General features: G+C 68.5%; 57 protein-coding genes (2 of these 57 cut by a window edge). 27 read left to right on the top strand and 30 right to left on the bottom strand.

Annotation, left to right across the window (positions count from 1 at the left end; translation table 11 throughout):
• The 4 genes from lanKC to AB0M24_RS31530 form a co-directional block, all read left to right on the top strand.
• On the top strand, positions 1-619 hold the end of the coding sequence (gene lanKC, locus AB0M24_RS31545) for a class III lanthionine synthetase LanKC (RefSeq protein WP_363776055.1). 1,943 nt of this gene lie to the left of the window's left edge; 619 of the gene's 2,562 nt are visible here — the last part of the coding sequence; the start codon falls outside the window, past its left edge; the stop codon is at positions 617-619.
• A gap of 34 nt (positions 620-653) precedes the next feature.
• Complete coding sequence (locus AB0M24_RS31540; protein WP_090058697.1) at positions 654-818, top strand: SapB/AmfS family lanthipeptide; 165 nt, start codon at positions 654-656, stop codon at positions 816-818.
• Between the two features lie 142 nt (positions 819-960).
• The gene (locus AB0M24_RS31535; RefSeq protein WP_363776051.1) at positions 961-2,574 is read left to right on the top strand and encodes an ABC transporter ATP-binding protein; all 1,614 of its coding nucleotides are present in this window, start codon (positions 961-963) and stop codon (positions 2,572-2,574) included.
• Positions 2,574-4,292, top strand: a complete 1,719-nt coding sequence (locus AB0M24_RS31530; RefSeq protein WP_363776048.1) for an ABC transporter ATP-binding protein — start codon at positions 2,574-2,576, stop codon at positions 4,290-4,292. The genes AB0M24_RS31535 and AB0M24_RS31530 overlap by 1 nt, the downstream gene beginning before the upstream one ends.
• A gap of 17 nt (positions 4,293-4,309) precedes the next feature.
• Here the strand turns inward: AB0M24_RS31530 and AB0M24_RS31525 are convergent, their stop codons facing one another.
• On the bottom strand, positions 4,310-4,813 hold the full coding sequence (locus tag AB0M24_RS31525) for a DUF3145 domain-containing protein (protein ID WP_089922398.1): 504 nt from the start codon (positions 4,811-4,813) through the stop codon (positions 4,310-4,312).
• Between the two features lie 200 nt (positions 4,814-5,013).
• On the bottom strand, positions 5,014-6,360 hold the full coding sequence (locus AB0M24_RS31520; protein ID WP_363776044.1) for a S8 family serine peptidase: 1,347 nt from the start codon (positions 6,358-6,360) through the stop codon (positions 5,014-5,016).
• 143 nt (positions 6,361-6,503) lie between these two features.
• On the opposite strand from AB0M24_RS31520, the gene AB0M24_RS31515 reads away from it, so the two are divergent.
• The 3 genes from AB0M24_RS31515 to AB0M24_RS31505 are packed head-to-tail and all read left to right on the top strand — an operon-like array spanning position 6,504 to position 9,473.
• The gene (locus AB0M24_RS31515) at positions 6,504-7,733 is read left to right on the top strand and encodes a hypothetical protein (RefSeq protein WP_363776041.1); all 1,230 of its coding nucleotides are present in this window, start codon (positions 6,504-6,506) and stop codon (positions 7,731-7,733) included.
• A 12-nt stretch (positions 7,734-7,745) separates the two neighbouring features.
• Positions 7,746-8,111, top strand: coding sequence for a VOC family protein (locus AB0M24_RS31510; RefSeq protein WP_363776038.1), 366 nt, complete (start codon positions 7,746-7,748; stop codon positions 8,109-8,111).
• Between the two features lie 21 nt (positions 8,112-8,132).
• On the top strand, positions 8,133-9,473 hold the full coding sequence (locus AB0M24_RS31505) for an NAD(P)/FAD-dependent oxidoreductase (protein WP_363776035.1): 1,341 nt from the start codon (positions 8,133-8,135) through the stop codon (positions 9,471-9,473).
• Here AB0M24_RS31505 and AB0M24_RS31500 read toward each other — a convergent pair.
• The 3 genes from AB0M24_RS31500 to AB0M24_RS31490 form a co-directional block, all read right to left on the bottom strand.
• Positions 9,444-10,076, bottom strand: coding sequence for a TetR/AcrR family transcriptional regulator (locus AB0M24_RS31500; protein ID WP_363776080.1), 633 nt, complete (start codon positions 10,074-10,076; stop codon positions 9,444-9,446). The two genes, AB0M24_RS31505 and AB0M24_RS31500, sit on opposite strands and share 30 nt — an antisense overlap.
• A gap of 95 nt (positions 10,077-10,171) precedes the next feature.
• The gene (locus tag AB0M24_RS31495) at positions 10,172-10,390 is read right to left on the bottom strand and encodes a DUF6343 family protein (RefSeq protein WP_363776032.1); all 219 of its coding nucleotides are present in this window, start codon (positions 10,388-10,390) and stop codon (positions 10,172-10,174) included.
• A 1-nt stretch (position 10,391) separates the two neighbouring features.
• Entirely contained in the window at positions 10,392-10,994 is a 603-nt protein-coding gene (locus AB0M24_RS31490) for a hypothetical protein (protein WP_363776029.1), read from the bottom strand.
• 135 nt (positions 10,995-11,129) lie between these two features.
• On the opposite strand from AB0M24_RS31490, the gene AB0M24_RS31485 reads away from it, so the two are divergent.
• The 3 genes from AB0M24_RS31485 (at position 11,130) to AB0M24_RS31475 (ending at position 16,478) form a co-directional block, all read left to right on the top strand.
• Positions 11,130-11,558: a MarR family winged helix-turn-helix transcriptional regulator gene (locus AB0M24_RS31485; protein WP_363776026.1), complete on the top strand. Its 429-nt coding sequence runs from the start codon at positions 11,130-11,132 to the stop codon at positions 11,556-11,558.
• A 92-nt stretch (positions 11,559-11,650) separates the two neighbouring features.
• Positions 11,651-13,918 (top strand): AAA family ATPase, encoded by a 2,268-nt coding sequence (locus tag AB0M24_RS31480; RefSeq protein ID WP_363776023.1) that lies wholly within the window; start codon positions 11,651-11,653, stop codon positions 13,916-13,918.
• Between the two features lie 16 nt (positions 13,919-13,934).
• Positions 13,935-16,478, top strand: coding sequence for an NACHT domain-containing protein (locus AB0M24_RS31475; protein ID WP_363776020.1), 2,544 nt, complete (start codon positions 13,935-13,937; stop codon positions 16,476-16,478).
• On the opposite strand, the gene crcB is transcribed toward AB0M24_RS31475, so the two are convergent.
• From crcB to AB0M24_RS31460, 3 genes are read right to left on the bottom strand one after another with little or no spacing between them, the layout of a single operon-like run.
• Complete coding sequence (gene crcB, locus AB0M24_RS31470) at positions 16,441-16,779, bottom strand: fluoride efflux transporter CrcB (protein WP_363776017.1); 339 nt, start codon at positions 16,777-16,779, stop codon at positions 16,441-16,443. The genes AB0M24_RS31475 and crcB overlap by 38 nt on opposite strands.
• On the bottom strand, positions 16,776-17,147 hold the full coding sequence (locus tag AB0M24_RS31465; RefSeq protein WP_363776014.1) for a CrcB family protein: 372 nt from the start codon (positions 17,145-17,147) through the stop codon (positions 16,776-16,778). The genes crcB and AB0M24_RS31465 overlap by 4 nt, the downstream gene beginning before the upstream one ends.
• Positions 17,131-17,571 (bottom strand): MarR family transcriptional regulator, encoded by a 441-nt coding sequence (locus tag AB0M24_RS31460; RefSeq protein ID WP_363776011.1) that lies wholly within the window; start codon positions 17,569-17,571, stop codon positions 17,131-17,133. The genes AB0M24_RS31465 and AB0M24_RS31460 overlap by 17 nt, the downstream gene beginning before the upstream one ends.
• Positions 17,572-17,628: 57 nt before the next feature.
• Here AB0M24_RS31460 and AB0M24_RS31455 point away from each other — a divergent pair, with 57 nt between their 5' ends.
• The 3 genes from AB0M24_RS31455 to AB0M24_RS31445 all read left to right on the top strand — a co-directional run bounded on the left by AB0M24_RS31455 (position 17,629) and on the right by AB0M24_RS31445 (position 21,566).
• Positions 17,629-18,663, top strand: coding sequence for an MFS transporter (locus AB0M24_RS31455; RefSeq protein WP_363776008.1), 1,035 nt, complete (start codon positions 17,629-17,631; stop codon positions 18,661-18,663).
• A gap of 74 nt (positions 18,664-18,737) precedes the next feature.
• Positions 18,738-19,541 (top strand): SAM-dependent methyltransferase, encoded by an 804-nt coding sequence (locus AB0M24_RS31450; protein ID WP_363776005.1) that lies wholly within the window; start codon positions 18,738-18,740, stop codon positions 19,539-19,541.
• Between the two features lie 54 nt (positions 19,542-19,595).
• Positions 19,596-21,566, top strand: coding sequence for a diguanylate cyclase (locus tag AB0M24_RS31445; protein WP_363776002.1), 1,971 nt, complete (start codon positions 19,596-19,598; stop codon positions 21,564-21,566).
• Here the strand turns inward: AB0M24_RS31445 and AB0M24_RS31440 are convergent.
• From AB0M24_RS31440 to AB0M24_RS31430, 3 genes are read right to left on the bottom strand one after another with little or no spacing between them, the layout of a single operon-like run.
• The gene (locus tag AB0M24_RS31440; RefSeq protein ID WP_363776078.1) at positions 21,532-22,875 is read right to left on the bottom strand and encodes an NAD(P)(+) transhydrogenase (Re/Si-specific) subunit beta; all 1,344 of its coding nucleotides are present in this window, start codon (positions 22,873-22,875) and stop codon (positions 21,532-21,534) included. The two genes, AB0M24_RS31445 and AB0M24_RS31440, sit on opposite strands and share 35 nt — an antisense overlap.
• Positions 22,876-22,886: 11 nt before the next feature.
• Positions 22,887-23,153, bottom strand: a complete 267-nt coding sequence (locus AB0M24_RS31435; RefSeq protein WP_198680616.1) for an NAD(P) transhydrogenase subunit alpha — start codon at positions 23,151-23,153, stop codon at positions 22,887-22,889.
• Positions 23,150-24,247 carry an NAD(P) transhydrogenase subunit alpha gene (locus AB0M24_RS31430; RefSeq protein ID WP_363775998.1) on the bottom strand — a complete coding sequence of 366 codons (1,098 nt, stop codon included), beginning with the start codon at positions 24,245-24,247 and terminating at the stop codon, positions 23,150-23,152. Before AB0M24_RS31430 ends, AB0M24_RS31435 begins: the two co-directional genes overlap by 4 nt.
• Before the next feature lie 130 nt (positions 24,248-24,377).
• On the opposite strand from AB0M24_RS31430, the gene AB0M24_RS31425 reads away from it, so the two are divergent.
• Complete coding sequence (locus AB0M24_RS31425; protein WP_363775995.1) at positions 24,378-25,586, top strand: transposase; 1,209 nt, start codon at positions 24,378-24,380, stop codon at positions 25,584-25,586.
• Between the two features lie 37 nt (positions 25,587-25,623).
• Here AB0M24_RS31425 and AB0M24_RS31420 read toward each other — a convergent pair whose 3' ends face one another.
• From AB0M24_RS31420 to AB0M24_RS31395, 6 genes are all read right to left on the bottom strand, one after another.
• Positions 25,624-26,694 carry an APC family permease gene (locus AB0M24_RS31420; protein WP_363775992.1) on the bottom strand — a complete coding sequence of 357 codons (1,071 nt, stop codon included), beginning with the start codon at positions 26,692-26,694 and terminating at the stop codon, positions 25,624-25,626.
• A gap of 14 nt (positions 26,695-26,708) precedes the next feature.
• Complete coding sequence (locus AB0M24_RS31415) at positions 26,709-27,851, bottom strand: epoxide hydrolase family protein (RefSeq protein ID WP_363775989.1); 1,143 nt, start codon at positions 27,849-27,851, stop codon at positions 26,709-26,711.
• 50 nt (positions 27,852-27,901) lie between these two features.
• Positions 27,902-29,179, bottom strand: coding sequence for an AlkA N-terminal domain-containing protein (locus AB0M24_RS31410; RefSeq protein WP_363775986.1), 1,278 nt, complete (start codon positions 29,177-29,179; stop codon positions 27,902-27,904).
• A 16-nt stretch (positions 29,180-29,195) separates the two neighbouring features.
• The gene (locus tag AB0M24_RS31405; protein WP_363775983.1) at positions 29,196-30,347 is read right to left on the bottom strand and encodes a nitric oxide synthase oxygenase; all 1,152 of its coding nucleotides are present in this window, start codon (positions 30,345-30,347) and stop codon (positions 29,196-29,198) included.
• Between the two features lie 207 nt (positions 30,348-30,554).
• Positions 30,555-31,211 (bottom strand): hypothetical protein, encoded by a 657-nt coding sequence (locus AB0M24_RS31400; protein WP_363775980.1) that lies wholly within the window; start codon positions 31,209-31,211, stop codon positions 30,555-30,557.
• Positions 31,208-32,254 (bottom strand): FAD-dependent monooxygenase, encoded by a 1,047-nt coding sequence (locus AB0M24_RS31395; protein ID WP_363775977.1) that lies wholly within the window; start codon positions 32,252-32,254, stop codon positions 31,208-31,210. Before AB0M24_RS31395 ends, AB0M24_RS31400 begins: the two co-directional genes overlap by 4 nt.
• Positions 32,255-32,326: 72 nt before the next feature.
• Between AB0M24_RS31395 and AB0M24_RS31390 the strand changes: the two genes are divergently transcribed.
• The 5 genes from AB0M24_RS31390 to AB0M24_RS31370 all read left to right on the top strand — a co-directional run bounded on the left by AB0M24_RS31390 (position 32,327) and on the right by AB0M24_RS31370 (position 36,879).
• Positions 32,327-32,863, top strand: coding sequence for a TetR family transcriptional regulator (locus AB0M24_RS31390; protein ID WP_363775974.1), 537 nt, complete (start codon positions 32,327-32,329; stop codon positions 32,861-32,863).
• A 106-nt stretch (positions 32,864-32,969) separates the two neighbouring features.
• Positions 32,970-34,508: an ABC-F family ATP-binding cassette domain-containing protein gene (locus AB0M24_RS31385; protein WP_363775971.1), complete on the top strand. Its 1,539-nt coding sequence runs from the start codon at positions 32,970-32,972 to the stop codon at positions 34,506-34,508.
• A 43-nt stretch (positions 34,509-34,551) separates the two neighbouring features.
• Positions 34,552-35,763, top strand: a complete 1,212-nt coding sequence (locus AB0M24_RS31380) for a cytochrome P450 (RefSeq protein ID WP_363775968.1) — start codon at positions 34,552-34,554, stop codon at positions 35,761-35,763.
• Complete coding sequence (locus tag AB0M24_RS31375; protein WP_359856819.1) at positions 35,760-35,951, top strand: ferredoxin; 192 nt, start codon at positions 35,760-35,762, stop codon at positions 35,949-35,951. Before AB0M24_RS31380 ends, AB0M24_RS31375 begins: the two co-directional genes overlap by 4 nt.
• Positions 35,952-36,081: 130 nt before the next feature.
• Positions 36,082-36,879: a phospholipid scramblase-related protein gene (locus AB0M24_RS31370; RefSeq protein ID WP_363775963.1), complete on the top strand. Its 798-nt coding sequence runs from the start codon at positions 36,082-36,084 to the stop codon at positions 36,877-36,879.
• Between the two features lie 239 nt (positions 36,880-37,118).
• On the opposite strand, the gene AB0M24_RS31365 is transcribed toward AB0M24_RS31370, so the two are convergent.
• Entirely contained in the window at positions 37,119-40,043 is a 2,925-nt protein-coding gene (locus AB0M24_RS31365) for a BTAD domain-containing putative transcriptional regulator (RefSeq protein WP_363775960.1), read from the bottom strand.
• Between the two features lie 72 nt (positions 40,044-40,115).
• On the opposite strand from AB0M24_RS31365, the gene AB0M24_RS31360 reads away from it, so the two are divergent.
• Positions 40,116-40,553 (top strand): hypothetical protein, encoded by a 438-nt coding sequence (locus tag AB0M24_RS31360; RefSeq protein WP_363775957.1) that lies wholly within the window; start codon positions 40,116-40,118, stop codon positions 40,551-40,553.
• 121 nt (positions 40,554-40,674) lie between these two features.
• On the opposite strand, the gene AB0M24_RS31355 is transcribed toward AB0M24_RS31360, so the two are convergent.
• From AB0M24_RS31355 to AB0M24_RS31325, 7 genes are all read right to left on the bottom strand, one after another.
• A complete protein-coding gene (locus AB0M24_RS31355; protein WP_363775954.1) occupies positions 40,675-41,604 on the bottom strand; it encodes a hypothetical protein in 930 nt (309 codons plus the stop codon).
• A gap of 310 nt (positions 41,605-41,914) precedes the next feature.
• Complete coding sequence (locus AB0M24_RS31350; protein ID WP_363775951.1) at positions 41,915-42,109, bottom strand: ferredoxin; 195 nt, start codon at positions 42,107-42,109, stop codon at positions 41,915-41,917.
• Positions 42,110-42,113: 4 nt separating this feature from the next.
• On the bottom strand, positions 42,114-43,307 hold the full coding sequence (locus AB0M24_RS31345) for a cytochrome P450 (protein ID WP_363775948.1): 1,194 nt from the start codon (positions 43,305-43,307) through the stop codon (positions 42,114-42,116).
• A 78-nt stretch (positions 43,308-43,385) separates the two neighbouring features.
• Positions 43,386-43,949: a TetR/AcrR family transcriptional regulator gene (locus tag AB0M24_RS31340; protein WP_363775945.1), complete on the bottom strand. Its 564-nt coding sequence runs from the start codon at positions 43,947-43,949 to the stop codon at positions 43,386-43,388.
• Positions 43,950-43,972: 23 nt separating this feature from the next.
• On the bottom strand, positions 43,973-45,865 hold the full coding sequence (locus AB0M24_RS31335) for a bifunctional polysaccharide deacetylase/glycosyltransferase family 2 protein (RefSeq protein WP_363775942.1): 1,893 nt from the start codon (positions 45,863-45,865) through the stop codon (positions 43,973-43,975).
• Positions 45,862-45,987, bottom strand: a complete 126-nt coding sequence (locus AB0M24_RS31330; RefSeq protein WP_363775939.1) for a hypothetical protein — start codon at positions 45,985-45,987, stop codon at positions 45,862-45,864. Before AB0M24_RS31330 ends, AB0M24_RS31335 begins: the two co-directional genes overlap by 4 nt.
• Complete coding sequence (locus tag AB0M24_RS31325) at positions 45,956-46,366, bottom strand: DUF6542 domain-containing protein (RefSeq protein ID WP_363775936.1); 411 nt, start codon at positions 46,364-46,366, stop codon at positions 45,956-45,958. The genes AB0M24_RS31330 and AB0M24_RS31325 overlap by 32 nt, the downstream gene beginning before the upstream one ends.
• Positions 46,367-46,400: 34 nt before the next feature.
• Here AB0M24_RS31325 and AB0M24_RS31320 point away from each other — a divergent pair, with 34 nt between their 5' ends.
• On the top strand, positions 46,401-47,468 hold the full coding sequence (locus AB0M24_RS31320) for an LCP family protein (RefSeq protein WP_363775933.1): 1,068 nt from the start codon (positions 46,401-46,403) through the stop codon (positions 47,466-47,468).
• Here AB0M24_RS31320 and AB0M24_RS31315 read toward each other — a convergent pair.
• Positions 47,465-49,642: a LuxR C-terminal-related transcriptional regulator gene (locus tag AB0M24_RS31315; protein WP_363775930.1), complete on the bottom strand. Its 2,178-nt coding sequence runs from the start codon at positions 49,640-49,642 to the stop codon at positions 47,465-47,467. The genes AB0M24_RS31320 and AB0M24_RS31315 overlap by 4 nt on opposite strands.
• A gap of 235 nt (positions 49,643-49,877) precedes the next feature.
• Here AB0M24_RS31315 and AB0M24_RS31310 point away from each other — a divergent pair, with 235 nt between their 5' ends.
• Positions 49,878-50,657, top strand: a complete 780-nt coding sequence (locus AB0M24_RS31310) for a hypothetical protein (RefSeq protein ID WP_363775926.1) — start codon at positions 49,878-49,880, stop codon at positions 50,655-50,657.
• 15 nt (positions 50,658-50,672) lie between these two features.
• On the opposite strand, the gene AB0M24_RS31305 is transcribed toward AB0M24_RS31310, so the two are convergent.
• Positions 50,673-51,032 carry a hypothetical protein gene (locus AB0M24_RS31305; RefSeq protein WP_363775923.1) on the bottom strand — a complete coding sequence of 120 codons (360 nt, stop codon included), beginning with the start codon at positions 51,030-51,032 and terminating at the stop codon, positions 50,673-50,675.
• A 159-nt stretch (positions 51,033-51,191) separates the two neighbouring features.
• Here AB0M24_RS31305 and AB0M24_RS31300 point away from each other — a divergent pair, with 159 nt between their 5' ends.
• From AB0M24_RS31300 to AB0M24_RS31280, 5 genes are all read left to right on the top strand, one after another.
• Complete coding sequence (locus AB0M24_RS31300) at positions 51,192-52,064, top strand: hypothetical protein (protein ID WP_363775920.1); 873 nt, start codon at positions 51,192-51,194, stop codon at positions 52,062-52,064.
• Between the two features lie 77 nt (positions 52,065-52,141).
• Positions 52,142-52,504 (top strand): hypothetical protein, encoded by a 363-nt coding sequence (locus tag AB0M24_RS31295; RefSeq protein WP_363775917.1) that lies wholly within the window; start codon positions 52,142-52,144, stop codon positions 52,502-52,504.
• Complete coding sequence (locus AB0M24_RS31290) at positions 52,501-52,632, top strand: hypothetical protein (RefSeq protein WP_363775914.1); 132 nt, start codon at positions 52,501-52,503, stop codon at positions 52,630-52,632. Before AB0M24_RS31295 ends, AB0M24_RS31290 begins: the two co-directional genes overlap by 4 nt.
• Before the next feature lie 4 nt (positions 52,633-52,636).
• A complete protein-coding gene (locus tag AB0M24_RS31285; RefSeq protein WP_363775911.1) occupies positions 52,637-53,308 on the top strand; it encodes a response regulator transcription factor in 672 nt (223 codons plus the stop codon).
• A complete protein-coding gene (locus tag AB0M24_RS31280; RefSeq protein ID WP_363775908.1) occupies positions 53,305-54,645 on the top strand; it encodes a HAMP domain-containing sensor histidine kinase in 1,341 nt (446 codons plus the stop codon). The genes AB0M24_RS31285 and AB0M24_RS31280 overlap by 4 nt, the downstream gene beginning before the upstream one ends.
• On the opposite strand, the gene AB0M24_RS31275 is transcribed toward AB0M24_RS31280, so the two are convergent.
• From AB0M24_RS31275 to AB0M24_RS31265, 3 genes are all read right to left on the bottom strand, one after another.
• A complete protein-coding gene (locus AB0M24_RS31275) occupies positions 54,598-55,221 on the bottom strand; it encodes a hypothetical protein (RefSeq protein ID WP_363775906.1) in 624 nt (207 codons plus the stop codon). The genes AB0M24_RS31280 and AB0M24_RS31275 overlap by 48 nt on opposite strands.
• Before the next feature lie 20 nt (positions 55,222-55,241).
• Positions 55,242-56,102, bottom strand: coding sequence for an exodeoxyribonuclease III (locus AB0M24_RS31270; protein ID WP_363775903.1), 861 nt, complete (start codon positions 56,100-56,102; stop codon positions 55,242-55,244).
• Between the two features lie 90 nt (positions 56,103-56,192).
• Positions 56,193-56,285: the 3' end of an RICIN domain-containing protein gene (locus tag AB0M24_RS31265; RefSeq protein WP_363775900.1), read on the bottom strand. It continues 1,929 nt past the right edge of the window; the window shows 93 of its 2,022 coding nt (coding positions 1,930-2,022); its start codon lies beyond the right edge, outside the window; it ends in the stop codon at positions 56,193-56,195.

The raw sequence follows: 56,285 nt of genomic DNA, 5'->3' as shown, positions 1-56,285 counted from the left end.
ACCCGGTGGCAAGGCGAGGGCCGGCCTGCTGCACGGCTGGTCGGGGCCGGCGCTGTTCTTCCTGCGCCTGTTCGAGCACACCGCGGAACGACGCTGGCTCAGGCGGTCCGAGCAGGCGCTGGAACGCGACCTGGCCGAGACGATGATCGCGCTGGACGGGTCGCTGCAGGTGCGCGACGGCACGTTCCGGTCGCTGCCGTACGTCGGCATCGGCGGCGCGGGCATCGCGTTGGTGCTCACGGAATTCGCGAAACTGGCGCCCGAACGACCCTGTGCGGCAAGGCTTCCCGAGCTGCTGAGCGGCTGCACCGGCGAGTTCGTCATCCAGCCCGCCTTCACGCTGGGCAGGGCCGGACTGATGGCCACGCTGGCCCACGCGACCCGGCACCAGCCCGACGACCACCTCGAACGCGCCGTCGCGAGGCACCTCAAGGCACTCGGCTGGCACGCCGTGCGCTACGGCGGCGGGCTCGCGTTCCCCGGCGTGCAGCTGCGCCGGCTCTCGATGGACCTCAACACCGGCGGTGCGGGCGTCCTGCTCGCGATCGCGTCCACAGTGGACGGAGCACCGCCATTGCCCTTCCTGGGCTCACGAACGCCGGTCACCGTTGACCGGTAGCAGTAACCGATCCCTCGATATAAGGAGAACTGTCATGGGTTTCATCCTTGACATGCAGGACCTGGAGACCCCCGAGGCCCCGAGCAACGCGATGGCGTCGGGCCACGGCGGCGGTGGCGGCGGCGGTTCCACGACCGCGTCGAACGCCTCGCTCCTGCTGCCCTGCTCGCACAGCACCGTCAGCCTGCTGGCCTGCTGAGCTTCTCCACAACGGTTCCACCGCGGCCGGTGAGCGGCATAGGCGAAGTATGCCGCTCACCCGCCAACTGCAGGGCCCGGCAGCCGGCCAGCTGTCGGGCCCTGGCTCATGATGCGCCCTCACGACGCCCGGAGGAACAGCGATGGCCAAACCCGGTGACGCCCTGCTGTTCTCCACCGTGAAACGCGACTTCCGCCCGTGGCTGTTGCTCCTCAACGCCGCCGTGGCGACCACCGGCGGTCTGCTGCTGCCCACCGCACTCGCGGGCGCCGTCGACATGGCGTTGAGCGGCAAGTTCGTGCTGGTCACGGTGCTGTGGCTGCTTCTGCTCGCGGCGACGGAGATCATCGGCGACGCGATCGGCGTCGTGCTCGCCGCGAGCATCACCGCCCGTGCCACCGCATGGCTGCGCAAACGGCTCTCCCGCCACCTGCTCGCGCTCGGTCACCCGTCCCGGTTCGCCGCGGGTGACGCGGTGAGCCGGTTGACCGGTGACTGCGGCAACGCCGGCGGGGTCGTGGTCACGCTGCTGGCCCTGACGGTGACCGCCGTGTCCTCGGTCGGTGCGGTCGTGGCGCTGGCGTTGCTGGACTGGCGGCTCGCGGCGGTGTTCGCGGTGAGCGTGCCGCTGGCGATGTTCCTGGTGCGCTCGCACATGCAGCTCACCGCCGATGACGTGCTCGCCTACCAGCAGGTTTCCGGTGAGATCTCGGCTCGCCTGCTCGACGCGGTGGGCGGCAGGCGCACCATCGCCGCCGCGGGCATCACCGACCGCGAGTCGGACCGCGTGCTGCGGCCACTCCCCCGGCTCGCCGCGGCCGGCGCGGGCATGTGGCGCACTCAAGCGACGATGATGTGGCGTGCCGGGCTGCTGCTGCCGGCCGTGGAGCTCGCCGTGCTCGTCGCCGCCGGTTTCGGCATTCTCGAAGGCAGGCTGAGCGCCGGTGACGTGCTCGCCGCCCTCGGCTACACCGCACTCGGCATGGGCATCGTCGGCCAGATGCCGCAGCTCACGGTGCTGGAACGCACTCGCGCGTCGGCCACTCGCATCGCCGAGGTCCTCGACACCCCGCCACCGAAGCGCCCCGCACTCCTGACCAGCGACGGAATCGAGCTGAGGAACGTCTCCGTCGACGGCGCCCTGCACGACGTGAGCCTCACGATTCCCACCGGCGCGTTCGCCGCGATCGTGGGCAGCTCCGGTGCGGGCAAGTCGACGCTCGCCGCGGTGCTCGGTGGACTGTCCGCAGTGGACAACGGCACCGTCGCGAGAGAAGGCGCTGTCGGCTATGCGTTCGAACGTCCGGCGTTGCTCGGCACGACGATCGGCCGTTCGATCGGCTATGGAACCGACGCCGACGAGGTCCAGGTTCGTGACGCAGCAGTCGCCGCCCAAGTGCACGACGTGCTGATTCGCTTGCCGCAGGGTTACGAAACCCCTGTCGCCGACGCACCTCTGTCCGGCGGCGAGGCCCAGCGGATCGGCCTCGCGCGCGCGATCGTCCGCGATCCCGAGGTGTTGGTGCTCGACGACGCCACCGCCAGCCTCGACACCGTCACCGAGGCCAAAGTGGACGCAGCACTGACAACGGCTCTACCAGGCCGGACTCGCGTCGTCGTGACACATCGACCGGCAACGGCAGCGCGTGCGGACGTCGTGGTGTGGCTGGAGAAGGGCCGGGTCAGAGGGACCGGCACCCACCAGGAGCTGTGGGACGACGAGGACTACCGCGCTGTGTTCACCGGGGGCGAGTGATGCGTTTCTACCTCTCCACGCTGGCAGGACACCGCCGAGGTGTCCTGATCCTGCTCGGCTGGTCCACTCTCGAAGGTGTGCCGGCGTTCTTCGGCGGCAAGCTCGTCGGCACCGCGGTCGACCAGGGTTTCGCCCGAGGAGAACCGCTGTCCGGCGTGCTGTGGCTGCTCGCCTTCGCGGCACTCGCGGTGGCGGGAGCACTGGGCCAGCGCCAGGTCTTCGCCCGGCTCGGCGCCGTCGTCGAACCCATGCGCGACGCCCTGGTCACGCAGGTCGTGAAGGGTGTGCTGAACGACCCGACGCACCGCCGAACGCCGGATGCCAGTGCCGTAGCCATGATCACGCGCCACGTCGAGGTCGTGCGCGACGCGACCGCGGGTGTTCTGGTGCAGGCGCGCGCACTTCTCGTCACGACGATCGCCGCGCTGATCGGTCTCGCCACGACCGCGGCCGCGTTGATCTGGCTGGTGGTCCTGCCGATCGTCAGCGCGCTCGTGCTGTTCGGACTCATGCTCCCGTCGCTGGCCAAACGCCAGCGCGACGCCGTGATGGCCGACGAACGCACGGCGGAAGCGTCCGGCGCGGTGCTCACCGGGCTGCGCGACGTCGCCGCCTGCCACGCGTCGAACGAGGCGTACAAAGACATCGCCACGCAGATCAACCAGCAGGCCAGGGCCACGATCAACGTGGCCTGGGCGAACTCGTTGCGCGCCACGGTGATCGCGATCGGCGGCTTCACCCCGGTCGTGCTGCTGGTCGCGTTCGCTCCCCCGCTGGTCGCGTCCGGCGAGCTCACGACGGGCGCCGTGCTCGCCGCGGTCGTCTACCTCACCAACAGCGTGAACCCCGCGCTGCACGGCCTCGCCCGCACGACCAGCACTGTCGTGATGCGGTTGATGGTTGCGCTCAAACGACTTCAGGAAGCAGCACCGCGACAGGCCGGGGAGCCAGGCCGGGAAACCCCGTCGAACGGCGAATTCGTCCTGAAGGACGTCACGTTCGGCTGGAGCTCGGACGCGGAACCCGTGGTGCGCGGCCTGTCGCTCGCTCTCAAGCCCGGCGACCACCTGGCCGTGGTCGGACCGTCCGGCATCGGCAAGTCCACAATGGCCAGTCTGCTGACCGGCCTGATGCCACCGGACTTCGGCACCGTCCTGTTCGGCGGCGCCCCCGTCGACCTGGTGGTTCCCGCGGTACGGCACCACGCCATCGCGCTGATTCCGCAGGAGACGTACCTGTTCACGGGCACTGTGCGGGAGAATCTCGCGCTGCTCGCGCCGTGGTCGACGGACTCCGATCTCGTCGACGCGGTGAAAAAGGTTGGCGCCAAACCACTTCTGGACTCACTCGGCGGGCTGGACGCGCCGCTCGGCCACGCGGGCGAAGGGCTTTCCGCCGGTGAGGCGCAACTTCTGGCACTCGCGCGGGTCTACGTCACGTCCGCGAGCGTCGTGATCCTCGACGAGGCGACCTCACACCTCGACCCGGCGGCGGAAGCCAGGGTCGAACGTGCTTTCGCCCAGAGGGACGGCATTCTCGTGGTGATCGCGCACCGGCTGAGCTCGGCACTGCGGGCGAACCGCGTGCTGGTCATGGACGGCGGCACGCCGCTGCTCGGCACCCACCAGCACCTGCTGAAGACGTCAGCCCTCTACGGCCGGCTCATGCTGGCCTGGGATCCCCTGCACCACGAGGAAACCCCGCTACCCAAACGGTGAGCGGGGTCCACTCAGGACTAACCGACACGGTGCAGCCAGGTCACCGGCGCGCCGTCTCCCGCGCGGCGGAACGGTTCCAGCGCGTCGTCCCACGCCGCGCCGAGAAGTTCGTCGACGCCGTGTGCGAAGGACTCACCGCCACGAGCCCGCACGGCCAGCGCGCGCAGCTGGTCCTCGTTCACGACGATGTCGCCGTTTGCCGAGGTCCTGGCGTGCCACAGCCCCAAAACGGGCGCGAAGCAGAAGCGCTCGCCGTCCTGACCGGAGGAGGGTTCCTCGGTCACCTCGAAGCGAAGCATTGGCCACGCGCGCAGCGCAGCCACGAGTTTCGCGCCGGTACCGGCGTCTCCGGTCCATGCGCATTCAGCGCGCAACTGGCCTGGTGCCGCGGGTTGCGCTGCCCACCTGAGGTCCACTCGGACGCCTAGGGTGCCCGAAATCGCCCACTCGACGTGCGGACAGACCGCAGACGGCGACGAGTGGACGTAGACCACGCCACTGGTGCTGCCACGGGTGCTCACTGCTGACCTCCGCTACTCGACGAGGGACGTCTTCCCCTACGCCTTTGTCGAGCCCGGTGATCACGGTGAAACCCCGTTCGCTGCATTCTGCCTTGACTTGAGCCGTGTCCGCCATAAGAACCAGCTCGATCATCACCCGACCGGGGCAGATACAGGCCTTAAGTCCCGATCTCCCCGGCCGAGTGATGCGCGATCGTGATCTAGAGAGCGTTTACCGCGGCGACCACGTCGACTAGGCCCGTGCCCTTGTCGAACGACGTCGTGTACGGCCCCACCTGCGTGTAACCGGTGCCGTACTTGTGGGCCGTGGACTTCAGCGCCCGCTCGATGTCGGCGGGAGTCGCGGAAGGCTTGGCCTGGAACAGCTGTGCGACGATGCCGGCGATCTGCGGCGCCGCCATCGACGTGCCGCTGATCGTGTTGTACGTGCCGAGGTCGAGCAGTCCCGGACCGTTCTGCGGGGCCAGGCCGGTCGAGCAGATCGGCAGGTACAGGCGGCAAGCCGACACGATGTTCTCACCGGGAGCCGAGATGTCCGGCCACGTCGAGGAATCCGTCTTCAGGCCGCGCGACGAGAAGTCGGACACCGTGCCGTCACGGGTGCCCGTGCCCTGGTCGTTGTAGGAGGCGGCCGAGATCACGCCGGGCGTCGGGTCGATGCCGGGCGGGTTCGACAGGTTCGCCGAGCCGTCGCCACCGTCGTTGCCGTTGGCCCACACGACCACGACTCCTTCGGCCACGAGCTGGCGCTGCAGCTTGACCGTCACCGAGTTCGGGTCGAACGCGCCGCCGCCGGAAGGACCGTACGAGTTGTTGATCACCTTGATCGGCGGGCACGTCGACGCCGGCACACCGGCACCGCACGGCGCCTTGTGGTTCTCCAGCACCCAGTTCAGGGCCGCGTCCGCACCGAGGATGAGGATCGCCGCACCGGTCGAGATCACGACGCCCTTGGCACCGGGCGCGGAACCGCCGACCACCGTGCCGTCCGCGAGCTGGTACGGCGTGCCGATCGCGATGCCGGTGACGTGCGTGCCGTGACCACCCAGCGACGTCGTGTCCGTGTCGATGATGTTCGGCACCGGCACGATGCAGCTGGTGTCGGTGGAGTTGTCGGCGACGCACAGGCTCTTCAGGCTGCGGACGATCTTGCCGCCCGCGAACGCCGGGTGCGTCGGGTCGACACCGGAGTCGATCACCGCGACCGAGACGCCGGCGCCGGTCAGCCCGGAGCTCTGCTGTGCCTCCCTGCTGCGGGTGGCGGCGGTGCCCGACGAGCCCAGGAACCTCGCCGGCTTCGCCACCTCGACGGTGCGGACGCCCTGCTGGGCGCGGGCGGAGGAGATCTGCGTCGTGGTGCCGCGAGCGGCGACCACGCCGATCTTGCGGAAGCTCGTTAGCTTCTGCAGACCGGCAGCTGCCACCGCTTGTTCGGCGGAGGCGAGATCAGTGCCGTGGACGTAGACCGTCGAAGTCGTCTGGGCGGCCCCGACAGGGGTAGAGGCAGCCACGAGCACTACGGCGAGCAGTGCGGCGCGTTTGAACATGGACCCTCCGTGAACATAGGCAGGCAATCCATCTAACGAGTGATCCACAAACCGGTGACGGGTATCACGCAACGTCTCGACTGGCTGCGTTTGAGCGACCCCGGACCGCTACCGTGTCCACCCGTGCGGAAAGGTGGGGACTCGTGCGGTTGATCCGTCTGGGCGCTGAACCCTCGGCCATTGGGGCGGACGTCCGTGCCGCCCTGACGGCGGTCGGCGCTGGTACCGAAGTCCTCGGAGGCGTCGCGCTGACCGGCGTCCAGCCACCCGACTGCCCCGTGCCGCTGGACGCGATCGTCGTGCTCCCCAAGGGAGTTCTGGTGATCGTCGGCGTCGACCTGCCCGACCCGGCGGTGAAGCTCGAGGCGCCGCTCGGTGGCCAGTGGAAGATCGACGGCTGGCCGCTCGTCAGCCAGGACGGCGCGGCGAACCCGGCGACCGAGGCCGTGGCGGCGGCGACCGCGGTGGCACAGCGGATCCAGGCGATGCGCGCGGAACCGTTGCCGGTCAGCACGGTCGTGGCGGTCGGCCCGTTCGTGAGCCAGGTCGTGCAGCCGACGTCGGACCTGAACCGCGGTGTGCGCGTGCTGCACCCCAAACCGTCCACTTTGCTCTCCGCCGCGCGTGAGCTCGCCACGTCTTCGGTGCTGTGCACGGCGGATCACGCGGTGAAGCTGCTCGCGATCCTGCAGACGACCGGAACTCCGCCGGACGCGCGGGCGTTGCTCGCCGAGGGGTTCAGCGACGCGGTCTCCCCCGATCTCGCGGCCGCGAGCACGATGCTGATCCCCAAGGTCCAGGCGCGGATCCCGCTGACGCGCAAACGCTTGCCCACCAAGCTGGTCTACCTGGGGCTGGGCGGACTCGTCGCTCTGGTGCTGCTCGTGTGGCTGCTGGTGGCGTTGCCCGGCGACGACAAGCCGTCCGACGCGACGCCCGCGCCGTCGGCCACGCAGCCGACGACGGTGGTCGTGGACGGCACGACGTTCGTGCCCAAGGACAACAAGAGGGACAAGGACTGCCAGGCGCAGGCGTTCGGTGACGCGAAGGCGTGGCTCATCGCGAACGAGTGCGGCGCGCTGCAACGTGCCACGTACGAGACGACGGTGAACGGCAAGCAGGTCACGGTGCTGGTGGCCGATCTCGACCTGCTGGACGCACCGAGCGCGAACGCGTTCTACAACATCGTGAACACGCCCGGTTCCGGCGGGGTGAACGGGCTGGACGGGAAACCGCTGCAGAACGCGGCGTTCGCGTGCGGGATCAAGGGCACGCGCGTGCAGCTCGCGTTCGTGGTGTGGTCCGGTGGCGGCGGCGACCAGACGCTGGACCCGGTCACCAGGCAGGCGTTGCGGCTGCCCACCACCCGGTAGAGGGTTGAGGGCATGGTCGGACAACTTCGTTCTGTCGTGCTCGACTGCCCGAACCCCTCCGAACTGGCGTCCTTCTACGAGAAGCTCCTGGGTGCCTCGCGGTTGGCCGGTGGTGACGACACGTGGGTGGTGATCGTCGCTTCCGGCACGCGGATCGCGTTCCAGCTCGCGCCCGAGTACCAGCCGCCCGTCTTCCCCGATCCGCACGGCTCGCAGCAGTTCCACCTCGACGTGCTGGTCGAGGACATCGAGGAGGCCGAACCTCGTGCGCTGGAGATCGGCGCGAGGTCGCTGCCTCAAGACACGGACAACGACGACACGTTCCGGGTCTACCTGGACCCCGTCGGGCACCCCTTCTGCCTCGTGTGGCTTTCATGATCGAGGCCTAGTGTTGGGCGCATGGACTTCGACGTCATCGTCATCGGTGGTGGGCCCGTAGGTGAGAACGTGGCGTGGCGGACGGCCGCGGGAGGCCTGTCCACCGCCATGATCGAGAAGGAGCTGGTCGGCGGCGAGTGCTCGTACTGGGCGTGCATGCCGTCGAAGGCATTGCTCCGGCCTGGTCACGCGCTCGCGGCCGCCCGGCGCGTGCAGGGTGTCGACGCCGGGTCGCTGAACCCGGAGGAGGTGCTCGCGCGGCGGACGAGCTTCACGTCCAACTGGGACGACTCGGGCCAGGTCAAGTGGGCCGAGTCGGAGAACATCACGGTCATCCGCGGCGACGGTGCGGTCACCGGCGAGCGCGAGGTCACGGTCGGTTCGGACGTGTATCGGGCGCGCCAGGCCGTGGTGGTCGCGACCGGCAGTGTGCCGAAGATGCCGCCGCTGGAAGGCATCGCCGACACTCCCGTGTGGACGTCGCGCGATGCCACGTCATCGCGTTCGGTGCCGGATTCGCTGGTGGTGCTGGGTGGTGGCGTCGTCGGCGTCGAGATGGCGCAGGCGTGGGCGCGGCTCGGGTCGAAGGTGACGCTGGTGGTGTCCGGTGACCGGCCGTTGCCGCGGCTGGAGGAGTTCGTCGGGCCGCTCGTCGTCGAAGGCCTGCAGGAAGATGGCGTCGAGGTGCTGCTGAACGCGCGTGCGTCGGCGATCGCGCCGGGTGCGCTGACGTTGCAGGACGGCCGGGTCGTGAAGGGCTCGGAGATCCTGGTGGCGACGGGGCGGGTGCCGGCGACCAAGGACGGCAAGCCGCTGACCATCGACGACTCCGGGCTGGTGTCCGGTGTGGACGGACGCTGGCTCTACGCGTGCGGTGACGTCACCGGGCGTGCGTTGCTGACGCACCAGGGCAAGTACCAGGGACGTGCGGTCGGCACGGCGATCTTGGAGCGGTCGCGCGGGTTCGAGCCGCAGCCGTTGTCGGCGGGGCAGGCCTGGGCGGACCACGTGGCGGTGCCGCAGGTCGTGTTCACCGACCCCGAGGTGGCGTTCGTCGGGCACACCGCCGCGGAAGCACGTGCTCAGGGCCGTGAGGTGAAGGTCGTCGACCTCGACATCGCGGTGGCCGGCTCGTCACTGCACGCCGACGGGTACAAGGGCAGGACGCGGATGGTCGTGGACGAGCGCACGCGGACGCTGGTCGGCGTCACGTTCGTCGGCCAGGACGTCGCCGAGCTGCTGCACTCGGCGACCGTCGCGATCGTCGGGGAAGTCACCGTGGACCGGTTGTGGCACGCGGTTCCCTCGTACCCGACGATCAGCGAGGTCTGGCTACGGCTGCTCGAGGCGTACGGCCTCTGACGGGGCTTCCAGCACCGACCCCAGCATGCCGGTGAGCAGCTCGTTCGCCGTGCCGACCACGTACGCGCGATCGTCGGCGTCGACGCGTTCGGCGAGCTTGAACAGCGCGTCCGCGGTCTGCACGGCGATGCGGAAGGTGAGCATCACCGGGGCGTCGCCGTGCGCGCCGAACCGGTTGACGAACATCTCCGCGAGCCGTTCGGCCATCAGCTCGTACTGGTCGACGCTGGAGTCGAGCCGGTGGCTGTCGAGCATGTCGCTGAACCGCACCCTGCCGAAGCCGGGCACCTCCGTCAGCATCCTCATGTAGACCGTGACGATCTGGGTCATGGCCTCGCGCCACGTGTCCGCGACCAGGTCCGCGGCGAACAGCTCCTCGACCTCGCGGAGATAGGTCTCCATCCCGCGAAGTGCCAGAGCGTGGACAACAGATCGTTTGTCCGGGAAGTACTGATAGAAGGAACCAATGGGCACACCGGCCACATCGACGATGCGCGCCGTGGTGATGTCGTCGTAGTCGTATTCGTTCAGCAGGCTCGCACAAGCGTCCAGGATCGCGGAGACAGTAGCCGCGCCACGCTGTTGCACCGGCTGTCGACGCATCACCCTGGCTAACCTGCCTTTGGCCGGGTCTTCATGCACGCGAACATCTTTATCCATACGACCCGCTAAGCCCAAGCACAGGTTCCCGACAGGTTTCAGCCGGGATCTCCACGCCGTTTGCGATGAACTACCCAACCGAAGTCGACAAGGCAGACAACGGCGAGTAGTAAAAGTGCGATCCCGAGCCAGACGAGGTCAGCTCTGAGCGCCAGCCACCCGGCCACCGAGTTGAAGACCAGGCCAAACCCGGCGAGCCACAACCGCAGCGTCAGAGCACTCCGCGGGGGTGCCGGGGGTGGCAGGTAGTCGCTCACATCACCCAGTTTCCCTCAGGAGTGGAGCTTCAACCCTCCTGAGCGGCCTCGGAGGTTTCGTCACATAGGGCCTAACGAGACGGGTCAGGGCCAGACCAGGAGCGATGAGGGGGACGACGGCGGTCAGCACGGCGGCTGTGATGCCGGCTCGCATCACGTCCCTGGGCATGACGGCGATCCTGTCGACGACGAACGCCCGCCGTCCGGTGAGGGACACGGCCGCCAGGATGATCAAGAACACGACCATGCTGAGCATCGCCCGCTGGACCGCGTGCTCGTACCCGGCTGCTTCTCCTGCCACGAGGACCGCGAACCAGCCGGCGAGGGCGGGCAGCTGACCCTGCTCGGTGGTCGCCGCCCAGCTCAGCCCGCCGAGGGTCGCGAGCCACGCGAGAACGCTCTCACGCTCCTGCACCCAGTCGGATGCCGCGTCGAGGGGAATACCGGTCCAGCCGAGTACGCCGAGCGGGGTCAGGGGTGTTTCGGCGAGTTGGCCGAGCACCCAGGCGAGCGTCCACGCGGAGAGCAGGACGGCGAGGGCGAGCTGCCACCGCGGCCTGCGCACCACGCACCGGGCGAGCCGGACGATCTCCGCACGCGTCATACCCCCACCATGCCGTTTCCAGGTGGTTTGCGGAGAAACGTCACCCCAACGCTCACCCTGCTGGCCCCGCCCTGGGTGGGTTGATCACGCTGCGCAATCCACGATCGGGGGACAGATCTTTTCTATGCTGAGTACATGAGCATTGATCAGCTTCTGCGTCTGCCCAGCTACCTGATGCTCCAGCTGGTCAGGGAAGCCCGCAGGCTGGCGCGGGGCGACCTGCGTCCGCCGCACGTCACCGTGCTGGCGTTCCTGACCTCGCAGGACGCCGTGGCGCAGAAGCGGATCAGCGACGGCGTGCGGATGGACGCCAGTGACCTGGTCTCCGTGCTCGATGATCTTGAGCGGCGCGGGTTCGCCCAGCGCAAACGGGATGAGAGGGACCGTCGCCGCTTCACCGTGTCGATCACGGACGCGGGCAGGCAGGCGTTGGGCGAGCGGCTGGAGACGGCTCGTGCGCACGAAGAGGAGCTGTTGGCGCCGTTGACCGCCTCTGAGCGCGTTGAACTCACCACACTGCTGCGGAAGGCGTACCTGCATCACGCTGATTTGCGTGTAGATTAGACAGTCTGCGCTCACACGAACGGGAGTGCGGGCAGGGAGATGTGGAACGGGATTAAAACCCGACGCCGCATTGTATCGAGAAATGAGGCAAGTTGTCAAGCCCCTCCGATGACCTCCGGCTCGCCGAAATGGAGCCGGAGCAGGAATACGTGGCCATGTTGTACGGCCGGCTCGACGACCTCCGTGAACAGACGTCGAAACGACTCGCACAATCGTTGCGACAAACTGGCGGCACACACCAGATGCGGTCAGAGCGCGACACCTCGGTCGCGATGTACACAGATCAATTGGCTCAGTACAGCGCGGTGGAGAACGGACTGGCGTTCGGCCGGCTCGATTTCCACAACGAAGACCGCTTCTACATCGGCCGAATCGGTCTGTTCGACGAGGACAAGGAATACGAGCCGCTGCTGATGGACTGGCGCGCTCCCGCCGCCAGGCCGTTCTACCTCGCGACCGCCGCCTCCCCCGACGGGGTGCGCCGCCGCCGGCACCTGCGCACCCGCTCGCGCAAGGTCATCGGCCTCGACGACGAGGTGCTCGACATCAACTCGGTCGAGCCGTCCCGCAACGAGGGCCTGACCGGCGAGGCGACCCTGCTCGCGGCGCTGAACGAGTCGCGCACCGGCCAGATGAGCGACATCGTCGCGACGATCCAGGCCGAGCAGGACATCATCATCCGCTCGGAGCTCAACGGCGTCGTCGTCGTGCAGGGCGGCCCGGGCACCGGCAAGACCGCCGTGGCCCTGCACCGCGCCGCATACCTCTTGTATACACACCGTCGACAGCTGGCAAAACGCGGCGTTCTCGTGGTCGGCCCGAACACGACGTTCCTGCGCTACATCAGCCAGGTCCTCCCGTCCCTGGGCGAGACCGGCGTCCTGCTGTCCACCGTCGGCGAGCTGTATCCCGGCCTCACGGCCGTCGGCCGCGAGTCGGCGGAGGCAGCGGCGGTGAAGGGCCGCATCCAGATGGCCGACGTGATCGCCGCCGCCGTGCGCGACCGCCAGGAGGCCCCGGCGTTCGTCGACATCCGCTTCGACAACGACACCCTGCGCCTCGACCGCCGCGCGATCTCCGACGCCCGAGGCCGAGCCCGCCGCACCCGCCGCGCGCACAACGAGGCCCGCCGCACGTTCGCCCGCGAGATCATCTCCACCCTGGCGTCGATGGTGTCGTCGCGTCTCGGTGGCCATCTCCTCGACAAGGCGGACATGGACGACATCCGCCGCGAGCTCCGCGAGTCCTCAGAGGTCCAAGCCGCCATTTCTTCGCTGTGGCCGGTCCTCACCCCGTTCTCGCTGCTCTCCGAGCTCTACGCGAACCCGAAGCGCCGCAACCGCGCGATGTCCAAGTTCACGCGCGAGGAACGCGACCTGCTGCAGCGCGTTGGTGACGACTGGACCCCGGCCGACGTCCCGCTGCTGGACGAGGCCGCCGAACTGCTCGGCGAGGACGACACCGAGGCCAAGGCCCGAGCCGAACGCCAGCGCCGCCAGGCGATCGAGTACGCCCAGGGCGTCCTCGACATCCTCGACCTGGAAGACGACGCCGACCCGGACATCCTGATGGCCACGGACCTGATGGACGCCTACCGCCTGGCCGAACGCCACGGCGTCGACCGCTACGAAACCGCGGCCGAACGCGCCGCCGCCGACCGCACCTGGACCTTCGGCCACATCATCGTGGACGAGGCCCAGGAACTCTCGGCCATGGCCTGGCGAACCCTGATGCGCCGCTGCCCGTCGAAGTCCATGACGGTGGTCGGCGACATCGCCCAGACCGGCGACATCGGCGGCGCCACCTCCTGGGACACCGTGCTGTCCCCGTACGTGCAGAACCGCTGGCGTCTCACGGAGTTGTCGGTGAACTACCGCACCCCGGCCGAGATCATGGAAGTCGCCGCCGACGTCCTCGCCTCGGTGGACTCAGCCCTGGTGCCACCGACCTCCGTCCGCGAAACCGGTGTGCCGCCCTGGGTTTCCGCCGTCCCGTCGATCGAGTCGTCGATCCCTTCGCTGATCTCGGACGAGATCGCCGCGGTGGGCGACGGCAAGGTGGCCGTGATCGTCCCCGGCGCTCTGTTGCAGTCCGTCGGCTCCGCACTCGTCGCGGCGGTGCCGGGCTCGTCCATGGGCAACGACCTGGAAGACGCCCAGGTCGTGGTGCTCGGGGTGACCGACGCGAAGGGCCTGGAGTTCGACTCGGTCGTCGTTGTCGATCCGGTTGGAATCCTTGAGGAATCCCCTCGTGGCGCGTCGGATCTGTACGTCGCGCTGACCCGTGCCACGCAACGGCTCGGCGTCGTCCACACCGGCGCGCTGCCCGATGTGCTATCCCGTCTGAAAGACGTTTCGTAGCGAACGGGAGACCCGGATGGCGAGCATCGAGTCAGCTGTCATCCGGGTCGTCGCCACCGTGAGCGAACAGCTCGCTCCCCGGATGACGAGTCAGGCGGAGATTCGGCAGGCGGGAACCGCGGCGACCGAGGCGCTCCTGCGGGAACTTCGCCGCCGTGACGCGGAAGCGCTGGAGCACTACCTCGACTCGCCGGACTTCGCCACCGTCGTCGCCCAGCACCGCGTCGGCAACACCGGAGGCAAGGCCGCGAAAGACCAGCTGTACCAAGGGCTTCGGCTGGCCGGGCTGTCCGACGGGCTGCTGACCCGGACAGCCGAGGTGGTGCACGACGTGATGGTCGCGGCCTGCCAGGAGGTGGCTCCGCAGTTCGGCCGGACCATCGCCAAGGTCAACGGGAGTGACCTCTACGCCGCTGCCGCGAGCAACAGCCGCCTGCTCAAAGGACTCAAGTCCGCCACCCGCATCCACACGTTCGCCACCCGCCTGCGCGACCAGGTCGTCGCACTGCACAGCAGGATCCGGCTTCCGCACGCCGGCGTCAGCAGGTCCGTGCGCTACGACCAGCTCTACGTGCGGCCCACCCTCAGCTCCCCCGACGTCACGCTCGGCGCTCCCGGTGTGCGCGTCCTGATATTGGGCGATCCCGGTGCCGGAAAGTCGACTCTGGCGGCGAAGTTCGCTCACGACATCGCGGTCGACGGAACGGGCCGCGTGCCGTTCCTGCTGGTGCTGCGGGAGTTCGCCACCTCGTTCGACGAGGGCGGCCACGATCTCCTGCACTACCTGGAAAAGCTGTGTCAGGCCCCGTACAACCTCAAGCCTCCGCGGGACGGCGTCGAGTACCTGCTGCGGACCGGGCGCGCGGTGGTCGTCCTCGACGGCCTGGACGAGCTGGTGCAGACCGAGTTACGTCGACGGGTCGTGTCGCTCGTGGAGGGGTTCGCGCACCTGTATCCCCTGGTGCCGCTCCTCGTCACGGCGAGGAAGATCGGTTACGAGGACGCGCCGCTCAGCGACGACCTGTTCGTCAAGCGGCTCATCGCGGAGTTCGACCAGCACCAGACCGATCAGTACGTCCGGCAGTGGTTCAGGTTGGACGAGGCCACCTCTCCCGCCGAGTACGAGCAGCTGACGCGGTCGTTCATGGAGGACAGCGAGCAGATCCCGGAGCTGCGCAGCAACCCGTTGCTGCTGACTCTGTTGTGCGCCATGTACTCCAGCGACCGGTACCTGCCCCGCAACCTCGCCCAGGCCTACGAGCGGTGTGCGCTGATGCTGTTCGAGCAGTGGGACTCCAGGCGCGGGATCCCGTTGCCGCTCAAGTTCCACGGCCGGTTGCGCGGCGCGGTGCAGCACCTCGCCTGGACCATGTTCACCGCCGCCGAGTCCGGCAAAGCCGAAGGGCGCGGCAGGATCGTGCGGATCCTCACCACGTACCTCGAAGGCAAGCTCGACGACCACGACGAGGCGTCCGCGACCGCACTGGAGTTCCTCGACTTCTGCACCGGCCGGGCGTGGATCCTCACCGATGTCGGCGCGACCGCGACCGAGCCCCGGTTCGGCTTCACCCACCGGACGTTCCTCGAGTACTTCGCGGCCGAGCACCTCGTGCGCACCCATCGGACAGCGGATCAGCTGTGGGCCGCGATGCACCGGGACATCTCCCAGTGGGACGTCGTCGCGCAGATCGTGTTGCAGCTCTACGACCGCAACGTCGAAGGAGGTGCGGACGAGCTGCTCAGCGAGGCGATCCGCGACGGAGGCCTGGGCTTCGCCGCGCGATCACTGCACCATGTCGACCCCGCCACGCGCACGGTCCGCGCGATCGCCCGCGCCGCCGTGGACTGGTCGGTCTTCCAGCCGATCACGACCCGCCTCGACACGACCCGGGGCATCAGCGACAGTCCCGTTCTCGACTGCCTCTTCGGTTCCTCGGCGGCGAACCGGCGTGCCGTCGAGCAGGAGGTCGAGGGCCGGCTGAGCGAGCTGGTCGACCGCGGCGAGGTCGGGGCGGCACTGGTGCTGGGCACCCTGCTGGTGCCGGCCGCCGACCGGGAGACCCGGTGGCCGGCGATCGCGAAGGACCTGACCGAGCGGCACCACGACCAGCTCACCGAGCTGTGGAAGGACTCGCCTTGGGCGGGCAGTCCGTTCGCGATGGAGACACCAGGGATCCTGGCCGAGGTGGTGCGCCGGTCCGGGGTGCGTCCCCTGTACGCGGACTGTCTCGTCTCCAACGCGAGGTACAACAGCGTTGTCGTAACGGTCGGTGCCGAGGTGCCGGACGCGGACCTCGTGGCGACCGCGATGATCGAGACACCCCAGCCCTGGTTCGAGCACGACGAGCTCACCCTGCGGTGGATCGACGAGTACGACGATCCACGTGGAGCTCTCGGCATGATGATGACACTGCCGGTGCTCGAACGGCTGGAGCGCAGGACTCTGCCACCCGCCTGGCTCGCGTGGAAAGGACTCACAGCCGAGGTGCGCGAGTTCCTGGAACTGTGGGAGCAGGGCGAGATCACCCTGATAGCGCCACGCCCGCAGCGGCCGCGCTGACGCCGAGGGCGACGCTGACCAGAACGTTGAGCAGAGCTGGGCGGTACTTGCCCGCCTCCAGCAGCTTCACCGTCTCGTAGCTGAACGTCGAGTACGTCGTCAGCCCGCCGCAGAAACCCGTTCCCAGCAACGGCATCCAGTCCGTGCCGACGACGAGCCCGATGAGGAAGCAGCCCACGACGTTGACCGTCAAAGTGCCCCAAGGGAAATCGGACTCGTGCTTCGACTGCACGAACCGGTCGATCAGGTACCGACAAGGCGCACCCAAAGCCGCACCGAGGAACACCGCGAGAACCGTCATCGCGTCACCCGCAGCCCGAGAAACGCTGCCAGCACAGCGAAAACCGGAGTGGCCAGCAGCGCCCACGACCAAGACGCGGCGTACGACGAGAAAGTCGTGAACCCGCCCAGAATCCCAACACCGAAGAAGGCGCGCACCAGCGGACGAGGCACCAACCCCATCAGAACGCCGATGAGGAACGACCCCAGCACGTTGATGACGAACAGCCCCCATGCGCCTGGCACCGCCAACGACAGCCCGTAGCGCGCGACGCCCCCAAGACCGCCACCTAGCGACACCAAGCCGACGAACGGCAGGTGAAGCTCAGTGCGTTGGGCCGGGACGTGCAGGTCGACGTCCGGGTCGACCGGCTCAGGTGGGTTCGGCAAGGTGCTCAACCAGGTGGTCGAGGGCCTTCAGGGCGCGCACGACGTCCTCGCGCTCGGAAGGCTCCAGCTTCGACAGGGCGGAGCCGATTCTCTTCTCGTGTTCGCGCTGCCAGACGAGCAGCTGTTCGTGTCCACGGGGTGAGACGGATAGTCGTGCTACCCGCCTGTCCTTGGGGTCTCCGCCGCGCACGACGAGGCCCGAGTCGATCAGCTGGGACACCAGGCCGGAGACGGTGTTGGGGGCTAGTCGCAACGCCGAGGCGAGATCGCCGACCTTCATCGGCGGGCGTTCTGCGAGGGTCTGCAGGAGCTCTACCTGCGCCATCGGCAGGGATTCCCAGGGCCAGTCCGCCCGGATGCTCGTCCGCAGCGCCCGGCGCAGGCGAGTGACGACGTCGGTGAGCGTGCGGGCTTCGTCTGACATGCGGAAATGATACTGAACGAACGCTAATAGCTCTGGGTCAGATATAATCTGGGTACGATGAACTGGTTCGTCACGGAGTCCCCCAGGCCGGCGTGGGTCACGCGCCGGTCGTATGCGCCGTGGCTGGTCATCGCGACGGTGTGCTTCGGGGCGTTCATGGGGCAGTTGGACGCCTCGATCGTCACGCTCGCGTTCCCCGCGATGAGCCGGCATTTCAACGCCGATCCCGAGTGGATCTCGCTCAGCTACCTGATCACGCTCGTGGCGCTGCTCGTCCCAATGGGCAGGATCGCGGACCGGCTGGGGCGCAAGATCGTCTACATCTACGGCTTCGCGGTGTTCACGGGCGCGTCCATCGCGTGTGTGTACGCGCCTGGTTTCGACTCGCTCATCGCTGCCCGCGTGGCGCAGGCGGTGGGGGCGGCGATGTTGCAGGCCAACAGCGTCGCGCTGGTCACCTGCGCGGTCGCGCCTGAGCAACGGCGCAAGGCGCTCGGCATTCAGGCCGCGGCGCAGGCGACGGGGCTCGCGGCGGGGCCGTTGCTCGGTGGGTATCTGACAGAGCAGTACGGGTGGCAGTCGGTGTTCGCGATCAACGTTCCCATCGGGATCGTCGCGATGGTCGCGGGCCACTACCTGCTGCCCCGCACGAAGACCAAGCCGGAGAAGGCAAAGCCGAACTGGAAGGTTCTCCCCGGGCTCGTAGGTGTGCTGCTCACGTACGCCGCGTTGTTCGCGCCGATGACGTTGCTGCCGTTCACCATGCAACAGCCGTTGGCACATATAGGACTCACGACGGCCGCATTGCCGCTCGGGTTCGCGATCGCCGCGACGACACTGCACAAACCGGGCATCAGGACAGGGGCGCTGATCACCGCGACCGCGCTGATCATGCCTGTGCCGCAAGTACTTCAGCTCGCGATCGCGGGGATCGGGCTCGGGATCATCGCACCGGCCTGCACGAAACGGGTCATGGGCGCGTTGCCCGAGGCTTCGGCGGGTGTCGGGAGCGGACTGGTCAACGTCGCACGAGGACTCGGGACGGCACTGGGCGTGGCTGCAGCGACCATGCTGATTCACACTTTTCAGTGACAGCAGCGGGTTCTGCTAGGCCAAAAGGGCTCCACCCCTGCCGCACGCGTGTCGCGTCTCAGTAGCCTGGGCGCATGTCTGAACGGGTGAGCTGGGTTCCTGAAGGCGTCGACACGGGGAAGCCGAGTGCTGCTCGCCTCTACGACTACCTGCTCGGCGGCGGGCACAACTTCGCCGCGGACCGGGCGTTGGCGGAGAAGTTCCTGCAGGCGCAGCCGAACGCGCGCACGATCGCGCGGCTGAACAGGGCGTTCCTGCGCCGGGCCGTGCTGTTCATGATGGACAACGGGATCCGGCAGTTCCTCGACCTCGGCAGCGGTATCCCGACGGTCGGCAACGTGCACGAGATCGCCCAAAAAGCCGACCCCGAGGCCCACGTCGTGTACGTGGACTTCGAGGAGGTCGCGGTCGCGCACAGCCAGCTCATCCTGGAGGAGGACCCGCGCGCGACGATCATCCAGGAGGACATGACCAAGCCCGTCGCGGTGCTCAAAGCCGCTGAGGAGAGCGGTCTCCTGGACTTCACGCAGCCCATCGGCGTGCTGACCGTGGGCGTCTTCCACTTCGTGCCGCCGGAGGCCGACCCGCGCGCGATCGTGGCCGCGTACCGCGACGCCGTGCCCGCGGGCAGCTACCTCGCCTTCTCGCAGTTCACCCAGGACCTGCAGCCCGAGGAGATGGCCGGGATCGTCGAGGTCATGAAGAAGAGCCAGAACCCGATGTTCCCTCGCACGAAAACCGAGATCGAAGGGTTCTTCGGCGGGTTCGAGCTCGTCGAGCCCGGCATCGTGCCGACGCCGCTGTGGCGACCCGAGGGCGCGAACACCGACGATCCGGACAAGGCAGGCATCTACTCCGCTGTAGGCCGTAAGGTCTAGCCGCGTTGCTGATGTTGGCCAGGGGGCACCAAGTCCGTACGCTCTGTACACAGAATGGAACTTCCGGAGCTCGCCGCCCGCTGGATGAACGCGTTGACCGCGACCGCGTACATCCCGCTGTCCCACGCCGAGATCGAGCAGGCTCTGCTCGACGCGCTGGAGGAGCTCCCGGAGTCACCTGAATCGGTAGCAAATCGATTGGTGTCACTCCACGCAACCGGCCCGGACTCGTTGCGTGCCACGATCGAAGTGCTCTGGCCCTCGTTCGCGTTGTCCTTGCTGGCCCGGTTGAGCTCCGCGTACGCACAGGCCATGCGGATGGACGCGTTCGACCAGCAGGAGCAGATCAAGGTCGCGATCGTCCGGGCCAAACAGCGGGTCGAACGCACGCTGATGGTCAGCCAGGCGCGGTTCCAGGAGGTCTTCGACTCCGCCGCGCTGGGCATCGTGATCACCGACCTCGACGGCCGGTGCGTCCAGGCGAACGACGCGCTCGCCGAGATCGTCGGGCTGCGGACCGGTGAGGACCTGAAGGACCGCGACCTCACCGACTTCTACCACCCCGACGACGTGGCGGCGCTGGGCGCTTCGTACCGGAAGGTGCGCGAGGGCCACCTCGACCGGTTCCGCGACCAGCGCAAACTGATCCGCGCGGACGGCGAGCCGGTGTGGGTGTACCTCGCGGTGTCGTTGCTGCGCGACGCGGACGGCAAGCCGACGCACCACGTCACCATGGTCGAGGACATCAGCGAGCTGCACCTGTTGCAGCGCAGCCTCGACCACCAGCTGCTGCACGACTCGCTCACCGGCCTGTCGAACCGCCAGCACTTCGTCACGCAGGTCGAACGACGCGTCACGGACGCCCCGATCACGTTGTACCACTTGGGTTTGGACGCGTTCTCGGTCGTCAACAACGGCCTGGGCCACGACACGGGCGACAAGCTGCTCAAGATCGTCGCGTCGCGGCTCGGCAAGCTGGCCGGTGAGAAGAAGTCCGTGCTGGCCCGGATCGGCGGCGACGAGTTCGCGCTGATGACGTTCTCCGACAACGTCACCGCGACCATCGAGGAGATCCAGGAGGCGCTCGCCGAACCGACCTTCGTGGACGATCACGGCATCGCGGTGTCGGCCAGCATCGGCGTGGTGGACCGGCCTCCGGCGTTCGCGACGGCCAACGAGCTGATGCGGTGTGCCAATGCCGCGCTGCGCCAGGCGAAAGCGCGCGGCAAGCGCCAGTGGGCGTTGCACGACCCGCACGACGACGCCCGCCGCCGCGGCAAGTACGCGCTGGCCGCGTCGATGCCGGGCGCGTGGGAGCACGGCGAGCTGGAGATCGTCTACTCGCCGGTGCACGACCTGGAGACGCGCGAGGTGCTCGGCGCCGTCGCCCGCCTGCACTGGGACGACCTGAGCCACAACGACACCATGGCGCTGGCGGACTCGACGGGCCTGTCGCTGCCGATCGGCAGGTGGTTGCTGCGCGAGGCGTGCGCTCAAGCCGCGAGATGGGTCGAGGAGTTCGGCGACAGGGCGCCCACGCTGCACATCGCGTTGGGCGCTTTGCAGTCGCGCGACGAGGATCTGGTCGCGGACGTGAAGCGGGCGTTGGACGAGACCGGCCTGCCACCCGAACGGCTGCGGATCGCCCTCGACATCTCCTCGGTGCTCGCCGGCGACGACAACGCCGTGGTGCTGCACGACAGCGGCATCGTGACGGCGCTGGACGGCTTCCACGGCGGGCACGACGAACTGGCCGTGCTGACCGAGATCGAGGTCCGCGCGGTGATCACCCGCGCACCCGCGCCGAGCCCGGATTCCCCGCTGCACCAGGCGATGCGCGACCTCATCGCCACCGTGCACAGCTTCGGCGTGCGGTTCGGCGTCGACGAGGTGCACACCCTCGAGGACGCCGGCCACTGGCGTTCGATCGGCGCGGACGCCGTGATCGGCCTCCTGCCGTCTCTGTCCGCGAACGAGGTCACGAACCTGCTCAGAGCTGCTTCACCGCCGCCAGAAGCTTCGTGAGCGAGTCCTTGGCATCCCCGAACAACAGCGTCGTCTTGGGGTTGTAGAGCAGCTCGTTGTCCACGCCCGCGAAGCCCGGCCGCATCGACCGCTTCATGAACACCACGGACTTCGCGCGGTCGACGTCGAAGATCGGCATGCCGTAGATCGGGCTGGACGGCTCGTCGCGCGCCCCCGGATTCACCACGTCGTTCGCCCCGACCACGACCGCGACGTCGACCGACGTGATGCCGGGGTTGACGTCGTCGAGCTCCTTGAGCTGCTCGTACGGCACGTCCGCCTCGGCCAGCAGCACGTTCATGTGCCCCGGCATCCGGCCCGCGACGGGATGAATCCCGTACGACACAGTCACTCCGCGCTTCTCCAACTGCGCCACGAGCTCCCGCACCGCGTGCTGCGCCTGCGCGACGGCCAGCCCGTAACCGGGCACGACGACGACGTTGTTCGCGTACCCCAACAGAATCGCGACGTCCTCGACTGTGCCCGACTTGACCGACCGCTGCTCCTCACCCTGCGCCGTGATGGCGGGGGCCTTGAACGCGCCGAACAGGATGTTCGCCAGCGAGCGTCCCATCGCCTGCGCCATCAAGCGGGTCAGGATGGTGCCGGACGCACCGACGAGCGTGCCCGCGACGATCAGCAGCGTGTTCGCCAGCACGTAGCCGGACGCCGCCACCGCGAGACCCGTGAACGCGTTCAGCAACGAGATCGCGATCGGCACGTCCGCGCCACCCACCGGCAGCACGAACAGCACACCGAGCGCGAGCCCGACCGCCGCCAGCAACCACAGCAGGAAGCCGTTCGGCGTCGCGATCGTCAAGGCGCACAAGGCAACCGACGACACACCGGCCGCGATCGCGAGCTGTTGCCCCGCCGGCAGCAGCACCGGCCGAGTGGTCATCAGCTCCTGCAGCTTCAGGAACGTGACCACCGAACCGGAGAAGCTGACCGAGCCGATCAGCACCGTGAGCACGCTGGCGAGCAGGAACAGGAAGCCCGGATCGCGGACCGCGAAGAACTCGGCGAGGGCGACGAGTGCTGCGGCGGCGCCACCGACTCCGTTGAACAGGGCCACCATCTGCGGGATGGCGGTCATCTTCACGTTCCGGGCGGCCGGAATGCCGACGATGATGCCGAGTGCGACCGCGATGAGGATCCACAGTCCGTTGTGGACGGCGCCGTGCAGGTACGCGGTGACGACGGCGATGAGCATGCCGAACGCGCCGATGAAGTTGCCGTAGCGCGCGTATTTGGGCGAGCTCAGGCCTTTCAGCGCCAGGATGAAGCACAGCGCCGCGACGAGGTACATCAGCTGGACTGTCACTTCTTGAACATCTCCAACATCCGGTCCGTCACCACGAAACCGCCGACCACGTTGACAGTGGCCAGGAAGACCGCCAGCAGCCCCAGCACGAGCTCCAGCGTGCTCTCGGCCGACCCCGTGATCAGGATCGCGCCGACCAGGATCACGCCGTGGATGGCGTTCGCACCGGACATCAACGGCGTGTGCAGGATCGTGGACACCTTCGAGACCACCTCGAAGCCCACGAACACGGCCAGCACGAAGATCGTCAGCAGGTCGATCACGGCAGCTCCTTGCGGATTCGGCCGTCGTGGGTGATGCAGCAGCCGTCGAGCACCTCGTCCGCGAGGTCCGGCCGCACGCCGCCGTCCACGATCATCAGCTTGAGCAGGTTCAGCACGTTGCGCGAGTAGAGGCGGCTCGCGTGCACGGGCATCGACGACGGCAGGTTCAGCGCGCCGTGCACGAGCACCTCGCCGACCCAGGTCTCCTGTCCTGCAACGGATCCCGCGTAGTTGCCGCCGGACTCCGCTGCCAGGTCGACGACGACGCTGCCCGGCGCCATCGCCTTGAGCATGTCGGTGGTGACCAGCACGGGCGCCTTGCGGCCGGGGATCGCGGCCGTCGTGATCACGACGTCGGACTGAGCGACGTGGTCACCGATGAGTTCTCGTTGGCGTTCCAGGAACTCCTCGGACTGCACCGACGCGTAGACGCCGGACTGCGTCTCCAGGTCGAGCTCCAGGAACTTGGCGCCGAGGCTGCGCACCTCCTCGCCCGCGGCCTTGCGCACGTCGTAGGCCTCGACGACCGCGCCGAGGCGTCGTGCGGTCGCGATGGCCTGCAGGCCCGCGACTCCCGCGCCCAGGACGAGGACCTTGGCCGGCGGCACGGTGCCGGCGGCCGTGGTGAACATGGGCAGGAAGCGCGGTAGTCGTTCGGCGGCGACCAGGACCGCCCGGTAGCCCGCGACGAGTGCCTGCGAGGACAGGGCGTCCGCGCTCTGGGCACGCGTCACCCGTGGCAGCAGGTCGAAGCTGAACGACGTGACGCGACGGTCTCGGTAGACCTCCAGCAGCTCACGTTCCAGAGCGGGCTGCAGGAAGCTGATCGTGATGGCGCCGGGTTTGAGCAACGCGGCCTGGTCGGTGGTCAGCGGCTGCACGGACACAACGACGTCGCACGACGCCGTCGGATCCTCGGGCGTCACCGTCGCCCCGGCCGCGCGGTAGGCGGCGTCGAGGGCGTGGGCGTGACGCCCGGCGCCTTCCTGTACGTGCACGGTCAATCCGGCGTCGACCAACGGCGACACCGTTTCCGGTACGCAGGCGACACGGCGCTCGGCGGGCCGCGACTCTGCGGGTGTTCCCACTTTCACCGTACGCACGTTACGCGATCAAAGGTGACCCGGGCCACATCACAGTTGCCACAATCAACGCGACCGGCTGGTGGCGCGATACGCGCCATCGCCCGATCGTGTCGAACATCTGTTCGGCAAGGTCGTTGGCATGGCGGATTCGGTGAACGTGGCCCGGTACACCTACCGGCTGCGCTTGTCGTCGTCCGCTCATCGCGCGTTGCTGGTGGAGTGGGATCGCTGCCGGTGGGTGTGGAACCAGTGTGTCGCGCAGTCGCGTGAGACCTCTCGGCACAACCGTGCGAATCCTGGCGACCCGCGCACGTGCGGTCCGGCGCAGTTGGACAAACTGCTGACGAGCTGGCGCGCCAGGTATGAGTGGTTGCGGGCCGGGTCATCGGTGGCGCAGCAGCAGGTTGTCCGGGACTTCGGTGTGGCGCGTACCAAGGCGCTCAAGGATGTGCGGGAGCGGGTACCGCAGCCACGGCGTGCCGGGATGCCGCGGTTCAGGAAGCGGTCGCTGGCCGAGCCGACACTCAACTACACCCGGTGCGGGTTCCGGTTGCGTGACGGCGTGCTGCGGCTGGCGGGCGGGATCGTGGTGCGGCCTGTGTGGTCGCGGGAGTTGCCCGCCGTGCCGTCGTCGGTGCGCGTCTACCTCGACAGCCTCGGCCACTGGTACTGCTCCTTCGTCGTCCAGACGCAAGTCCAGACCCTGCCCGTGACCGGCCGGGTGATCGGCATCGACTGGGGTGTCAAGGAACTCGCCACCACCACCAGCGACGCGCACGACCTGCCGCACCCTGAGCACGGCAAGACTGCCGCGAAGGGCCTGGCGCGATATCAGCGGATGATGGCCCGTCGCCGACCGGCCAAAGGCCGGCCCGGTTCGAAGGGCTACCGGAAAGCCAGGCGGCAGGCGGCGAGGATCCAGAAGAAGGTCGCCCGGCAGCGGCAGGACACCGCCCGCAAGTGGGCCAAGCGGGTTGTGCGCGACCATGACGTGCTCGCGGTGGAAGACTTCAGGCCGAAGTTCCTGGCCAAATCCACGATGGCCCGCAAAGCCGCGGACGCCGCGATTGGCGCCACCAAGCGTGAGCTGATCGCGATGGCCCGCAAACATGGCCGTGACCTGCGGCTGGTCGACCCGAGACACACGACGATGGACTGCGCTGCCTGCGGTGCGAGAACCAAGCACGCGTTGCCGCTGTCCGAACGCGTCTACACCTGCACGCCGTGCGGAGCGGTGTCCTCCAGGGACAAGAACTCCGCGGCGGTGATGCTGGTCCGGGCAGGTTTGAACCCGGCCGGTGACGACGGCACAAGACCTGCTCGTCCGCCGGACGAGCAGGCAGCCTGAGCCGAAGATCCCACCGCCCGTGCAGGGCAGGGAGCATTCAAAATTGCCAGAGCACCGCACCGGCGAGCGTCAGGCACCCTGCCAGCCCAATCGCGGGTACGAACCGCTTACCGAGCGTCCACGCGCTGGCGTTGGCGATCGCGTAGTAGAGCAGCACGCAGAACGAGCTGAACACGATCGCCCGGGTCACGTCGACGGCGAGCACCAGCGCGATCGCCGCCAGCCCCGTGACGATCTCGGCCCAGCGCAGGTCCGCCATGAACCCCGGCAGCCGGCGGTCGCGCGCCATGGCCAGCGCGGTCCGGCTCACCCCCAGCTGCAGCGAGAGCAACGACCCCAGAGCGGCCAGGCACGCGGCGATCCGGATGACGGGCGCCAGCGTCGGGGACACGTCGGCGAGCGTCTTCGTGGCCAGGTCGCTGCCCAGGGCGCTCAACGCGACCAGCGCGACCGTCGTGTAGACGACCAACGTGATGGCGAGCGCGATGATCACGGCACGAGGGATCGTTTTGCGCGGTTCTTTGACCTCTTCGCCGAGGGTGGCGATGCGCGCGTAGCCCGCGAACGCGAAGAAGAGCAGCGCGGCGGCGGGGAGGATGCCCGCCGCCTTGAACTCAGCCGTGGTCGGCACTTCCTGCGCGGTGACCGCCATGGCCGCCAGCGCGCACAGCACCGCGATCACGATGATCCTGGTGACCATCGCGGACTTCTGGACGCCCGTCAGGTTCAACACCGTCAGCACCACGATCGCGGCCACCGCCACCGGTTTCGGCACACCTACGTAGGTACCGACCGTCAACGCCATGGCCGCACACGACGACGTCTTGCCCAGCACGAACGCCCATCCGGCCAGGTCGCCCCAGACGCGTCCGAGACGTTCGCGCCCGTAGACGTACGTGCCGCCGGACTGCGGGTACTCCGCTGCGAGCCACGCGCTCGACAACGCGTTGCACAGAGCGATCACGCCCGCGATGACGAGGCTGACCAGCAAGGCCGATCCCGCCGCGGCCGAGGCGGGCGCGAACACCGCGAACACGCCCGCGCCGATCATCGAGCCGAGGCCGACGAACACGGCGTCGGTCAGGTTCAAGCTCCTGGTGAGCTGCACGTGCCCATCCAACCTCACCTCAGCGGGCGGAAGAACTCGCGGATCTCGTGAACCAGGTCCTCAGGCCGCTCCAACGCCGCGAAATGGCCACCGTGCTCGAACGACGTGAAGCGCCGCAGGTTGTACGCGCGCGCCACCCACGATTCGGGCGGCGTGAAGTTGTCGTGCGCGAACGACGCGAATCCGGTGGGCGTGGCGACGTAGCCGGGCGTGTTGCGGCCGAGCATGCCCTCGGTGTGCATGGTCTCGTAGTAGAGGCGCGCTGACGACGCGATGGTGTTCGTCAGCCAGTACAGCGTGATGTCGGTGAGCAACTCGTCCTTCGTGAACACCGACTCGACGTCACCGCCGCAGTCGCTCCACGCGCGGAACTTCTCCACGAACCAGGCGGCGAGCCCTGCCGGAGAATCGGACAGACCGGCGGCGAGCGTGGCGGGCTTGGTTCCCTGGAGCTGGGCATAGGCGCCCTCGGCCGTGAAGAAGTGGTCGGCCTGGGCCAGGAACGCCTGCTCGTCGGCGGTCAGCGAGTCCCGGTTGGACGGCGTCGCGCCCATCAGGTTCAGGTGGATGCCGACGACGTGATCACCGTGGTCGCGGCCCAGCCGGCTCGTGACCTGGGCGCCGAAGTCACCGCCCTGGGCGCCGTAGCGCTCGTAGCCCAGCACCGAGGACATGAGCTGGTCGAACAGGGCCGCGATCACCGTCGGGTTGACGCCGGACGTCCCGGGGTGCGGTGAGAAGCCGAAGCCGGGCAGGCTCGGCGCGACGACCGTGAACGCGTCCGCCGGGTCTCCCCCGTGCGCGGCCGGATCGGTCAGCGGGCCGAGGATCTTGTGCACCTCCCAGAACGAGCCGGGCCAGCCGTGCGAGAACAGCAACGGCAGTGGAGCGGGCCCAACCCCTTGCGCGTGCACGAAGTGCAGTGTGTGACCGTCCACTTCGGTCAGGAACTGCGGCATGGCGTTGAGACCGGCCTCGGCTCGCCGCCAGTCGAACTTCGTGCGCCAGTGGTCGACGAGCTCGGCGAGGTAGCCGGGCGGGGTGCCGTGCGTCCAGTCCTCTCCGGACAGTGCGGGCGCGAGCCTGGTGAGAGCCAGGCGGGAGTGGAGGTCGGTGAGCTGGTCGTCGCTCACCTCGAGGTGGAACTGTCGTGTCACCCTTCGAGAATCGCCCCGGCCGCACCGCGACTGCTGGCAGAAATGCGACGTCAGGTTTCGCGCAGGTAGGCCTCGGCGTAGGCACGCCACGGCCGCCACCGCGCCGGACCGTCCACCGAGGCGTCGGGATCGCCGAGCGCCCGGCCCGCGATCGTCTCCACGGTGGTGGTGTCGAGTCCCAGGGCACGAAGCTCCGAGCGGGCCCTGTCCCAGTCGCTGCCGATCCCGAGGTCGAGCGCGCGGTCGGCCAACGCACGCACCAGGTCGCCGCCGATGTCGTACTTCGCCAACGTGACCGCATCGGGAAAGAGGTGCGTGAGGCCGCCACCGGGATCCTCGATCGGTGTGCCGTGTGCGGCGACGAGACGGTTCGGGCCAGGGCACACGGTCCGCACCGCGAACTCCTCCGGGTCGACGGTGCGCGGCACCCGACGGCCAGGGTCCCGCTTCACCAGCGGTTCCAGCACCGGGTCGGCGCTCAGCAGCCCGTCCACCGCCACGGGATCGGCGTCCAGATCCAGCAGCCACCGGCACCGCGCGATCGCCACCGAGAGATCACGCAGGTCCGAGAGCGTCAACGAGCACGAGACGTGGTCCGCGAGAGGACGCAACGACACGATGCCGTGCCCACGAGGCAACCGCAGCGTCCGGCGGAAAGCGCCGTCACGCCACTCCTCCACACCTGGCAAAGCCTCAGACGCCAGCTGTGAGAACACCGACAACGAGAACGGACGACGAAAGGCCAGCCGCACCACCAACGAAGCGGAAGAGGAAGCGGAGCGCAGCGATGAAGGCGTCCGGCCGTAAACCGCGCGAACGGTGTCGTTGAACGACCGCACGCTCGAAAACCCCGCCGCGAAAGCAACATCCGTCAACGGCACCGACGAATTCTCGATCAGCAGTCGCGCGGTCTGGGCCCGCTGAGCCCGAGCCAGAGCGACCGGGCCCGCGCCGAGAGAAGCCAGCAGCTCGCGCTGCACCTGACGAACGCTGTACCCGAGCCGCGAAGCCAGGCCCGGCACACCGAAGCGGTCGACCACGCCGTCCGCGATCAACCTCAGCGCGCGGGCGGTGAGGTCGGCGCGGGCGTTCCACTCCGGTGAGCCGGGGCTCGCGTCCGGCCGACACCGCCGGCACGCCCGGAACCCCGCTGCCTGGGCAGCGGCCGCGGTGGGGAAGAACCGCATGTTCTCGGGCTTGGGCGGCATCGCCGGACAGCTCGGGCGGCAGTAGACGCCGGTGGTGGTCACCGCCGCGAAGAACCAGCCGTCGAACCGGGCGTCCTTGGCACGGACAGCCCGCGCGCAGCTCTCCGCGTCCAGATGCACCCGGCCAGCTAACGGGTCAGTGCGCCACCGGGCAACCCGAGGGCTTGCCTGCCGGGAAGAAGTTCGGCAGCAGGTCCCCTGTGTCGTAGTAGCGGTGGTAGACCGGCGTGAGCCCGCCCGACACGGGTGGCACGATCCACGACCAGTCCGCGGGGCAGGACCGGCCGGCGGCTTCCTCCTTCTCCAGGTGGGTCAGGAACCTCTGCGACTCCGTGTGGTGATCGGTGATCGTGACCCCGGCCTCGCCGAACGAGTGCAGGACGGCGCGGTTGAGCTCGATCAAAGCCCTGTCGCGCCACAACGTCGCCTCCGACGACATGTCCAGGCCCATCCGCTTGGCGATGTACGGCAGCAGGTCGTACCGATCGTGGTCGGCGAGGTTGCGGGCGCCGATCTCGGTGCCCATGTACCAGCCGTTGAACGGCGCCGACGGGTAGTCGATGCCGCCGATGCGCAGCCGCATGTTGCTGATCGCGGGAACGGCGTGCCACTTCACGCCGAGCGTCGCGAGCCACGGCAGGTCCGGGTGTGAGAGCGGCACCTCCAGCACGGCGTCGGAGGGAATCTCCACCAGCGCGGTCTCGTGGCCCTTGCAGGACACCATCAACGGCAGCACGTCGAACGGGCCGCGCGACGCCGGCGGCTGCCAGCCGCGCTTCAACGCGACCTCGGTCAGCGCGAGGTTGCGGGCGTCGCCCAGCACGCCGCCGTCCGTGCCGCGGTAGGCGGCGTAGCGGACGATCTGCTCGTTGAGGATCGACGGCGCGTCCATGCCGGGCTCGGCGGGGGCGAAGATCGTGATGACGGGCCGGATCTTGCCCTTGTTCGTCGCCACGCGGAGGTGTTCGACGCACTCCGCGGCCACGTCGGCGGGGGTGGAGGTCTCCCTCAGGTCGCGCACTTTCAAGCTGCGCCAGTACAGGCGGCCGATGCAGCGGGAGCTGTTGCGCCACGCCACGCGGGCGCCGAAGGTCAGCTCGGCGGTCGAATGACGGTAGGTGCCGGTCGCGGCGATCTCCGCGTGCACCTCGGCGAGCCTGGCCTCGACAGGACCGAGGTCGGGATGTTCGGCGTGGTGTTGCCGGACGAAGTCCTCTGCCTCAGCGATGTCGATCTCGCCGGTGTTCTCGACCTGCGCCGGGGGAAGCGCCGTGAGGGAACGGGGCATCACATCAGTCGGGACGGGGGTCATGGTTGAGGCACCGTAGTTGCGCTTTCGTGTGGCCGAAACCGCCTCTAGCGCTACGCCATCTGGATCACTTGAGCGCGTCCGACACGCTCAGCAAGTACTTGATACCGCAACCGGGTGACAAACGGTGCGACAAAGGGTGGTTTTCGACTGTTACCTGGCCGATACCAAACATTGACCGGTGATCTAGTTCACCGGCGGATTCGACCCGTTCGAGTGAACTTCAGCGGGGAACCGATTCCGAAGTTCGGCGGTTGCCGCACGGGCCACGCGATTCCACCGCACGCCGTACCCGACAGCGAGCACGGCGAGCACGATCCCGCCGCCGCGGAAGAACAGAACATCCATCAGGGACTTGGAAACCACGACCGAGTGGTCGGACGCGAGCACCTCGATCACTACCTTGCGATCGGACGGCACCGAACGCACCGGCATCTCGCTCGCGAACTCGACACCGTCCACTGTGTACTCGCCGGCGCACTTCACCGTGCGCCCGCTCGACCCGCACCCGATCACCTCGGCGGTCACGGACACCGTGGGCTGAAGAGCGAGAACGGTCTGCTGCAGCCCGATCCCGCCGATGAACCCGAAGAACAGGACGAACAGGAACACCGGCAACGGACCGCGCGTGTCGATGCCCTTGGCCGCCGCGAACCGCATCGTGCGCATCGTCGCGAACACCAGGCCCAGCAGGATCGCGACGCCGGCCAGCGACTGCGTCAGCCCGGTCGGGTGCGCGTTCCGCAGCGCGCCGGCCACGGCCGACACCAGGAACGCCGTCATCAGCAGCACCATCACCGCCGTGCTGACGCGGCGGAACATCACGAGGTCCACGAAGGTCATCGTGGCATCGCGGGCACCTGCCAGGAGGAGAAACGGGTCATTCCACGCACAGCGACCGAACCCGGCAGCGCGCGGTAGGCGAAGTTCCGCAACGCCAGCGCGACCGGCGACCGCACCTCGATCCCGAACTTCCCGGCCAGTTTGGAGGCCTTCCACAACGTCTGCGCGCGCGGCCTGCGCAACGCGTCGTACCGCACCAGATCGCCGTCGACCGACGCGAGAGTGACAGCGTCCTCCAGCGCCATGCACGCCCCCTGCCCCAGGTACGGCACCATCGCGTGCGCCGCGTCGCCGAGCAGCGCCACCCGCCCGGACACGAACGTCGGCAGCAACGGCAGCTCGTAGATGTCGTGCCGCAGGATCTCCGGCGACGTCGCCAGGAACTCCGGAATCGGGTCGTGCCAGTCCGCGAACAGCTCGTGCGGGTCCAGATCGGCGTTGGCGGGCGCCATCGTCGAGACGTACCAGCACACCCGCCCGTCGCCGAGCGGCAGGATGCCCGCCTCGCCGCCGGGACCGAGTGTCTGCGAGATCGGGAGATCGAAAGGACCCGGCGCCACCCCTCGCCACGCCGTGGCCCCCGCGTACACCGGTCCCGGCGCGTCGGGCAGCAGCTCCCCGCGCAGGCGGCTGTTGATCCCGTCCGCCGCCACCACGAGGTCTGCGTCCAGCTCTTCAACGCTCGTGACTTCGACGTTGTTGAAAAGGATCTCGGACGGAAGCGCGCGCAGCAGGACGCCGTGCAGGTCGGCCCGGTGCATCGCGACGATCTTCTCCTGGCCGACATCCGGTAAGTGCGCCAGCCAGCGCCCGTCGGACGCCCTGATACCGCCCGAAACACGTGGGGTGCCCAGTTTCCGCGCCTCGTCGGCGACGCCCATCCACTCCAGCGCCCGCAGCGCGTTCGGCATCACGCCGATCCCCGCCCCGACCTCGCCGAACTCCGCGGCCCGCTCCAGCACCTGGACCTCCCAGCCCACGCGCCGCAACGACACGGCCGCCGCCAGCCCGCCGATGCCGCCGCCCACCACGATCGCCTTCATCCCGCGCCTCCTCTACAGGTGTAGAAGACACTACACCTGTAGACTACATCTGTAGAGAGACGGGAACCACAGGTGCGCAAGAACGTCATCACCGACGCCGCGATCCAGCTCGTGGCCGAACAGGGCATGCGCGGGCTCACCCACCGCGCGGTCGACCGCAAGGCAGGGTTGCCAGAGGGGTCGACCAGCGCGTACTTCCGCACGCGCAAGGCGTTGGTCGAGGGGTTCGTGGCACGGCTCGCGGAGCTCGAGCGGCTGGACGTCCCGCCGGATCCGTCCGACGTCGCGGGCAGCCTCGCCCGCACGCTCGATAGCTGGCTCGTGGAACGCGACCGCACGCTCGCCCGGTACGCGGCGATGCTGGAGGCCACGCACCACCCCGAGCTGCAGACGATCATGGTCCACTCACCGCGCGACCAGGCCACAGCGCTCGCGACAGCGTTGGGCCACGAGGACCCGGAACGAGCCGGCGCGCACTTCACGGCGTTCCTGGAAGGCCTGCTGTTCTACCGGCTCGTCGGCGGCGGCAGCACGGTCGGACCGAAGCCCGGGACCGAGGAAAGCGTGCGGGACCTGAAGAACGCGATCGAAAAGGCGTTGCGACCGTAGGTACCGTGGGTTTCATGGGATTCGGGTACGGGGTCTTCTACCTCTGATTCAGGACGCGCGCCACCACGCCACGTCCTGATTTCGCGTACCCAGAAGAGGATCCCGCATGCGCACGCATGTCCATTTGACGACCCAAGATCTCACCAAGGGCTATGAGGCCGGGCCCGTCGTCGACGGCATCTCGCTCACCGTCTCCGCGGGCCACCGTCTCGGCGTCATCGGCGAGAACGGCCGCGGCAAGACCACGCTGCTCCGGTTGCTCGCCGGTGATCTCCCGCCAGACCAGGGAACTGTCACCCGGCACGGTTCGTTGAGCCTGGTGCGACAGGAAATGCCGTTCCACGACAGCGAAACGGTGGGGGACCTGCTGTCCGAAGCGCTGCGCGAAAGCCGTCAGGCACTGTCCGAACTGGACAGTGCAGCGGAGCCGTTCGACGAGCAGCGCTACGAACGGGCACTGACCCACGCCGAGGCGATCGAGGCGTGGGACGCCGAACGCCGCGCCGACATCGCGCTGAAGGCTCTCGACGCCGATCATCCGAAGTCCAAGCGGCTCAACGAACTCAGCGTGGGCCAGCGCTACCGCGTCCGGCTGGCGTGCCTGCTGGCCGAACGCGCCGACGTCCTGCTGCTCGACGAACCGACGAACCACCTGGACTCGTCCGCGCTCGACTTCCTGACCGAACGCCTGAAGCAGCATCACGGTGTGGTGGTGCTGGTGAGCCACGACCGCACGTTGCTGGACGAGGTCTGCACGCAGCTGCTCGACCTCGACCCGACGCCGGACGGCGAGGTGCACCTGCACGGCGGCGGCTACCGGGCGTTCAAGGAGGCCAAGCGGGCCGAACGTCAGCGGTGGGAACAGCGTTTCGCGCAGGAGGAAGCCGAGCACGACTCGTTGGCGGAGAAGGTCGAACGCGCCCAGTCGCGGTTGCACGACGCGTGGCGCCCACCCAAAGGCGCGTTCAAGCACAAACGCAGCACGCGCGCGGCGAACAAGATGCGCAACGTCGCCCGCCGGTTGGAAGAGCTGGACGACCAGCGGGTCGACGCTCCCCCGCCGCCGATGCGCTTCGCTCCGCCGAATCTCACGGCCGACGGCGACCTGCTGCACGCGACGCCGTTGGAAGTACCCGGAAGGCTGAATCTCACCGAGCCGATCTCGTTGTCGGCGGGCGAGAAGCTGCTGATCACCGGGCCGAACGGGGCCGGGAAGTCGACGCTGTTGAACGTCCTCGCGGGTCGCATCACGCCTGTTCACGGCACGGTGCATCACGTCGGCAAGGTCAAGTTGCTCGCCCAGGAGTCGTCGTTCGAGAACGAGGACGCCACCGCGGCGCAGCTCTGTTCACGCGTGGAGGAACTCGGTCTGCTGAGAGGAAAAGACCTCGCGCGGCCGGTGTCCCGCCTGTCCACTGGACAGAGGAGGCGACTGGAGCTGGCGATCCTGCTGAGCAGCGACCCGCATGTGCTGCTACTGGACGAACCGACGAACCACCTGTCGATCGCTTTGGTCGACGAACTGACGGAGGCGCTGCAGCACACCAAGGCCGCTGTGGCCGTCGCGACCCACGACCGGCAGATGCGGACAGATTTCGGTTCGTGGCGGTGCGTGACACTTCACAGATTGGTGAAAGTTCTGTAGCTTCGAAAACAGGTCCTCTACCGAGCACTGGGAGGTGTGCGAGATGACCGAACTGATCTCCGAAGAGCTGCCCACCACGCGGCCGAACCCGTTCGACCCGCCGACCGAGGTCACCGCGATCCGCGACAAGGCCCCGATCAGCAGGCTGGAGTTCGCCGACGGCCACCTCGGCTGGCTGGTCACCGGGCACCACCAGGTGCGGGAGATCCTGGGGAGTCCCAAGTTCAGCAACAACCCCGAGCTCCACCACCTGCCCGACAAGCGGCGGCAGGCGGAGGAGGGCGGCACGAAGCGCAAGGTCGAGCCGGGCATGTTCCTCAGCCAGGACCCGCCGGACCACACCCGGCTGCGCAAGATGCTGCAGGGCCAGTTCACGGTCCGGCGGATGAACCAGCTGTCGGAGTGGATCGGCACGATCGTCGACGACCAGCTCAAGCACCTGCGGACGTTCGACGGCCACGCGGACCTCGTCAAGGAGTTCGCGCTTCCGGTGCCGTCACTGGTGATCTGCGCGCTGCTCGGCGTCGACTACGACGAGAAGCACAGGTTCCAGGAGGACACGGCGAAGATGCTGAGCCTGGACACCCCGTTCAAGGAGGCCATGGCCGCCTTCGAACGCATCCAGGTGTTCATGCGCGAGCTGATCGTCCGCAAGAAGGCCAGCCCCGGTGGCGACGACATGATCAGCGACCTGCTGGCCACCGGTGAGCCGACGGACGAGGAAGCGTCGAACATGGCGATGCTGCTCCTGCTCGCCGGGCACGAGACCACGGCGAACATGCTGGGCATCGGCACGTTCACGCTCCTGCAGCACCCGGACCAGGCCAAGATCCTGCGCGACGAGCCCGAGGCGGTCGACAACGCCGTCGAGGAGCTCATGCGGTACCTGTCGATCATCCACTTCGGACCGTTGCGCACCGCGCTGGAGGACGTGGAGATCGAGGGGCACCTGATCAAGGCCGGCGACACCGTGATGATGCACATCCCGGTCGCGAACAGGGACCCGGAGAAGTTCCCCGGCAACCCCGACGAGCTCGACCTGCGCCGTCCCGCTCAGGGCCACGTCGCGTTCGGCCACGGCATCCACCAGTGCCTGGGCCAGCAGCTCGCCCGCATCGAGATGAGGATCGCGTTCGCCAAGCTGTTCCAGGAGTTCCCGGACCTGCGGCTGGACATCGCCCCCGAGGAGGTGCCGCTGCGCACGGACATGGGGATCTACGGAGTCCACTCGCTGCCAGTAGCGTGGTCGGCATGAAGATTTCCGTCGACCAGTCGAAGTGCTGCGGCTCCGGGATGTGCGTCCTGACGGACCCGGACCTCTTCGACCAGAGCGAAGAAGACGGCACGGTCGTGTTGTTGGTGGAACACCCGGACGCCGCGCACGAGGCCACCGCGAAGGAAGCGGCGAGCCTGTGCCCGGCGAGCGCGATCACGGTCAGCTGACCAGGTAGCCGTTGGAGAGCAGCCAGGCGACATCCGTGCCCCGTCGCCTGGCACCAACGCCTGTTCCGGGCAAACGGGACGAGTGCGCATCTCCCCGCGTGGAAGACGTTTCCGCACTACGCTCTTCCGCGTGAACCTCGCCCCGGGCTGGTACCCCGACAACGCCGACCCCCGCTTCGTGCGGTGGTGGGACGGCGCCCAGTGGACCCCGCACACCCAGCCGCGTCAGCAGCAGACCGACGCCCACCACATGGAAATGCAGATGGGCGGCACGGGCCAGGAGCGCGTGGCACAGCAGGTCGCCCGAGCGGGCGCTACCGGCGCGGGCCAGGGCGGCGGCACCCTGTTCACCGAGCCCGTCCTGGTGGTGAACCAGAAGGCGAAGCTCATCGAGATGTCGAACTCCTACGTCATCTACGACCAGCACGCCCGCCACATCGGCACGGTCGAACAGGTCGGCCAGTCCGGCGCGGCCAAAGCGTTGCGCGCCTTCACGAAGCTCGACTCGATGCTGGACGTCCGCCTGGAGATCCGGGACGTGCAGGGCCATCCGTTGCTGCGGCTCGTTCGGCCGGCGACGATGTGGAAGTCCAAGGTGCTCGTCGAGCGCGGTGACGGCATGCCGATCGGCGAGATCGTCCAGGAGAACGTGTTCGGCAAGGTCCGGTTCGCCTACGTGTGCAACGGGATGAAGGTCGGCGGCATCTACGCGGAGAACTTCCGCGCGTGGAACTTCTCGTTGCGCGACCACACCGACACCGAGGTCGCGCGCATCACCAAAACGTGGCAGGGCATGGCGAAGGCGATGTTCTCGACGGCTGACAACTACGTCGTGCAGTTCCACCGCCAGGTGCCGGACCCGTTGCTGAGCATGATCGTGGCGTCAGGTGTAACCGTCGACACGGTGCTGAGCCAGAACCAGGGCTAGGCGAAGGACCCCGCGAAGCCGAAGGCAAGCGGCGATGGCGAAGCCGAGCCGAACGAGAGCTCGCACAACGCGGGAAACCGGTGATGACCGCAGCCCAACAACCCAACGTGCCCACATCGTCGCGAAGCGGCGATGACGAAGCCCAAGCTCGTGAGGACCCGCGCGCCCACCTGCGCAAGGTGAGAGAACGCCCGCCCCGCTGGAACGCGACACGCCCACGCAAGCCGACCCGCAGGCCGCTACGACGTAGCCAGGCGGAGCTCGTCGACCTCCGCCTGGAACCCGGCCGCCGTCAGGGTTTCCTCGGCCTGCCGCCACTGCTCCCGAGCCTCGTCCACCCGCCCCGCGCGCTCCAGGGCGTTCCCGAGCACCCGCAAAGACCGCCCCAGCTCCGGCGGCGAGTCCATCTCCCGCGACTGCTCCAGAGCGAGCTCAGCCAGCCGCAACGCCTCTTCGGGCGTCGAAGCAAGCGCGGATCTCAAGCGCCACACCCAGATCCGCCCGTGCCGGTCGTCGTGCTCCTCGAAGAACTCCCAGGCCAGCCGCAGCTGCTCCTCGGCCAGAGCGACCTGCCCCGACCGGATCAGCGTGTCGGCGAGGAACAACCGCATGTGCGCCGCGAAGTCCGGGTCCCCGAGCTTCTGCGCTGCGGCCAGCGACGACCGCAGGAAAGTCGCGGACAGCTCCAGCTGCCCGGTGAACTGGTGCAGCCGCCCCAGTTCCAGCGTCGCGGCCAGTTCGCTCTGCTCGTCGCCCAACTGGCCCGCGACCCGCCGCGCTCGCTCCAGGTACTCCTGGGCCGCGGCCAGCCCACCCGCGCGCCGTTCGATGGCGCCGAGCGAACACAGCACCTCGACCTCGCCGTGTGGGTTCCCCGAGGTCACGAACCGCGCCATGGCCTCACGATGCGCCGAACGGGCTTCCGCCGACCGGCCGCTGAACTCGTGGATCCACCCCATGCCGTACCAGGCGTACGCCTCACCCCACACGTCTCCGGCAAGAGCGAAACCCTCCTGCGCGGCGGCGAAGTCGGCGGACGCCTCCGTGTACCTGTGCATGCGCGCGCGAAGGATTCCGCGCTGCTGCAACAGGATCGGCTTGCGCTCGGGCGGTGCGCAGGAGAGGCCGAGCTCGTTGATCTGCGCCCAGTCGTCGAAACGGGCTCGCAGGTCGCAGAACGCCGTCGACCGGATCACCAGCTCGGCGGCGACGGAGCACAGGCCCAGCGCGGCGGCCTGGGTGATGACGGCGTGGACGTTCTGCCACTCGGCGTCGAACCACGACGCCGCGTCGCCGAGGTCGAACGGTTCCAGCGCGACGGGTTCCAGCCGGATCGCCTGGTGCGGCAGCTCGACGTCCGCCCTCGTGGTCAGGTCCAGCCACTGCTCGAACAACGCCTTCAAGGCCACCGCGGGGTCTTCGGACGCAGCTTCACGACCGAAGGCGCGCAGCAGGTCGTGCAGGCGGTAGCGCACCTGGCCCAGCGCGTCCCGGCCCGCGTAGTCGACCAGGCGGGCGTCGACCAGCGCCTCGACGTGGTCCTCCGCGTCGTCGAGGGGAAGGCCCAGCAACGGGGACGCCATCCACGCCGGGAAGTCGGGCGTGTCGACCAGCGACAGCAACCGGAACGCCGTGCGGTGCGACTCGTCCAGACCGTCGTAGGACAGGGCCAGCGAGGCACGGACGTCGAGATCGCCCAACGACAGCTCGTCGAACCGGCGACGCTCGTCCGACAACCGCCCGGCGAGCTTCTCGAGCTGCCAGTGCGGGCGCGCCACCAACCGGGCCGCCGCCACTCGCAGGGCCAGCGGAAGCTGTCCGCAGTAGGTCACGATCGCCTGTGCCGCAACAGGTTCGGCCGCGACCCGCGCCTCGCCGACAGCGGCCCGCAGCAAGGTCAGCGCATCCGTGGCGGGCAGCACGTCCAGCGGCACGACGTGAGCGGCCTCAAGACCGGCCAGCGCCGCACGGGAAGTCACCAGAGCCGCGCCGGAGGTCGTCCCCGGCAGCAACGGCCGCACCTGGGCCTCGTTGATCGCGTTGTCCAGCACGACGAGAATCCGCCGGTCCGACAACAGATCGCGGTAGAGATCCACCCGGTCGTCCACAGAGGACGGAATCGCGCCACCGGAAACCCCTAGCCCGCGCAACAACCTGTCCAGAGCGGCGGCGGGCTCGACGGGTTTCTGCTCGCCACCCCGCAGGTTCAGGTAGAGCTGCCCGCCCGGAAACGCGTCCCGCACGACGTGCGCGCAGTGCACGGCGAGCGAAGTCTTGCCCACACCACCGGGTCCGGTGATCGTCCACGTCCCGCCGGCCCGCAAGCCGGCCGTGAGCCGCACGACCTCGTCGGCCCGTCCGGAGAAGTCGCCGACCGCGGGCGGCAGCCAGGAAGGCCCCGCCTGAACGGCGACGGGCGCGGAAGACCCGGCCAGAACTTCCATGTGCAGAGCACGCAGCTCGGCGTTGGGGTCGATGCCGAGCTCGTCGGCCAGCACCTCGCTGGCCCGCCGGTAGACGTCCAACGCCTGCGCCTGCTGCCCGGTCCGGTGCAGCGCCAGCATCAGCTGGTACCAGAACCGTTCGCGCAGAGGATGCTCGGCGACCAGCGACCGGAGCTCGTCGACGATCTGGTCGTGGCGACCGAGCTGCAGCTCGGCGTCGTTGCGCCGCTCCAGCACCTCCCAGCGCTGCTCGTTGAGGCGCTGCACGTCGGTTTGTTCCATCCGCAATGAAGACACTTGGTCCAAAGCGGGCCCGCGCCACAACGCCGCGGCCTCGCCCAGCAACCGCGCCTCGGTCTCCAGGTCGGGCGCGCGGCGGGCTTCGGCGCGCAACCGCTGGAACGTCAGCAGGTCGAGCTGGTCGTCGTCGACGTGGATCGAGTACCCGGTCGGCCAGGTGCGGACGAGCGCGCGGTCCGCGAGGTCGTCGAGGGACTGTCGCAACCGCATCACGTACGTCTGCAGAGTCGCGCGCGCCGCACCGGAGGGTTCCTCGCCCCAGAGGTGCTCCATCAGCTCGTACGACGAGACCGGCGCGTTGGCCTTCATCAGCAACGCGGCGAGCAGGACACGCTGTTTGGCCGACCGCAGCTCCACGACCCGGCCCGAGTCGATGACCTGCAACGATCCGAGAACCTTGAACCCCCACCGCCGTTGCATGTGCCGATCCTAACCAGCCGGTAACCCCGGGTGTCAGCGAAATGTCAGCGGGTCGCGTGATGCTTCTCGCCCATGAAGCGGACAACCTTCATCGCCGCCGCCGCGTTGCTCCTGGGAGTGGCGACGTCCGGTCAGGCGCAGGCGGAGAGCGCTCCCGGTTGCGGACCGGTGACGCAGATCGGCAAGACCGCCTACATCGGCTCCAGCAGCCAGAAGTGGGCGTCGGTCAAGCAGTTCAAGGGCTGCGGCAAGAACTGGGCCTACATCTACACGTGGGACAGCGTGCACGGTGGTGGCGCCCCGTACACCCCCGAGTTCGTGATCATCGCGAAGTGGGGCAACGAGTGGTCGCGTGAGCCCTACGGCCACGAGGGCCGCAAGGACGGCCGCTACCGGCAGCAGGAGCTGTGGTCGTCCGGCACCAACACGCTCGACACCTGCACGAACGCCTACGCCGAGTGGAACTCCGGCGCGGCGATCTACCGGGCGGAAACCGACATCCGCTGCTGAGTCCCCGAAGACCCCGAGCGGCGCCAAGGCCCCCCAGCTGGGCGCTGTTCGGCCCCCATGGTGCCGCCGGGACCCGAAGCCCAAACCTCTCCTCGGGTCCCGGTGGCGCCTTCCACGAGATCTACGCGGCACCCTGCGACGACGTCATGAACTCCCCCAGCCGGGACGACAGCTCGTCCGCGGCCTCGTTGCCGCGCAAGCGTTCCGCCTCCTGCTTCAAGGGCCGCATGCGGTCGCGGGTGCGGGCCGAGCGAATGGGGCCGGACACCGCGATGGCTTGTTCCCCGACATCTCGCGCGTGTTCGGCCTCGTTCTGCACCAGGTAGTTCACCGCCAGCGCCGCGAGCCGGAACGACTGGCTGCGCGACGCCTCGTCGCCGCCGGACGAGATCGCCCTGGTCAGCAACGGGATCGCGGTCCGCGCGTACTTCACGTCGCACGTCCGGGCGAGTTCGGTGTGGACCATGCCGCCGATCGACACCAGGTCGGCCAGGTCGAAGAAGCGCGCCCACGGCGGTGCGTCCTCGCTCTCGGCGCGTTCGAACTCCTCCTCCGCCCGCGCGAACTGGCGCAACGCCTGCTTCTCGGCGCCCATCTTCGCGAACGCCCACGCCTCGTTGGCGTGCAGGATCGACACGGCCAATGTGGAGCCACTGGCCTGCGCGATGGGGAGTCCGCGCTGGAACGACGCCAACGCGTCCTCGGCGAGCTCGTAGTGCAGATGCACGCGGCCCATCCGGTAGTGGATGTTGGCCTCCAACGCACTGTTGCCCGACGCACGCGCGAGGTCCATCGCACGGCCGAAGTGCAGGTGCGCCGACTCCAGCAGTCCCATGTCGAACGACGCCCAACCGGCCAGGTTGTGCAGGTCCGCGATGGCCACCTGAAGCCGTTGCAGGACGCGTCCCGACGAGCCGGCGTCGAGCAGGGGGTTCGCCCAGTTCAACAACGCGACGCAGGCGTCCCGGCAGGCGCCTCCGCCGTATTCGGAATCGAGCGCCCGGAGAGCGCTCGTCAGCGTTTCCACGTGCCGCACGTCTGTTTTGTCCACGCGAGCTGGAAATGCATCGCCGTTGAACATTTGTCGGTCCTCCTGACGTGCGCCGGACACCCGCTGTACGGGGTACCCGTTACACACCGCCGGTACTCACCGCGCCGCCGTCACCATCCCGCTGTTCGGCCTGGTCGGGAAGGGTCTTTGGACTCTCCCGGGGCACGTAGGCGCGCCCACCACAACGCCGTGGTGGTCGCGCTTACGATTCTGGACGAACAGCGTGATCGGAAAGGGGCCATCGAGGTGTCAGCGCAGAGGAACTGAATCAATTTCCAGTGATGACTCCTCACCGGAACGGCCGATCAAGTCACTCTTCCAGGCTCACCACCTGAGCGGGACACCTGTCGACCGCGTCACGAACCCCCGGCAGCAGGTCAGCGGGCGGTTCCGCGATCACGACGAAACCCAGCCCGTCGTCGTCGGACTGGTCGAACACGTCCGGTGCGGCGAGCACGCACTGGCCCGATCCGATGCACCGCGTCTGGTCTATCCGGACCGTCATAGGTTCACCACACCACCGGAATCGCCGACGCGCCGTAGGTGATCATGTCCTCGCGGAACGACATCTCCGTGACTGGAACAGCGGGCCGGATGTTCGGGAACCTGCGGAACAGCGACTGCAACAGGATCTGCAGCTCCGCGCGCGCCAGGTTCGCGCCGAGGCACTGGTGCGGGCCGAAGCCGAAACCGAGGTGCGACACGGCCTTGCGCTCGAGGTCGAGCTCACCGGCCCGCGGGCACAGTTCCTCGTCCAGGTTGGCGTGCAGCGAGATCACGGCCCACTCGCCCGCCTTGATCGTCACGCCGTCGACCTCGACGTCCTCGATCGCCTTGCGCTGGATCCCGGCGCCGCTGAGCCGTCCGATCGTGTACCGCATCAGCTCCTCGACGATCACGTCGGCGCGGCTCGGGTCGCGCTTCAGGATCTCCAGCTGGTCCGGACGCTCGAACAGGGTGAGCGTGAAGAGGCCGAAGAAGTTCGACGTCGTCTCGTGGCCGGCCACGAGCAGGCCGATGGCGAGCATCATCAGCTCGTCCATGTCGAAGTCGGTCTCGTTGACCATCAGGCCGATCATGTCGCCGGTGTCGCCGGACGCCTTCTTCTCCGCGACGACCTTGCCGATCACCGCGCCGAGCTCGGCGGCCTTCGCCTCGTACTCGTCCTTGGAGCCGTTCTTGCCGAGCAGCTCCTTGGCGGTGGCCTGGAACAGCGCCTGGTACTCGTGCGGCACGCCCAGCAGCTCGGCGATCACCAGCGACGGCACCGGCAGGCACACCGACGACACCAGGTCGGCGGGCGCTCCCTTGCGCTCCATCTCGTCGAGGTGCTCGTCGACGATCTTCTGGATGAGCGGCCGCATCTCGGCCATGCGCTTGACCATGAAGCCGCGCGACAGCGGGCGGCGCAGGCGCAGGTGCTCCTCGCCGTCCATCGCGTTCATGTTGCCGGGCACCGAGTCGTCGATGACCGTCTCGCCCTCGGTGCGCATCGTGGGGGCGCCGTCGCGGCTCGCGCTGAACCTCTTGTCCGACAGCACCTGACGCACGCCGGCGTAGCTGCTGATCACCCAGCCCTCGACGCCGTTGGGCCAGATCATCTTCACCGGGCCATCGCTGATGGCCTCCTCGAACCCGGCGGGCGCACCGAGCGGATGTGTGCGGTTCTCGTGGGGCACCGGGCAGACGGCAGCTTCAGTCACGGGAGCACTCCTCAATAGAACAAAACTGTTCTTTTGAAACCATGACCGAACGTAGCGAAGAAACTACGATCTGACGAGTTATTTGGTCCGAAAGGTCCCGATCAGCGGTCTCAACACCCCGTCGACGATGCTGTCGATGACGCCCTGCTCGTCCGATCGAAGGACGAAAGTCGAGATCAGCGCGGTGATGAGGACGTCGGCGTTCAGCTCGTCCGGCAGCTCGCCGCGCTTCTTGGCCCTGTCGACCGCGGTGCGCAGGTGCTCGGTGTAGGCGCGGTCGATGTGCTCCTCACGCAGGCAGGCGAGGTCGGCGTCCACCCGGCTGCCCTCGATCAGTCCGAGGAAGATCCCCGCCGTGTCGAACGGCGACGGCTCACTCCACGCCCGCATGATCACCCGGACGTCTTCGGCGAACGTGCCCTCGTCCGGTTGCGGAAGCTCGGGCAGGTTGGCTTTCAACGCGTCGGTGATCAGCCGCGCCTTGGACGGCCAGCGCTGGTAGAGGCTGGCTTTGCTCGCTCTCGCCCTGGCCGCGACGAGGTCCATGTTGAACCTCGCGTAGCCGACCTCGGCCAGCACGTGGAGCACGGCGGCGAAGACCTCCTGCTGACGCGCAGGCGTGTCCAAGGGGGTGCGACCCACCGTGCTCCTTCACGTGCTGTGGCTCAGGTGACGTGCACCGTACCGCCGGGCGCATCGGTGAGCAGACCCGTCCGCCGCACCGACATCCACCGCAGCTGCGTGCCGTGCGCCGCCGTGATCAGCGACTGGATCACCACGGCGTACATCAGCTGCCTGTAGACAATCTGCTGCAAGGGGTATGCCCACAACGGCTTGAGCGACTCGCCGTCCAACCGAAGCGCATATCCGGCACTGACTGTCTGCAGTAGAAGGAATACCGTCCACACGATCAGCGCGAGCGGCGCGTCTGCCACCAGAAAACCGTATACAACATACAGATCCATGACCGGTGCGAGCACCGGCAGCAGCAGGTGGAACGCCAGCAGGTAGAGGATCCCGAACCGCCCCATCGGCCCGTTCTCCAGCAGTGCGCCACGGTGTTTCCACATGGCTTGGAAAGTGCCGTACGACCAGCGGTAACGCTGCCGGAACAGCCCGCGAACCGTGCTCGGCGCCTCGGTCCACGCCTTCGCCTGCTGTCTGTATGCAACGCGCCATCCGGCGCGCGTGACCGCCATCGTGAGGTCGGTGTCCTCGGCGAGCGTGTCGTCGCTGACGCCGCCGACGTCGGTCAGCGCGGCCTTGCGGAACGCCCCGACCGCGCCCGGCACCGTCGGGATGCAGCGCAGCGCGTGCAGGATCTGCCGGTCCAGGTTCGACCCGGCGCAGTACTCCAGGTGCTGCCAGCGCCCGAGCAGGCCGCGCCGGTTGCCGACCTTGGCGTTGCCCGACACCGCGCCGACACCGGCGTCCGCGAACGGCTGCACGAGCTCGCCGATCGTGTCCGGCTCGAAGATCGTGTCGCCGTCGAGCAGCACCAGGACGTCGTACTTGGCCGCGCGGACTCCGGTGTTCAGCGCGGCCGGTTTGCCCTGGTTCGCCTGCCGGATCACCGTGACGCCGGGCAGGCCGAGCTCCTCCGCGCGGTCCGCGGTGCCGTCGGTCGAGCCGTCGTCGACCACGATCACCTCGACGTCGGCGCAGTGGTTGTTGGCGGCGATGGACCGCACCGTCGCCGCGATGTTCACGGCCTCGTTGTACGCCGGGATGACCACCGAGACCGGCGGCGCGAACCACGGCGGCGGCTCCAACGAGCCCTCACGACGCAGACGACGGTCCGTGTGCGCGAGGCCGAGCTGCATCAACGTGCGCAGCAGACCCAGCAGCGCGGCGACCGCGATCGCCGTGCCGACCAGCCACAGCACGACGCCGCCGTTGCGCTGCGACCACGAGGTGACCGCGCCGGTGAAGCGTTCGGGCGCGGTGGCCTCGACCGGGCGGTCGTCGGTGACCGTCACGAACCGGTAGCCGGGCGTGCGCACCAGCTCACGGGTGATGTCGGCGCCGATGCTGCCGTCGTCGTGCAGCCGGACGACTCCCCTGCCGTCCTTCAGCGACATCCGCACCAGCGTGCCGATGTCCTGGTAGTCGCGGTCACCGCTGTCGACCTCGACGGGCGCGCCGACGAGCCGCGTGTGCGTGCCGAGCACGTCCGCCAGCGCGGCCTGCGCGAACGCGAGGTTCAGCGGGTTGTCCAGGTCGCCCTCGACGCGGAAGCCGTCCAGGCCGATCTGGTGACCCTCGTCGGCGATGCGCCTCGTCACGTCGGGGTTGCGGGTGACCTGCGTGCCGGTGACGTAGAACGTCGCCTTGACGCCGGACTCCCGCAACGCCGTCAGCAGGCGCGGTGTCCACTTCGGATCCGGGCCGCCGTGGAACGCCAGCGCGAGCGTGCGTTCCGGCAGCTCCCGGTGTTCACGGGCGTGCTGCACCGGCTCGGGCTTGATCGCCGTGTACGCGTGGAAGGACACCACGCTCATCAGCACGAGCAGCCCGAGCAGGATCGAGATCCAGTGCAGCCGTGGTGGCCGCCTCACCACATTTCCAGTAGCGTGCCGCCGATCACAGCGGCGAACACGATCAGTCCACTCGCGACGGTCAGGCTGACCAGCCGCGCCAGCACACGTCTACTGCCGCGCGCGTCGACGAAGATCTGCATTCCTTCTTCCCCCCAGTACCAAGCGGACGACCACGACCACCAAGGCCGCGCCGACCGACGCCGCGAGCCACGGGAACCCGTTGACGAACCACGGGACCGCGTCCGCGGCGAACTCCTTGCCGCTCCCCCAAAAAGACCGCACCTGCGTCTGACGCCGCCAGGCCGCGTTGCCCACCGCGAGGACCAGGAACATCAGAGGTGGCGCCGGTGCCACCGTCCACAACCCCACGCGGCGCACGAGTGCCGAAGCGAGCACAGCACCCGTCACCAACCAGACGCCGAAGGGCCAGCCGAGGTTGTCCCCGTCCACCCAGATTCCGGCCTGCGTGAAGACCGCCAGCACCGCGAGCGCCGCCAGACTCGGCAGCTTTACCCCCATGACCACCTAGAATAGCGGCGGGGGTGTCTTTTTCATGCAATCACGTGGCCGCTATCACCGCACGGTCCTGCTCGTACTCGTGCGCACGGTGTGGATCGCCGTGTGCGCCGCCGTTCTCGTCGTGTCCGGCATCGCGTGGTCCACGGTGTCCACGATCTCCAACGGCGTCGAGCGCTCGTTCGCGATCCCGGAGGACGCGCCGCGCTCGTCGTCCGGCCGCAACATCCTGATCATGGGCCTCACCACGAGGCTCGACCTGCACGGCGAACCGCTGCCGGACGACGTGCTGCGGCGCATGCAGGCGGGCGAGAGCGACCGCGGCGGCTACAACGCGAACACGCTGATCCTGTTGCACATCCCGGCTTCCGGGCCGGCGATCGCGATGTCCGTGCCGCGCGACAACCTCGTGCCGCTGTCGTCCGGCGGCGAGGGCAAGATCAAAGAAGCCTACGGCCGGGCCAAGGTCGCCGAGGAGGAACGGCTGCAGGCGGCCGGGCAGCACGACAAGCGGACGCTCGAACGCGCCGGGCGGGAAGCGGGCCGCCGCGCGCAGGTGCAGACGGTGGCGACGTTCCTGAACCAGCCGATCGACCACCTCGTCGAGATCTCGTTGATCGGCTTCTTCCACATCGCCGAGGGCCTCGGCGGCGTGGACGTGTGCCTGAAGAACGCGACGAAGGATCCGTTGTCCGGCGCGGACTTCCCGGCCGGCAGGCAGCACCTCGACGCCGGTCAGTCGCTCTCGTTCGTGCGGCAGCGGCACGGCCTGCCCAACGGCGACCTCGACCGCACGAAGCGGCAACAGGCGTTCCTGAGCGCCGTCGCGCGCCGGTTGAAGGGCGCGGACGTCTCGGCGATGCAGGCGATGATCGACATGGCGAAGCAGGACGTCGTGCTGGACTCCCGGTTCGACCTCGCCGACTTCGCCCGCAACGTGCCGACCGAGGTGCGGTTCGAGACGCTGCCGGTCGAAGGTGGCGCGAGGGTCGACGGCCTCGACGTGAACAAGGTCGACCCGGAGAAGGTGCGCAAGAAGGTCACCGAGCTGGCGAAGGAGCCGCCGCCTCCTCCATCCAACGACGGCATCCCGTGCATCGACTAGTTGCGGCGCTCGGTGACCCAGGTGGCGATCTGCGCGCGTGAGGTGAAGCCGAGCTTCTGCAGGATCCGCTCCACGTGTCCCTCGGCGGTGCGCCGCGCGATCACCAGCCGCGCGGCGATCTCCTTGTTCGTCATGCCCCCGGCGATCAGGTCTGCCACCTGCGCCTCGCGCTTGGTCAGCGGCGTGGCCGTGACGGTCACCGGCTCCGGCTGCTGCTCTTCTCCGATCGCGAACGAGATGGCGTCGTCGAGCTCGAGGTCGAGGCCCTTGCGGAACATCGCGCGGAACTCCTGCTCACCCAGCGCGGCGATGGTCGCGGACTCGCATTCGCCGTGCGGGGCGCCGAAGTAGCGAGACCCGAACATGGGGTAGCCGACCGACTGCCAGATCTCGTTGGTGGCGCCCAGCAACGTCGCCGCGCGCGCCGCGTTGCCCTGCGAGGCCGCGATCCACGCGAGCACCTCGATCGCGAGCACGATGCCGAGCAGGTCGTGGAACGTGCGCTTGATCCGCAGGCACTCGCGCCCGAGCTGGTCCGCCCGCGCGTAGTCGCCGCTGACCCACGCGCACAACGCCAGCACGTAGATCGCGTACGCCTGCGCCCACAGCTCGCCGTGCTTCTCGCCGACGGTCTTCGCCTCGACGCAGAGCCGTTCGGCGGCGGCGAAGTCGTGCCGGAACGTCGCGGAGATCGCGAGCTCGATGCCGGCGAGCATGGTGTGGCTGTTGACCGTGCCCTGGTCGCGGTAGAGGTTCATGGCCTCCTCGAACAGCGCGTCGGCGAGGTCGAGGTCGTCGCCGATCAGGTGCGTGCAGGCGAGGCGGTGCGTCGAGTACGCGAGCGCGGGCCCGTCGCCCGACTCGACCGCGTACTTGCGGCACTCCTCGAGCATCCGGGTGGAGGCCGGGATGTCCCCCTGCAGGGTCGCCACGTAGCCGTTGACCCACAGTGCTTTCGCACGCAATGCACCCTCTATCGGGCGGGCGAGGGCGCGGTCGAGCCAGTGGCGGCCCTCGCCGAGCATGCCGCAGCAGGCCCAGTAGAACCACAACGTGCTCGCGAGGTGCACGCAGTGGTCGCCCTCCTCGTCGAACGAGAAGTCCAGCGCTGACCGGAGATTCGCGTGTTCCAGGCGGGTGCGCGAGAAGATCTGCGGCTGGGCAGGGCCGAACCACTCCTTCTCCCGGCGCTCCGCCCACTCGATGAAGTGGTCGCGGTGCCGTTCCCGCAGCACCTGTTCCCTGCCCGCGCCGCGCAGTTTCTCCAGGCCGTACTGGCGCAACGGTTCCAGCAACCGGAAGCGCAGGCCGGCCGGGTGCTGCTCGGCGATCACGACCGACTTGTCCACCAAGCCGGTGAGCGAGTGCATGACGTCTTCCACCGCCACGCTGTCGCCGGAGCAGACCCGTTCGGCGGCGTCCAGGTCGAACGTGCCGGAGAAGACCGACGCGCGTGCCCACAGGATCTGCTCGGAGCGCGTGCACAGGTGGAAGCTCCAGTCCACCGCGGCGAGCAACGTCTGGTGGCGCGGGTCGCCGCCGCGCTTGCCGTCCGCGAGCACCCGGAACGTGTCGTCCAATCTGGACAGCAGGTGGTCGAGCGAGAGCACCCGCAGGCGCACCGCGGCCAGCTCGATCGCCAGCGGGATGCCGCCCAGCAGCGTGCAGATCTGGGTGACCTTGTCGTGGTTGTGCGATCCGATCACGAACCCCGGCTCGACGGCGGCAGCCCGTTCCGCGAACAACGCCAGCGCGGGATCCTGCGGCAGCGGTGCGACCTGCCAGAGGTGTTCGCCGTCGACGCCGAGCCGTTCGCGGCTGGTGATCAGCACGCGCAGGCCGGGCACGCCGCGCAGCAACGCGTCCACGAGAGCGGCGGTGGCCTCGACGACGTGCTCGCAGTTGTCCAGCACCATGAGCACCTGCCGGTCGCGCAGGTGCTCCACCAGAACCGTGCGGTGCTGGCGGACCGTGTCGTCGTGGATGCCCAGCTGCTCCAGGACCGTGTGCACGACCAGTTCCGGGTCGGTGACCCCACCCAGTTCGACGAACCACACACCATCGCGGAAGGCCCTGGACGTCTCGGTGGCGGCCCGCAGCGCCAGCCGGGTCTTGCCGACACCACCGACACCCGTAAGGGTGACGAGCCGGGACTCGGCCAGAAGTCTTCTCACCTCGGTCACGTCGGTCCTGCGGCCGACGAAACTAGTTGTGTCAGCAGGCAAATTGCCTTTGCGACCTGGGGAAAGCGAACCGCCCACAGCGGCACCCTAGGTCGGTGCGATCTCCTGCTGCAACGCGGTCCCCCGTAGGCACCAACGCCGAAACACGGGTAGTTACCCCCTAGGGCTCCTGTTGTGACGCGGCCAGGGTTGGAAGCTGGGTGACGCCTGCGGGAGGGGACGGATCATGGCCGGTGACAACCTCGAGGTGGACATCCGCGAGCAGAACGGCGTGCTCGTCGTCCGGTTCAGCGGCCGCCTCGACTGGTCCACGTACATGCGGGTGCAGGACGTGCTGCTCGACTGCGCCACGAAGGAGCTCGTCGGCGTGGTGGTGGAGCTCGACGGCCTGGTCGCCGAGTCGCCCGCGCTGCTCGTGGTGTTCGACGTGGTGTGGCTGTCCGCGGCGCGCTGGCCGGGCATCTCGCTGAGCCTCGTCGTCAGTGATCACCAGCTGCTGGCCACGCTGGGCGCGCGCGGTCTGCCCCGGCACATCCCCCTGCACTCGACGACTCAGGCCGCACTCGCCGCGGTGGTGCGGCAACGGCACGAGGACCGGGTGGACGCGGCGCTGCCCACGTGCCGATGCCTGCCGCACGTGGCGGAGCGGATCACCGAGCGCGCCTGCGAACGGTGGGGTGTGCAGTCGTTGCTCGACGTCGCGCCGCAGGTGGCCGTGGAGCTCGTCTCGCACATCGAGGACGACGACAGCCCGTTGGCGCTGCTGCTGCGGATGCGTGGCGACAAGATGTCCGTTGCCGTGCGCACGACCTCACGGCTGGACCTCAGGCAGTGGAACATCATGCGGCGCAACGTCGCGTCCATCGCCGTCTGCAACTTCAGCATGGGCGAGACGCCGGCCGGTGGTGGGCGGCACGTCATCTGGGCGTTGCTCGACGTGCCGGAGGACAGCCAACGGCCCCCGAGCTACCTCCCGGAGGCCGCCGTCTTCACCCACCAGGCTTAACGCTTCCGGGTCGTCCTACAGGGCGTGTGCCGCCGCAATGCTCGTGCGGCAAGCCCTCACGACCTGACGGTTCGCTGCGGTGTCCGGGGTGCCCGTTCCGCACGTCGGACAGAAAAGGCGTGCGGTCGTCTCGTCGACGACGACGTCGAGAGGTCTGCCGCACGGGCGGCACCAGCGATGGCCGGTGACGGGGATGACGTGGTCCGGCGATGCGACGCACTGGTGCAACCAGCAACGATGCAGGCCGCACGTCACTCGGGCGTGGGGATCGAGACCGAGCTCCTCGGCCAGGTCCTCCGCGCTGAGGACCGCGCTGAGAGTCGAGTCCTCGGCTTCGAAGGAGGTCACCAGCCGCAGGTGGGCGCGTCGCCTCATGGGGACAACCTTGCTCTGTCGGCGGAATCAGGTATACCCGCATTAATACCTGTTTAATCGCCGCTTGCGCCGAATTCCATACGGCGTAGAACCCTCTTCTCACCCGTCCGTGAGCGCCCTACGCTCAGGTTCGGACCGCGCGGCGCAGAGGTATTCCACATGGCAGATCCTGCGTACTTCCCTCCCCCGCACTCCGCCCGCATCAGCATGAGCGATGTGGAACAGCTGGAGTCGCAGACGCATTCGCTTCGTTCGGTCGACTACCAGTACGGCGGTGGATCGTGCCGCGACGCCGTCGTCGTGCGGATCTACTGGGCACAGCAGCTGCTCGCGGCTTCCGCGTCGGAGGTCGTGCGCAATCGTCTACTGTCTGCAGTCGCCGATCTGCACAACCTCGCCGGGTGGACGTCGTTCGACAGCGGGCAGGTCGGAGCCGCGTACCACCACTTCGATCGTGCGCTGGACTTCGCGCGTCACGACGAAGAGCTGACCACCAACATCGTGTACCGGCGTGGGCGCGTGCATCTGCATCACGGCGCACCGGGCGATGCGCTCGCTTACTTCCAGAGGGGTGCGTTCGCGCCGTTGGCGGCGAGCATCATGCACTCGAACGAGGCGTGGGCATACGCGCGTCAGGCCCGTTCGGCGGAAGCGTTGCGTGCACTGGGCAAGGCGAAGGACGCGTTCGCGCGCGCGGACCACGCCCACGTGCCGGACTGGGCCCGGTTCCACGACGAGACCGACCTGACGGCGATGATCGGCACCATCTACGCCGAGCTCGGGGACACCCGGCACGCGATTCCGGCGTTGTCGGAGGCGATCGAGCGGTTCGGGCCGGCGATGGCGCGCAGCTGGACGTTCTGCCTGATCGCGCTGGCGTCGTGCCACTTCCTCGACGGGGACGACGACCAGGGGCAGACCATCGGGATGCAGGCCGTGAGCGCGGCGGAGGGGTTGCGGTCCGAGCGGGTGTGGGACCGGATGCGGCCGATGGTGCAGGCCGCGGCGTCACGCGGGGTCTCGCTGCGGTAGCGATCCCGGGGAGTCTTTGCACAACCCGAACATTCGGCGGACTGTCTTCTGATGGTGCTCGGTCATCGTTCTGTGCCATGAACATTTCGCGAATCGGTGGGCTCGTGGCGGGGATGCTGCTGTTGGGCGCTGGGACCGCGTCCGCGCAGGAACCGATCACGATCAGCCCCGAGAAGGTGCAGCAGATCTGCTCGAACCGGGTCCCGCGGGTCGAGTCCCGGGTGAAGGCGCTGACCGACCGCATCAACGGCACGCCGGAAACACTGGGCTCGAAGAAGTGGATCGAGCAGAAGGCCGCGGACGCGCGCAAGGCCGGCAACACGGCCCGCGCGGACGTCCTCGACGCTCGTCTGAAGCTGCGGGACGCGCAGTTGGTGAAGTTGTCGAAGGCGGGCGAGCGCATCGCCAAGTTCAAGTCCGAGCATTGCGGGTCCAAGTGAGGTGGGTAGCGGTCCTGGCTTTGCTGCTCTCGCTGACGGCGTGCCGGGGTGAGGCGCCGGTGTCGGACCTCGATGATGTGGAATCAACGCTGAACAGCATCGAGTCGGACATCAACCAGCCGGGGTGAACGCGTGGAACGTGGCCTGGTGCTCGTCGTGGAGGACGAACCGGCGATCGCCGAGCTAGTCGCGCTCTACCTGAGGCGCGACGGGTTCGGCGTGCGGGTCGAGTCCTCGGGGGACGCGGCACTGGCCGCGGTCCGTTCGTTGTCGCCCGTCGCCGTCGTGCTGGACGTCGGGCTGCCGGGCAAGAACGGCATCGAGGTCTGCCGCGAGATGCGTGCCGCGGGCGACTGGACCCCTGTGCTGTTCGTGACCGCGCGCGACGACGAGGTGGACCGGTTGCTGGGCCTGGAGCTCGGCGCCGACGACTACATCACCAAGCCGTTCAGTCCGCGCGAGCTGGCACTACGGGTGCGCACGGTGCTGCGGCGCACTTCCGGTGGCGTGTCCGACGTTCTGCAGGTGGGGTCAGTGCGTCTGGACATCGGCGAACGGCGTGCGTTCGCGGGTTCCGACGAGGTCTCCTTGACTTCGACGGAGTTCGGGTTGCTCGCGTACCTGATGAAGAACCCGCGTCAGGTGTTCTCGCGCGAGCAGCTGCTGAGCGCGGTGTGGGGGTACGCGTCCGTCGCCGGCACTCGCACGGTCGACGTCCACATCGCCCAGCTGCGCGCGAAGTTCGGTTCGTCGAGTCCTATTAGGACAGTACGCGGCGTCGGCTACTCGGCGGACGCGTCATGAACCTCGGTGCCCGCATCGCGTTGGTGTGTCTGGGAGTCGCGTTCGTCGCGGTGCTGATCGCGGGCATCGTGTCGATCCGGCTCGTGCTGTCGACCTCGCAGCAGGTGAGCCGGGACTTCCTGCGGTCCCAGGCCGACGTGGTGTCCGGCCAGGTCTCGAACAACCGCATCGAGCAACTGCTGGAGGGCCAGGGCATCGCGATCGTCCGCATCACTCCCGCCGGCGAGGTGAACGGCTCCGACAAGGCAGCCGTCCGCGCGGCCCGCGAGGTGCACGTCGAGAACGTGCTGAGCGGCCCATCGGTGTCGGGCGTGAGCGGCCGTCTGAACGTGGAGGCGCGCGCGTCCGGCGCCGGCGGCTTCGCGCTCGTGCAGGAGACCTCCGCCACCGGTACGTACCGCAAACTGGTCCGCAACATCCTGTTCGCCCTGGGCATCGGCCTGGCCGTGGCCTGCCTGGCGGGCCTGGCCGTCGGCTCGTTCCTGGCCCGCCCGCTGAAACGCGTCGCCTCCGTGGCCCACTCGATGAGCACGGGCCGTCGTGATCTCCGCGTCCCGGTCGTCGGCACCGTGGAGCTGGCCGAGGTGGCCACGTCGGTGAATGCGTTGGCGGATGCCTTGCAGCACAGCGAATCCCGGCAACGCGACTTCCTGCTCTCCGTCTCGCACGAGCTCCGCACGCCGTTGACCGCCGTGACGGGTTTCGCGGAATCCCTGGCAGACGGCGTGGTGACGGGCTCGCAGGTGGCGCCGGTGGGCACGGTGATCCTCGACGAGGCACGAAGGCTGGACCGCCTCGTCACCGACCTGCTGGACCTGGCCCGCCTGGGCGCCGACGACTTCCGCCTGGACCTGGCCTCCGTGGCCCTGGAACCGGTGGTCCGCTCGGCCGCCGAGGTTTGGCACGCGCGCTGCAACGCCCGCGGGGTGACTTTCTCGTTGTCCGTCACCGAGTCCCCGGTGGTCTGGTCGGACGCCCGCCGCCTGCGCCAGGTCATCGACGGCCTGCTGGAGAACGCCCTGCGCGTCACCCCGGCCGGCCGCCCCGTGGTGCTCGCCCTGTCCTCCGTGCTGGAGGTGCGCGACGGTGGGCCTGGGCTGGCACCCGAGGACTACGCCGTGGCGTTCGACCGCGGTGTGCTGCACGCGCGGTATCAGGAGTCGCGGCCGGTCGGCACTGGTGTGGGGCTCGCGCTGGTGCACGGGCTGGTGACGCGGATGGGCGGCACGATCACGGCTGGTCCGGCGCCTGAGGGTGGGGCGGCTTTCACCGTCACGTTCCCGCAGGCGTCAGACGCCACCCAGCAACTTCGACGGATGGACAATCCGGCTGGATGACGGCACCTTCTCACCGTCCTGCGCAGCCGCGGCTCTGTTCCAGACGTCCAGGACCGCTCCGTAGAGGTCGTCGAGGTGCACACCCGTTCGTGCACCCAGCGAGCGGCTCGTCCTCCAGTTGACGTCCCGCCACGTGCCGTACGACGTCCGGCGCGAGGCATTGGCCAACGGCTCCAGCGCTTCCTGCAGCCGGTGCTCGAGCCCTTCCCCGACCGCCTTGTGGCCGAAGGCATCGACGACATCGGCAGCTTCGGGAAGCTCCGACCACGACACCACGACGACGTGGTGCCAGATCTCGGGCGGATAGGTGTTCGCGAGGTGGTGGCTCTCGCCGATCACCAGGTCCTTGAGCCTGCGCTCGGCCTCCAGCGTCTGGCCGACGTACAGCAGTCCCCACTGCAGCCAAACCCCGTAGACCGCAGGACCTCTCAGGCCCTCGACGAGCTTGCCCGCGAGCAGATGCGCGAACTTGTACCGGTGCTCCCGCCACGCGAGCGACGTCGCCTTGGTCGCCGCGACGTCGCGCATCGCGTGCCACCAGCGGTCGAAGGCGACGTCGGGTACTCCGGGGTCCATCCGGCCAATCTAGCGATCACTCACTTGGACTGAGGCAGCTTGACCTTCTTCTTCGCGCCGGGCGACGACGGCGGCGGCACCACGGGCCCGATGTCCCCGTCCGGCGCCACGTCCAGGTCCACGATCACCGGCGCGTGGTCGCTCGGCCCGGTCCCCTTGCGCGCGTGCCGGTCCACCCAAGCCGCGGCAACCCGAGGCGCGACGGACGACGAGGCCAGGACGAGGTCGATGCGCATGCCCAGATCGCGGTGGAACATGCCGGCCCGGTAGTCCCAGTAGCTGAAGACGCGCTCGGTGGGCCACCGGTCCCGCACCACGTCGTGGAACCCGAGCGCCTGGATCGCTTGGAGAGCGGCGCGTTCCGGCTCGGTCACGTGCGTCTGCCCGATGTAGGCCTCGGGATCGAAGACGTCGGCGTCGGTGGGTGCGATGTTGATGTCGCCGCACACCAGGGCGTCCTCGGGCCCGGCCGCCAGGACGTCGCGCAGGGCCGCGAGCCATTCCAGCTTGTACTTGTAGTGGTCCGACTCGGGTTCACGGCCGTTGGGGACGTACAGCGAGTGCACGCGCACACCACCACACGTGGCAGCGACGGCGCGTGCCTCGATGTGCGGGAAGCCAGGGGCGCCGGCCACTCCGACCTCGACGTCCACCAAGCCCACGCGGGACAGCAGCGCCACGCCGTTCCACTGCGGCTCGCCGAACAGGGCGACCTCGTAGCCGCGGGAAGACAGTTCGGAGCCGAGCAGCGCGGTGAAGGCGTCGTCGGCCAGCTTGGTCTCCTGCAGGCACACCACGTCCGGCAGCCGCTGGTCCAGCCAGGGCAGGAGCCGGGGCACGCGCTGCTTGACCGAATTCACGTTCCACGTCGCCACTCGCACGCCGTCAACCGTAGTCAACGACGCTCAAGCGCGCATCGAACAGAGAAACGCCTCCCGCCGCAGAGGGCGGGAGGCGTCACCAGAGAGAACTCAGCCGACCAGGTTGACGGTCCAGCGCTGGTTGGAGCCACCGTTGCCGGGGTGCACCACGGTGACCGAGCCGTTCTCGGTCCTTCCGAGGTA

It is taken from the genome of Lentzea sp. NPDC051838, from assembly GCF_040681245.1.
In the GTDB taxonomy this organism is placed as follows: Bacteria; Actinomycetota; Actinomycetes; order Mycobacteriales; family Pseudonocardiaceae; genus Lentzea.
The sequence above is the reverse complement of the archived record's forward strand: the minus strand, read 5'-3'. Positions and strand labels throughout refer to the sequence as shown.

Coding starts and splice junctions, on each gene's coding strand:
- AB0M24_RS31395 (WP_363775977.1), bottom strand. CDS start 32,254: ATGAAGGCGATCGTGGTGGGCGGCGGCATCGGCGGGCTGGCGGCGGCC.
- AB0M24_RS31505 (WP_363776035.1), top strand. CDS start 8,133: ATGGACTTCGACGTCATCGTCATCGGTGGTGGGCCCGTAGGTGAGAAC.
- AB0M24_RS31400 (WP_363775980.1), bottom strand. CDS start 31,211: ATGACCTTCGTGGACCTCGTGATGTTCCGCCGCGTCAGCACGGCGGTG.
- AB0M24_RS31310 (WP_363775926.1), top strand. CDS start 49,878: ATGGCCGGTGACAACCTCGAGGTGGACATCCGCGAGCAGAACGGCGTG.
- AB0M24_RS31380 (WP_363775968.1), top strand. CDS start 34,552: ATGACCGAACTGATCTCCGAAGAGCTGCCCACCACGCGGCCGAACCCG.
- AB0M24_RS31485 (WP_363776026.1), top strand. CDS start 11,130: ATGAGCATTGATCAGCTTCTGCGTCTGCCCAGCTACCTGATGCTCCAG.
- AB0M24_RS31350 (WP_363775951.1), bottom strand. CDS start 42,109: ATGACGGTCCGGATAGACCAGACGCGGTGCATCGGATCGGGCCAGTGC.
- AB0M24_RS31360 (WP_363775957.1), top strand. CDS start 40,116: ATGAAGCGGACAACCTTCATCGCCGCCGCCGCGTTGCTCCTGGGAGTG.
- AB0M24_RS31440 (WP_363776078.1), bottom strand. CDS start 22,875: ATGTACCTCGTCGCGGCGCTGTGCTTCATCCTGGCGCTGAAAGGCCTG.
- AB0M24_RS31530 (WP_363776048.1), top strand. CDS start 2,574: ATGCGTTTCTACCTCTCCACGCTGGCAGGACACCGCCGAGGTGTCCTG.
- AB0M24_RS31330 (WP_363775939.1), bottom strand. CDS start 45,987: ATGCAGATCTTCGTCGACGCGCGCGGCAGTAGACGTGTGCTGGCGCGG.
- AB0M24_RS31540 (WP_090058697.1), top strand. CDS start 654: ATGGGTTTCATCCTTGACATGCAGGACCTGGAGACCCCCGAGGCCCCG.
- AB0M24_RS31535 (WP_363776051.1), top strand. CDS start 961: ATGGCCAAACCCGGTGACGCCCTGCTGTTCTCCACCGTGAAACGCGAC.
- AB0M24_RS31385 (WP_363775971.1), top strand. CDS start 32,970: ATGCGCACGCATGTCCATTTGACGACCCAAGATCTCACCAAGGGCTAT.
- AB0M24_RS31425 (WP_363775995.1), top strand. CDS start 24,378: ATGGCGGATTCGGTGAACGTGGCCCGGTACACCTACCGGCTGCGCTTG.
- AB0M24_RS31300 (WP_363775920.1), top strand. CDS start 51,192: ATGGCAGATCCTGCGTACTTCCCTCCCCCGCACTCCGCCCGCATCAGC.
- AB0M24_RS31305 (WP_363775923.1), bottom strand. CDS start 51,032: ATGAGGCGACGCGCCCACCTGCGGCTGGTGACCTCCTTCGAAGCCGAG.
- AB0M24_RS31295 (WP_363775917.1), top strand. CDS start 52,142: ATGAACATTTCGCGAATCGGTGGGCTCGTGGCGGGGATGCTGCTGTTG.
- AB0M24_RS31445 (WP_363776002.1), top strand. CDS start 19,596: ATGGAACTTCCGGAGCTCGCCGCCCGCTGGATGAACGCGTTGACCGCG.
- crcB (WP_363776017.1), bottom strand. CDS start 16,779: ATGACGGTTCTCGCGGTGTTCCTCGGTGCGGCTTTGGGTGCGCCTTGT.
- AB0M24_RS31450 (WP_363776005.1), top strand. CDS start 18,738: ATGTCTGAACGGGTGAGCTGGGTTCCTGAAGGCGTCGACACGGGGAAG.
- AB0M24_RS31275 (WP_363775906.1), bottom strand. CDS start 55,221: ATGGACCCCGGAGTACCCGACGTCGCCTTCGACCGCTGGTGGCACGCG.
- AB0M24_RS31510 (WP_363776038.1), top strand. CDS start 7,746: ATGGTCGGACAACTTCGTTCTGTCGTGCTCGACTGCCCGAACCCCTCC.
- AB0M24_RS31320 (WP_363775933.1), top strand. CDS start 46,401: ATGCAATCACGTGGCCGCTATCACCGCACGGTCCTGCTCGTACTCGTG.
- AB0M24_RS31405 (WP_363775983.1), bottom strand. CDS start 30,347: ATGCCCCGTTCCCTCACGGCGCTTCCCCCGGCGCAGGTCGAGAACACC.
- AB0M24_RS31475 (WP_363776020.1), top strand. CDS start 13,935: ATGGCGAGCATCGAGTCAGCTGTCATCCGGGTCGTCGCCACCGTGAGC.
- AB0M24_RS31365 (WP_363775960.1), bottom strand. CDS start 40,043: ATGCAACGGCGGTGGGGGTTCAAGGTTCTCGGATCGTTGCAGGTCATC.
- AB0M24_RS31460 (WP_363776011.1), bottom strand. CDS start 17,571: ATGTCAGACGAAGCCCGCACGCTCACCGACGTCGTCACTCGCCTGCGC.
- AB0M24_RS31500 (WP_363776080.1), bottom strand. CDS start 10,076: ATGCGTCGACAGCCGGTGCAACAGCGTGGCGCGGCTACTGTCTCCGCG.
- AB0M24_RS31280 (WP_363775908.1), top strand. CDS start 53,305: ATGAACCTCGGTGCCCGCATCGCGTTGGTGTGTCTGGGAGTCGCGTTC.
- AB0M24_RS31520 (WP_363776044.1), bottom strand. CDS start 6,360: ATGTTCAAACGCGCCGCACTGCTCGCCGTAGTGCTCGTGGCTGCCTCT.
- AB0M24_RS31375 (WP_359856819.1), top strand. CDS start 35,760: ATGAAGATTTCCGTCGACCAGTCGAAGTGCTGCGGCTCCGGGATGTGC.
- AB0M24_RS31325 (WP_363775936.1), bottom strand. CDS start 46,366: ATGGGGGTAAAGCTGCCGAGTCTGGCGGCGCTCGCGGTGCTGGCGGTC.
- AB0M24_RS31490 (WP_363776029.1), bottom strand. CDS start 10,994: ATGACGCGTGCGGAGATCGTCCGGCTCGCCCGGTGCGTGGTGCGCAGG.
- AB0M24_RS31455 (WP_363776008.1), top strand. CDS start 17,629: ATGAACTGGTTCGTCACGGAGTCCCCCAGGCCGGCGTGGGTCACGCGC.